This is a genomic window from Mesorhizobium sp. M0587, assembly GCF_040320945.1.
Classification (GTDB): domain Bacteria; phylum Pseudomonadota; class Alphaproteobacteria; order Rhizobiales; family Rhizobiaceae; genus Mesorhizobium.
In genome coordinates this window covers 57,672-108,552 of record NZ_JAMYQP010000018.1, presented here as the reverse complement: position 1 = coordinate 108,552, position 50,881 = coordinate 57,672, and the positions used below count along the sequence as shown (strand labels likewise).

General features: G+C 58.9%; 47 protein-coding genes and 4 pseudogenes. 16 read left to right on the top strand and 35 right to left on the bottom strand.

Going from position 1 to position 50,881, the window contains the following annotated elements:
* Window positions 1-807 precede the first annotated feature (807 nt).
* The 9 genes and pseudogenes from NKI49_RS18110 to NKI49_RS18070 form a co-directional block, all read right to left on the bottom strand.
* Window positions 808-1,070: pseudogene (locus NKI49_RS18110) on the bottom strand (hypothetical protein); the annotation flags it as partial.
* A 2-nt stretch (window positions 1,071-1,072) separates the two neighbouring features.
* The gene (locus NKI49_RS18105) at window positions 1,073-2,023 is read right to left on the bottom strand and encodes a LysR family transcriptional regulator (RefSeq protein ID WP_023760349.1); all 951 of its coding nucleotides are present in this window, start codon (window positions 2,021-2,023) and stop codon (window positions 1,073-1,075) included.
* 66 nt (window positions 2,024-2,089) lie between these two features.
* Window positions 2,090-2,878 (bottom strand): ABC transporter permease, encoded by a 789-nt coding sequence (locus NKI49_RS18100; RefSeq protein WP_023736275.1) that lies wholly within the window; start codon window positions 2,876-2,878, stop codon window positions 2,090-2,092.
* A gap of 3 nt (window positions 2,879-2,881) precedes the next feature.
* Window positions 2,882-3,793, bottom strand: coding sequence for a nodulation factor ABC transporter ATP-binding protein NodI (nodI, locus tag NKI49_RS18095; RefSeq protein ID WP_023766916.1), 912 nt, complete (start codon window positions 3,791-3,793; stop codon window positions 2,882-2,884).
* A 43-nt stretch (window positions 3,794-3,836) separates the two neighbouring features.
* Window positions 3,837-4,082: pseudogene (locus NKI49_RS18090) on the bottom strand (carbamoyltransferase N-terminal domain-containing protein); the annotation flags it as partial.
* 35 nt (window positions 4,083-4,117) lie between these two features.
* Window positions 4,118-4,726 carry a nodulation methyltransferase NodS gene (nodS, locus tag NKI49_RS18085; protein WP_023736278.1) on the bottom strand — a complete coding sequence of 203 codons (609 nt, stop codon included), beginning with the start codon at window positions 4,724-4,726 and terminating at the stop codon, window positions 4,118-4,120.
* A 35-nt stretch (window positions 4,727-4,761) separates the two neighbouring features.
* Window positions 4,762-6,120, bottom strand: a complete 1,359-nt coding sequence (gene nodC / locus NKI49_RS18080) for a chitooligosaccharide synthase NodC (RefSeq protein WP_352603628.1) — start codon at window positions 6,118-6,120, stop codon at window positions 4,762-4,764.
* 14 nt (window positions 6,121-6,134) lie between these two features.
* Window positions 6,135-6,794 (bottom strand): chitooligosaccharide deacetylase NodB, encoded by a 660-nt coding sequence (gene nodB / locus NKI49_RS18075; RefSeq protein ID WP_023766912.1) that lies wholly within the window; start codon window positions 6,792-6,794, stop codon window positions 6,135-6,137.
* Window positions 6,791-7,384, bottom strand: coding sequence for a NodA family N-acyltransferase (locus tag NKI49_RS18070; protein ID WP_023736281.1), 594 nt, complete (start codon window positions 7,382-7,384; stop codon window positions 6,791-6,793). Before NKI49_RS18070 ends, nodB begins: the two co-directional genes overlap by 4 nt.
* A 238-nt stretch (window positions 7,385-7,622) precedes the next feature.
* Between NKI49_RS18070 and NKI49_RS18065 the strand changes: the two genes are divergently transcribed.
* Window positions 7,623-8,648 carry a LysR family transcriptional regulator gene (locus NKI49_RS18065; RefSeq protein WP_352603625.1) on the top strand — a complete coding sequence of 342 codons (1,026 nt, stop codon included), beginning with the start codon at window positions 7,623-7,625 and terminating at the stop codon, window positions 8,646-8,648.
* A gap of 503 nt (window positions 8,649-9,151) precedes the next feature.
* Here the strand turns inward: NKI49_RS18065 and NKI49_RS18060 are convergent.
* The 4 genes from NKI49_RS18060 to NKI49_RS18045 all read right to left on the bottom strand — a co-directional run bounded on the left by NKI49_RS18060 (window position 9,152) and on the right by NKI49_RS18045 (window position 13,074).
* The gene (locus NKI49_RS18060; protein WP_352603622.1) at window positions 9,152-10,183 is read right to left on the bottom strand and encodes a LacI family DNA-binding transcriptional regulator; all 1,032 of its coding nucleotides are present in this window, start codon (window positions 10,181-10,183) and stop codon (window positions 9,152-9,154) included.
* Between the two features lie 304 nt (window positions 10,184-10,487).
* Window positions 10,488-11,816, bottom strand: coding sequence for a dicarboxylate/amino acid:cation symporter (locus tag NKI49_RS18055; RefSeq protein ID WP_352603620.1), 1,329 nt, complete (start codon window positions 11,814-11,816; stop codon window positions 10,488-10,490).
* Window positions 11,817-12,292: 476 nt separating this feature from the next.
* The gene (locus NKI49_RS18050; protein ID WP_196815355.1) at window positions 12,293-12,478 is read right to left on the bottom strand and encodes a hypothetical protein; all 186 of its coding nucleotides are present in this window, start codon (window positions 12,476-12,478) and stop codon (window positions 12,293-12,295) included.
* A 14-nt stretch (window positions 12,479-12,492) separates the two neighbouring features.
* Complete coding sequence (locus tag NKI49_RS18045) at window positions 12,493-13,074, bottom strand: mobilome CxxCx(11)CxxC protein (protein ID WP_352486883.1); 582 nt, start codon at window positions 13,072-13,074, stop codon at window positions 12,493-12,495.
* A 137-nt stretch (window positions 13,075-13,211) separates the two neighbouring features.
* On the opposite strand from NKI49_RS18045, the gene NKI49_RS18040 reads away from it, so the two are divergent.
* The 4 genes from NKI49_RS18040 (at window position 13,212) to NKI49_RS18025 (ending at window position 18,852) form a co-directional block, all read left to right on the top strand.
* Window positions 13,212-13,460: a DUF2188 domain-containing protein gene (locus tag NKI49_RS18040; RefSeq protein WP_023813721.1), complete on the top strand. Its 249-nt coding sequence runs from the start codon at window positions 13,212-13,214 to the stop codon at window positions 13,458-13,460.
* Between the two features lie 1,138 nt (window positions 13,461-14,598).
* The gene (gene nifA, locus NKI49_RS18035) at window positions 14,599-16,362 is read left to right on the top strand and encodes a nif-specific transcriptional activator NifA (RefSeq protein WP_352603616.1); all 1,764 of its coding nucleotides are present in this window, start codon (window positions 14,599-14,601) and stop codon (window positions 16,360-16,362) included.
* A 220-nt stretch (window positions 16,363-16,582) separates the two neighbouring features.
* Window positions 16,583-17,722 carry a histidinol-phosphate transaminase gene (gene hisC / locus NKI49_RS18030; RefSeq protein ID WP_352603613.1) on the top strand — a complete coding sequence of 380 codons (1,140 nt, stop codon included), beginning with the start codon at window positions 16,583-16,585 and terminating at the stop codon, window positions 17,720-17,722.
* An 89-nt stretch (window positions 17,723-17,811) separates the two neighbouring features.
* Window positions 17,812-18,852, top strand: a complete 1,041-nt coding sequence (locus tag NKI49_RS18025) for an LLM class flavin-dependent oxidoreductase (RefSeq protein WP_352603611.1) — start codon at window positions 17,812-17,814, stop codon at window positions 18,850-18,852.
* A 620-nt stretch (window positions 18,853-19,472) separates the two neighbouring features.
* Here the strand turns inward: NKI49_RS18025 and NKI49_RS18020 are convergent.
* The 16 genes from NKI49_RS18020 to NKI49_RS17945 form a co-directional block, all read right to left on the bottom strand.
* On the bottom strand, window positions 19,473-21,365 hold the full coding sequence (locus NKI49_RS18020; RefSeq protein ID WP_352603609.1) for an ABC transporter ATP-binding protein: 1,893 nt from the start codon (window positions 21,363-21,365) through the stop codon (window positions 19,473-19,475).
* A gap of 22 nt (window positions 21,366-21,387) precedes the next feature.
* The gene (locus NKI49_RS18015) at window positions 21,388-23,232 is read right to left on the bottom strand and encodes an ABC transporter ATP-binding protein (protein ID WP_352603607.1); all 1,845 of its coding nucleotides are present in this window, start codon (window positions 23,230-23,232) and stop codon (window positions 21,388-21,390) included.
* Between the two features lie 72 nt (window positions 23,233-23,304).
* On the bottom strand, window positions 23,305-24,210 hold the full coding sequence (locus NKI49_RS18010; protein ID WP_352603605.1) for an SIR2 family NAD-dependent protein deacylase: 906 nt from the start codon (window positions 24,208-24,210) through the stop codon (window positions 23,305-23,307).
* Window positions 24,211-24,243: 33 nt separating this feature from the next.
* Window positions 24,244-24,456, bottom strand: a complete 213-nt coding sequence (nifT, locus tag NKI49_RS18005; protein WP_023678250.1) for a putative nitrogen fixation protein NifT — start codon at window positions 24,454-24,456, stop codon at window positions 24,244-24,246.
* Window positions 24,453-24,773 (bottom strand): nitrogen fixation protein NifZ, encoded by a 321-nt coding sequence (locus NKI49_RS18000; RefSeq protein ID WP_023760366.1) that lies wholly within the window; start codon window positions 24,771-24,773, stop codon window positions 24,453-24,455. Before NKI49_RS18000 ends, nifT begins: the two co-directional genes overlap by 4 nt.
* A gap of 96 nt (window positions 24,774-24,869) precedes the next feature.
* On the bottom strand, window positions 24,870-25,064 hold the full coding sequence (locus NKI49_RS17995) for a 4Fe-4S dicluster domain-containing protein (RefSeq protein WP_023672218.1): 195 nt from the start codon (window positions 25,062-25,064) through the stop codon (window positions 24,870-24,872).
* Between the two features lie 32 nt (window positions 25,065-25,096).
* Window positions 25,097-26,575 carry a nitrogenase cofactor biosynthesis protein NifB gene (gene nifB, locus NKI49_RS17990; protein WP_352695697.1) on the bottom strand — a complete coding sequence of 493 codons (1,479 nt, stop codon included), beginning with the start codon at window positions 26,573-26,575 and terminating at the stop codon, window positions 25,097-25,099.
* A gap of 239 nt (window positions 26,576-26,814) precedes the next feature.
* On the bottom strand, window positions 26,815-28,578 hold the full coding sequence (gene nifA, locus NKI49_RS17985) for a nif-specific transcriptional activator NifA (RefSeq protein WP_502899537.1): 1,764 nt from the start codon (window positions 28,576-28,578) through the stop codon (window positions 26,815-26,817).
* 179 nt (window positions 28,579-28,757) lie between these two features.
* On the bottom strand, window positions 28,758-29,057 hold the full coding sequence (locus NKI49_RS17980) for a ferredoxin family protein (protein WP_352603600.1): 300 nt from the start codon (window positions 29,055-29,057) through the stop codon (window positions 28,758-28,760).
* 11 nt (window positions 29,058-29,068) lie between these two features.
* Window positions 29,069-30,376 carry an FAD-binding protein gene (locus NKI49_RS17975; RefSeq protein WP_023784677.1) on the bottom strand — a complete coding sequence of 436 codons (1,308 nt, stop codon included), beginning with the start codon at window positions 30,374-30,376 and terminating at the stop codon, window positions 29,069-29,071.
* A 9-nt stretch (window positions 30,377-30,385) separates the two neighbouring features.
* Window positions 30,386-31,495 (bottom strand): electron transfer flavoprotein subunit alpha/FixB family protein, encoded by a 1,110-nt coding sequence (locus NKI49_RS17970; RefSeq protein ID WP_023766900.1) that lies wholly within the window; start codon window positions 31,493-31,495, stop codon window positions 30,386-30,388.
* 17 nt (window positions 31,496-31,512) lie between these two features.
* Complete coding sequence (locus NKI49_RS17965) at window positions 31,513-32,364, bottom strand: electron transfer flavoprotein subunit beta/FixA family protein (protein ID WP_023795975.1); 852 nt, start codon at window positions 32,362-32,364, stop codon at window positions 31,513-31,515.
* A gap of 187 nt (window positions 32,365-32,551) precedes the next feature.
* Complete coding sequence (gene nifW, locus NKI49_RS17960; RefSeq protein ID WP_352441428.1) at window positions 32,552-32,932, bottom strand: nitrogenase stabilizing/protective protein NifW; 381 nt, start codon at window positions 32,930-32,932, stop codon at window positions 32,552-32,554.
* Window positions 32,929-34,137, bottom strand: coding sequence for a homocitrate synthase (gene nifV, locus NKI49_RS17955; RefSeq protein WP_352581873.1), 1,209 nt, complete (start codon window positions 34,135-34,137; stop codon window positions 32,929-32,931). Before nifV ends, nifW begins: the two co-directional genes overlap by 4 nt.
* Window positions 34,138-34,162: 25 nt before the next feature.
* A complete protein-coding gene (gene nifS, locus NKI49_RS17950) occupies window positions 34,163-35,329 on the bottom strand; it encodes a cysteine desulfurase NifS (protein WP_352603599.1) in 1,167 nt (388 codons plus the stop codon).
* Between the two features lie 431 nt (window positions 35,330-35,760).
* The gene (locus NKI49_RS17945) at window positions 35,761-36,081 is read right to left on the bottom strand and encodes an iron-sulfur cluster assembly accessory protein (RefSeq protein ID WP_352603598.1); all 321 of its coding nucleotides are present in this window, start codon (window positions 36,079-36,081) and stop codon (window positions 35,761-35,763) included.
* Between the two features lie 683 nt (window positions 36,082-36,764).
* On the opposite strand from NKI49_RS17945, the gene NKI49_RS17940 reads away from it, so the two are divergent.
* The gene (locus NKI49_RS17940) at window positions 36,765-37,832 is read left to right on the top strand and encodes a hemin-degrading factor (protein WP_352603596.1); all 1,068 of its coding nucleotides are present in this window, start codon (window positions 36,765-36,767) and stop codon (window positions 37,830-37,832) included.
* A gap of 121 nt (window positions 37,833-37,953) precedes the next feature.
* On the opposite strand, the pseudogene NKI49_RS17935 reads toward NKI49_RS17940, so the two are convergent.
* A pseudogene (locus tag NKI49_RS17935) lies at window positions 37,954-38,248 on the bottom strand (hypothetical protein).
* A gap of 413 nt (window positions 38,249-38,661) precedes the next feature.
* Here NKI49_RS17935 and NKI49_RS17930 point away from each other — a divergent pair.
* The 4 genes and pseudogenes from NKI49_RS17930 to NKI49_RS17915 all read left to right on the top strand — a co-directional run.
* Window positions 38,662-39,879 carry a cytochrome P450 gene (locus tag NKI49_RS17930; RefSeq protein ID WP_352603594.1) on the top strand — a complete coding sequence of 406 codons (1,218 nt, stop codon included), beginning with the start codon at window positions 38,662-38,664 and terminating at the stop codon, window positions 39,877-39,879.
* Window positions 39,880-39,918: 39 nt separating this feature from the next.
* The gene (locus NKI49_RS17925; RefSeq protein WP_352603592.1) at window positions 39,919-40,119 is read left to right on the top strand and encodes a ferredoxin; all 201 of its coding nucleotides are present in this window, start codon (window positions 39,919-39,921) and stop codon (window positions 40,117-40,119) included.
* A gap of 331 nt (window positions 40,120-40,450) precedes the next feature.
* Window positions 40,451-41,071, top strand: a complete 621-nt coding sequence (locus NKI49_RS17920) for a nitrogen fixation protein NifQ (RefSeq protein ID WP_352603651.1) — start codon at window positions 40,451-40,453, stop codon at window positions 41,069-41,071.
* A 264-nt stretch (window positions 41,072-41,335) separates the two neighbouring features.
* A pseudogene (locus tag NKI49_RS17915) lies at window positions 41,336-41,443 on the top strand (ABC transporter permease); the annotation flags it as partial.
* A gap of 334 nt (window positions 41,444-41,777) precedes the next feature.
* Here NKI49_RS17915 and NKI49_RS17910 read toward each other — a convergent pair.
* On the bottom strand, window positions 41,778-44,321 hold the full coding sequence (locus tag NKI49_RS17910; protein WP_352603589.1) for an AAA family ATPase: 2,544 nt from the start codon (window positions 44,319-44,321) through the stop codon (window positions 41,778-41,780).
* Between the two features lie 117 nt (window positions 44,322-44,438).
* Window positions 44,439-44,906, bottom strand: coding sequence for a hypothetical protein (locus tag NKI49_RS33405; protein WP_502899536.1), 468 nt, complete (start codon window positions 44,904-44,906; stop codon window positions 44,439-44,441).
* Window positions 44,907-45,138: 232 nt separating this feature from the next.
* Between NKI49_RS33405 and NKI49_RS17905 the strand changes: the two genes are divergently transcribed.
* The 6 genes from NKI49_RS17905 to NKI49_RS17880 all read left to right on the top strand — a co-directional run bounded on the left by NKI49_RS17905 (window position 45,139) and on the right by NKI49_RS17880 (window position 49,133).
* Window positions 45,139-45,405, top strand: a complete 267-nt coding sequence (locus tag NKI49_RS17905; RefSeq protein ID WP_352603649.1) for an RNA-binding protein — start codon at window positions 45,139-45,141, stop codon at window positions 45,403-45,405.
* A gap of 65 nt (window positions 45,406-45,470) precedes the next feature.
* Entirely contained in the window at window positions 45,471-46,118 is a 648-nt protein-coding gene (locus NKI49_RS17900) for a hypothetical protein (RefSeq protein WP_352603587.1), read from the top strand.
* On the top strand, window positions 46,102-47,286 hold the full coding sequence (locus tag NKI49_RS17895) for an ImmA/IrrE family metallo-endopeptidase (RefSeq protein WP_352603585.1): 1,185 nt from the start codon (window positions 46,102-46,104) through the stop codon (window positions 47,284-47,286). The genes NKI49_RS17900 and NKI49_RS17895 overlap by 17 nt, the downstream gene beginning before the upstream one ends.
* A gap of 45 nt (window positions 47,287-47,331) precedes the next feature.
* Window positions 47,332-48,231 carry an IS1 family transposase gene (locus tag NKI49_RS17890; RefSeq protein ID WP_352603583.1) on the top strand — a complete coding sequence of 300 codons (900 nt, stop codon included), beginning with the start codon at window positions 47,332-47,334 and terminating at the stop codon, window positions 48,229-48,231.
* An 80-nt stretch (window positions 48,232-48,311) separates the two neighbouring features.
* Window positions 48,312-48,494, top strand: a complete 183-nt coding sequence (locus NKI49_RS17885; RefSeq protein WP_352603581.1) for a hypothetical protein — start codon at window positions 48,312-48,314, stop codon at window positions 48,492-48,494.
* A gap of 27 nt (window positions 48,495-48,521) precedes the next feature.
* Complete coding sequence (locus NKI49_RS17880; RefSeq protein WP_352603579.1) at window positions 48,522-49,133, top strand: Fic family protein; 612 nt, start codon at window positions 48,522-48,524, stop codon at window positions 49,131-49,133.
* Here the strand turns inward: NKI49_RS17880 and NKI49_RS17875 are convergent.
* The 3 genes from NKI49_RS17875 to NKI49_RS17865 all read right to left on the bottom strand — a co-directional run bounded on the left by NKI49_RS17875 (window position 49,125) and on the right by NKI49_RS17865 (window position 50,842).
* Window positions 49,125-49,403, bottom strand: coding sequence for a hypothetical protein (locus NKI49_RS17875; protein WP_352603577.1), 279 nt, complete (start codon window positions 49,401-49,403; stop codon window positions 49,125-49,127). The two genes, NKI49_RS17880 and NKI49_RS17875, sit on opposite strands and share 9 nt — an antisense overlap.
* Before the next feature lie 672 nt (window positions 49,404-50,075).
* The gene (locus NKI49_RS17870) at window positions 50,076-50,471 is read right to left on the bottom strand and encodes a helix-turn-helix domain-containing protein (RefSeq protein WP_352603575.1); all 396 of its coding nucleotides are present in this window, start codon (window positions 50,469-50,471) and stop codon (window positions 50,076-50,078) included.
* Window positions 50,471-50,842: a type II toxin-antitoxin system RelE/ParE family toxin gene (locus tag NKI49_RS17865; protein WP_352603573.1), complete on the bottom strand. Its 372-nt coding sequence runs from the start codon at window positions 50,840-50,842 to the stop codon at window positions 50,471-50,473. Before NKI49_RS17865 ends, NKI49_RS17870 begins: the two co-directional genes overlap by 1 nt.
* Window positions 50,843-50,881 lie beyond the last annotated feature (39 nt).

Here is a 50,881-nt window from a genome sequence, read left to right as displayed (position 1 = left end):
CGAAATGGATGCATTCACGTTCACTTCGCCCTTCCGCTGAGCAGTAGCGGGCTCGCAGGCGGCGGGGACGCGCCCAGACGATCGACCCGAACATTCACACTCACACGGACGAGGAAAACTTGGTAACCAGCCGCCCTGGTTGGGCCCAAACCTCTCTCTGTTTGCTCGACGCCGGCATACCCGCACCGTAAGCGCTGGACGAGGACAAGTTCCGCTGGCCGCGGGTGGAGAACGGCGTGATCCGGCTTGCCGCGCCCAACTGATGGCGCTCGTCGAAGGCATGGACTGGCGCGCTTAAGCCGAACGGAGACGGCGTCCGACGTCGGCCGGATAGGCTGTGGCGAAGTGACTCAGGCGCAAAAGGCGGGCCTCTGGCCGTGCAAAACAAGCTTTTGTCGGCGTCATGACGAGAAGCGCTTTGGCCCGTCTCCACGAAATCGTTCCGCTCAAGGCGATATTCGTCCCCATGGCGGCGGAGAAGGCCGAACTGCAACAACTCCGGAGCGAAACACTCAAGGCCGAGATCGTCCGGATGGCGACACTCAACGAGCGTGCCCAGGAGAGGATCGCCGACCTTCAGGGATCGTCAAGCAGCTGGAGCGCGCCGCTTCGGTCGCAGCTCCGAGAAGCTCGAACGTGCCCAGCAGGCCTTCGCCTTCGAAATCCAGACCGGGCTCGGCGCGATTGAGTCCGAGCTCGAGGCCGCAAGACCGCAACACCGACAGGCGAGCCGCGACGTGGTGCGCGACCGCGCAAGGCGGTCCCGGCGCATCTGGAGCGGGTCGAGATCGTCATCCGGCCCGAGCCATGGGGGAAGAAGCGCTCCCGCAGCCAATCGTCCAGTCCGTCAAACGCCGTCGGCCGCACAGGCATGCGAAACGGAACAGTCCCGCTCTCGCGTAGATACCGAGGCACCGTGTTGCGCGCGCACCCGAATTCCTTCGCCCGTCGGTTCCCCAGCCAACCTCATGCCGCCGCAGCATCGCTGCCACCTCTTCAGGCTGAAGGATCTGCTCTCCTTGCATCGTTCTCGACAATGCAGGAATCGCCCAATCCCAATCGCCATCCATTCTCAATTCGGCCGACAAGTGAGACGCCCGGTGCTCTTAGGCAGGGTAATCATACGAGATGCCTCCTGCAACATCATTTCCCGCATCCATAGGCTTGCCGGATCATTATTGTGAAGCGCAGGCCATTGGACGGCCTCCGTGAATGCGGCAGGAAGTGGCGGCGGAAGTTCGACAATCCGCAGGGGTGTTAATTTTGCGAAATGCTGCGCCAGCCGCAACGGCATGGTCCCGATGCGGCTGGTGCCTGATAGAAGGGGCGGGATCATGCTAAAGCCGTGTACGACGACCTCGATACGTCTCTCGAAACCGTTCTCGAGCAAATACCATTCCTCGATGGAGGGCTGCCGGGTGTCCCCGAATTTAAGCACAACCTGCCCCATCGACAAGTATCGGTCGAATGTAAGTGGCTCTGACAGCTGCTTGTTCGTGCCGCAGCCTACGCATACGAGCATATCTTCGAACAGGGCTGCGCGAGGATGTTTCGACATGAACACTTCCGGCATAATCAGAAAATCAACGTCGCCGCGCCGGAGAAGCTCCTCGGGGTCGTCGGAAATAGGCAGACATTCGAAGCGGACGGCGGGAGCTTCCCGCGCAGCACGCTTTACGATTTTCTTAAAAAATACGAGTGTGAGGTAATCGGAAAGGATGATGCGGAAGCGACGATCCGATCCGACCGGGTTAAAGGGGTCCCAGGAAATAATCGACAGCTGGATGTGCAGCAATGCCTCCCGGACTGCTGTGGCGAGCCCCTCCGCGCGCGGTGTCAAAATGAGTTCGCGGCCGTTCATCGTAAATAGCTCATCGCTGAAATAGGCGCGTAACCGACCGACGGCGGCGCTCATGGCCGGCTGACTCAGGTTAATACTGCGGGCTGCGGCGGTGACTTTACGCTCCCTGATCAAAGCGTCCAGCACAACGAGGAGATTTAGATCGAGTCCCTTAAAACGCATGCATTGACCTATCCGACGCGTGGATGGGTATCGCCCAAACAATCAATTTCACGAATGGTGAGAGCGTCAACGCATCAGCCGACGACGAAACAGAGCAACCGATAGGAAGAACGGCAAAACCGTGTATATGCAAAGCGCGCCGATATGCAGGCCCATGCTGCCGGCGGGACGGCCAAGCATCGCCGGACGAATGAGGTCAATTGCATGTGCGAGCGGCAACAAGGAGGCGACGTCCTGAAAAGCGCCGGGCAATTGGTTGACCGGAAACATCGCGCCGCAAAGGAACAGCATGGGTGTTATAACAAGCGTATTATAAAATATGAAATATTCATAACTGGGCGCAAGCGCCGTGACGACCATCGCTAGACTCGCGAAGGCGAGGCCACTGAGAGCGATGACTGGCAGCAAGCAGAGGATGGATGGCCACGATGCGTAGCCTAGCGTGGTCGCAACAATAGTGATTGCTGTGCCCGCCATCAGGGCCTTGGTGGCTGCCCACGCCAATTCGCCGAGTAAGATATCGCCGAGCGTCAGCTGAGTGCATAGCATTCCTTCCCAGGTGCGCTGGTCGCCCATGCGGCCGAAACTCCCGTAAACCGTTTCAGCGGTCGCCGATGCCATCGCGCTTGTGGCAACCATGCCAGCCGCGAGAAACGCAATGTACGAAGTGCCCTCAACAGGACCTATCATTGTTCCGATTCCAAAGCCGAGACCGAACAGATAGATCATCGGATCGGCGAGGTTGCCGAGCACCGATGCAAGCCCGATTTTCTTCCATCCAAGATAGTTGCGGCGCCAAACCGCGACCCAATTCCACGCATTCGCGGGCATGCCCGCCGCATAACGTTCGCCCATTGTTCAGTCCTCCATCTCGCGCCCGGTTAGCCGCAAAAACACATCCTCGAGATTGGGAGGACGCTGCAGAAGGCGTAGACCCGCGCGCCCGCGTAGCTGCGCCAGCACCTGCTCCGGATCGGGTGCATAGCAAAAAAGCGTCTCACCGCTCACCTCAATGCGCTGTGCGTACGGCCGGATCAGCGCACCCAGTTCATGCGGATTGCCGCCGTAGACCTCGACCACGTCACAGCCGATCTGCTCGTCAATGAGTGCGGACGGGCGGCCTTCGGCGATCTTGCGCCCCTCCTCCATAACGCACAGCCGATCGCACAGCCGCTCGGCCTCTTCCATGAAATGGGTAGTCAAAAGAATAGTCTTGCCCCGCGCCAGCAGCGATCGCAGCCGTTCCCAGATCAGGTGGCGGGCCTGCGGATCGAGGCCGGTGGTCGGCTCGTCCATCACCAGCAAGTGCGGGTCATTGATCAGCGCACGCGCGAGCGTCAGGCGCCGCTTCATGCCGCCGGACAGTTCGGCGACGCGCGCATCCGCTTTGTTCTCGAGGCGGGCGAACTCAAGCAGCGATGGTATGACCGCATCGATCTGGCGTCTGCTCATCCGGAAGTAGCGCCCGAACACCAACAGGTTCTCGCGTACAGTGAACGTGGTATCAAGATTGTCGAACTGCGGGACCACGCCGATGCGCATACGTGCCAAACGCGCGCGCGCCGGCACTGGAACGCCGAGCACAGTAATCTTCCCCGCATCGGGCGATGTCATGCCGAGGACCATACGCGCAATCGTGCTTTTGCCCGCGCCGTTCGGTCCCAAGAGCCCGAAGCATTCCCCCGCCGCAACGCGGAACGACAGTCTGTCGACAACGAGCTTGTCATAAGTTTTGCTTACGTCAGTAAGATCGATCGCTACCATGGACATGGGTTCATTTTACCGAGAGGGACGCCAAGACTGGCGGTTGCTTGGTTGCCTGCCGGACCTGAAACTGTGACTCGTCTTCGCCATCCCAGCCGTCGATAACGAACTGATCGACATCACAAGGATTTAGCCCCTGTTCCGGTAAAGCGGCGACAATTGCGTATAAATTATCGATGGCTTGGTAACGCGGATCGTTGTGCCGCTTTTCCTGGTCAACGCAGAAGACGAGCCGTCCATCCTCGACCAGGGCGATCGCCCCATCATGGGTCAGCTTGATACCAAAGATGCGCATAGTGTCTCCAGGTTAACGGCGATAGATTCGATTCATCAGGAAGCGGAAAGCGGGTTTCGGAAACGGACGAGCAAGCAGTCTTCGTTGACCGACTCGCCCCGACACTCAAGACGCTCTACCTCGATCAACGTTTCGTTCAGCATGGCGATGACCGGCTCAGCACCAGCGGCGTGACCCCAGCGACGGCAATTAGCATCCCTTGCCGATCCGAAGATCAGATGCCCGCCAGGCGCAAGCACCCGCACCAGGTTTTTGACGGCCTCGCGCATCTCGGCTATGTCTTCGAGATAGTAGAGGACCTCCGCCACAACGATCAGGTCAAACAACTCGTCGGTCGAAAACTGTTGAACATCGGAGACTATCCAGTTGATGCGCGACGGCTCGTTTATCCGTTGACGTGCTCGAGCAATCGCTTGCGCCACGACATCGATGACGGTGAGCCCTTGGCAGTAGGGGGCTAGTTTTTCCGTGAATGCGCCGGCAGCGCACCCGACTTCGAGGGCATTTGAAATGGAGCCTTGGGCAAGCGCCAGCTGGAGCATTTGCGTGTGGCGCTTCCGCTCGAACGGATTGCCGTCGAGAAGCCACGGATCGTCTGCGGCCAATTCCCGATCAAGCAACTGATGATTCACGTTCTGGGTCAAACTCGTGCACCTCTCGTCCACTAGGTAATTAGCGATCACTCGTCGCCGCAAATGTTGCCCGACAGCACTAATTCCGAAGAATCCCGCGCAAGATTGAGCCTGCGAAGCGGAGCCGCATGCGGCGAGAATTCTGCCCTGCTGGAACCAGTGATCGGAGTTTGGGTGGGGGCCTGTTTTCCCCCAGTGTTCGATGTAGCGACAGCAGAGCCTCGCGACAGCCAATCGCTATTGCTCAATGTACACAGCGCGTAGGCTTTCAACGGAAGCAAGAGAAAGATGTTGATGAACGTGTGCAGCGAAAAGCCCAGAAATCGAAACTGTCGGGCACGAAATGCTACCACGCTGCATCGGAGCATGGTCATGGACACAATCATCAGTCCTGTCCACCAAGGCACAGAGCCTGTCAGTGCGAAATGTGCGAGGCCCGTTAATACCGATACGGCGAGGAGTAGCGCGCCGAGATTCTGTCCGACCACGTCCAACGTGAGATAGCTATTCAGGCTGGGCAGCAAGCGCAGCCCAAGCAGCGTGTCCCGGAATGTGCTTCGTGCCCAACGGAGTTGTTGGCGCAGATACGGTCCTAGTCTGTTCGGGACGACTGTGGCCGCGATGGCGCTCGGAACGTACTCGGTTCGAAAGCCTGCTTTCAGCATCAGGATAGTAAGATGGCGATCCTCACCGAAGTCGCTTGGCTTGCCCCGAAAAAACTGCGACTCGTACTGGTCCAGTAACAAAAGGAGCGCAGACCGGCGGTACATGGCACATGGGCCGCAACAGCACATAACGGCACCGAAGCGAGCCTGCGCCGCGCGCTCCTCGTTGCAAGCCAGCCAGTACTCCATGTCTATCAGCCTGGTCAGCCAGCTCTCGGTCCGGTTACTGGCCGTCAACTGACCCATGACTGCGCCGACCGCTGAATCTCGCATCTTCGGTACAAGCTTGGCAATGACGTCGGACGCGAGTAACGTGTCTGAATCAACGTTAAGCACCAGATCCCCTGATGAGCGGCGTATCGCGGCGATCTGCGCCTTGCGCTTTCCAACATTCTCGGGAAGCAAAATGATGTCGAACCTAGGGTCGCGCGCGTAGGCTTCGTGGACAGTTCCTAAGGCTTCGCGATTTCCAGAACCGTCATCAACCACATAGACCCGAAGTCTTCCGGCGTATTCTTGGTCGGCAATGGAAGCCAGGCACTCTGAAAGCGTGCGCGGATCCTCGTTGAAGCAGGGGACGATGACATCCACGCTGGGCAGTTGATCGGAGCCGACGAGAGCCTCCAACGCCGATGAGTCGTTTGTCGGCAGAGCATAAAGCCCCTGCATGCTCTTATAAGCAGTCGAGAGCAGCGCATAAAGCGATATGGCCACAGTGCTGGTTGTACCAAGAAGAGTCATGGGATCTCGTTTGTTCAGTGATGTTGAGGAAGTGAGCGGATTACAAATCCGCGCTCACGCAATGCTGGAATCAGCCGGGACAGCGCCGTGACCGTCTGGTCGCGCAGACCGGCGTGAGCGCCCCGGCCCAACTCGCCGGGAGGGCATCCGTCGTGCAAGAGTACGATTGCGCCCGGCCGGACAGAGGCGAGCACTTTATCGATAATCGCGTCGACCCCAGGGCGAGACCAATCTCGAGGGTCGACGGACCAATGGAGGGCCGCCAGCCCGGCGATCTGTGACGCTGTGAAGACTTCTTCGCTCCAGGCGCCGTAGGGCGCGCGAACATAGCGCACCGAGGCCTGCGGGCACGCTCTCATGATGGCGTCGTTCGCTTCAAAGACCTCACGTTGCACTTCGCCGAAACCGCATTGGTACAGATCCGGATGAGACATCGTGTGGTTGCCTACCTCGTGCCCTTCTGCGATCATCCGTTGGATTAGATCTGGGTGCTCTAAGGCGTAGGCGCCGATGACGAAGAAAGTCGCCGGCACCCGCTGCTCTGCCAGCACATCGAGAATCTCCGGTGTGAAAAGTCGATTGGGACCGTCGTCAAACGTCAGATAAACGCTGCGACGGCCGGTGCCGTCAGAGCACTCACGGCGCACTTCGTACAAGCAATCGGGACGGCTCATAGCTCTGGTCCGTTCCGATCTATCATCGTGCCCGTGGGCCATTCGCTGATCGGCCGTCCAACCGGCAGAACAATGGTGAGTGCGTCATCGATGCGTGTGGGCGGCAGGTCGAGGCGGGCCTCTGGTCGGGTCGAGCGCACGCGAATTCCCGACAAAACGGCCAAAGGCCTGTATCGCCGCCCGAACCTCTCAACATGATTCCGCAGCGCGTCCCGGACCGTTCCGAAAGCGAATGGAACGCCAAGCTCCTGCAGTATTGGAAGCATGACATGGATTGAATGGGCGATTCCGAGACCCTCAAGGTCCGGGCGTACCCCGTACAGGCCCAGCTCAGCCACCAACAGGTCGACCGCGTCAACCTTGATGAAACGGCGCAGTATGCCCATGTGAGCCGCTACACCACTTGAATCATAGGCGATCACGCGGAGTTCAGGCCTGGCTCCGGCCCAGCTTCGACTACCTTCGAACGGTTCTGCGTTGGACGCCCCAGTCGGCCCGTACGTATCACGAAAGAACTCGGCGAGCTCAACGTGATCGGAGAGCTGCAACTCGTTTTCCCAGCACAACTTCCACTGCACCTGATGGCGCATTCAGGACCTCTCTTCATATTAGTTTTTTGCGGCCGCATTACCCGACCAAAGCGGCGCTGTTGGCTGCATTCAGCCGTTGTCGTTGGCGAAGGTGAGCCAGACGCTCTCTCGAAGTCCCGGCCCGTGTCGTCGATTTGAGCTTGACGTCGCTCATTAACGTTCCTCTAATGCATGGCTCGTAAATTCGTAAAATTGATTGTTTGAATGATACGCATCCACACGTTGGATAGAACATGACATGCGTTTCAAGGGACTCGATCTAAATCTCCTCGTTGTGCTGGACGCTCTGATGAGGGAGCGTAAAGTCACTGCCGCGGCTCGCAGTATCAACCTGAGCCAGCCGGCCATGAGCGCCGCCGTTGCTCGGTTACGCGCCTATTTCAACGATGAGCTATTTACGATGAACGGCCGCGAGCTCATTTTGACACCGCGCGCCGACGGGCTCGCCACAGCAGTCCGGGAGGCATTGCTGCACATCCAGCTATCGATTATTTCCTCCGACGCTTTCAACCCGGCCCAATCGGATCGTCTCTTCCGAATGATGCTTTCCGATTACATCACGCTCGTATTTTTTAAGAAGATCGTAGAGCGTGCTGCGCGGGAAGCTCCCGCCGTTCGCTTTGAATGTCTGCCTATTTGCGACGACCCCGAGGAGCTTCTCCGGCGCGGCGACCTTGATTTTCTGATTATGCCGGAAGTGTTCATGTCGAAACATCCTCGCGCAGTCCTGTTCGAAGATATGCTCGTATGCGTAGGCTGCGGCACGAACAAGCAGCTGTCAGAGCCACTTACATTCGAGCGATACTTGTCCATGGGGCATGTCGTGCTCAAATTCAGGCACACCCGGCAGCCCACCATGGAGGAATGGTATTTGCTCGAGCACGGTTTCGAGAGACGTGTCGAGGTCGTCGTACAGGGCTTTAGCCTGATCGCGCCCGTCCTGTCAGGCAGCAACCGCATCGGGACCATGCCCTTACGGCTGGCGCAGCATTTCGCAAAAACAACACCCCTGCGGATTGTCCAACTTCCGCCGCCACTTCCTCCTCCCGCATTCACGGAGGCCGTCCAGTGGCCTGAGCTTCACAATACTGATCCGGCAAGCATGTGGATGCGGGAAATGATGGTGCAGGAGGCATCTTGCCTGGCGCCTTTGCCTGAAATCATTGAGCCCCTCGGGCACGCCGATCCGACCTTGCGGTTGTTGGTACCGACTGCCACCTCGATTTCGCGTGCGAAGTCCCGGAAGATGTTAAGCCCCACTTAAACACCGGGCCTTTGCCCAGCAGAGCGGCGCAGTTGCTCGTCAAGTACGAGGGCCAGGAACGAGCAGAACACACGCCCGGGGTAGCTACTGAATTGACTGCCGCCTCCGATTCTGATTGCGGAGTCCCAGAAGATGCTCAGCCCCACTTAAATGCCAACGTCGCAGGCCTTGCCGCGGCTTTTCACGCGCGGCCAGGCGAGGAGATGGCCGTCGACGTGGTCGATCCAATCTGTGCCAGCCTCGCTCGGCTACTGGCGTCGACGACAGTCCCCTGCACCGAGTAAGTCGGGCACTTGGCAATGAAGCCGGTCGAGCTTGACGCTGCGGACCCAGGCAATTGACCCCGCGCTTCGTGAACGCGTGGCCGATCCGTTCATCTAATCGGCGCTTCATTCTGCCCGGCTGATGTCCGTGGGTGCGGCCACCCCGCGGGATGGGATCATCATTCAACTTTCTCTCGTTTATGAAAGGAAACTCCCCGCTCACGATAGAGTCCATGAGTTTCATATATTTTCCGGCAGATGGATGTCGAACGGGAGAAATGTCTGTCCGGGTGTTTCAGCGGTGCCGGTCTCGATAGCCCGCGTCATCAGCATTATCAGCTCCTGGCAAAGTCGGCGCATTGGCGTGGCGACCGCCATCGTGACGATATTATCTGCGAGCGCCGCCCGAGACTCCGGCGTGATTTCATTCACGATCGCGACGAGATCGCGACTTTTGCCCTCTTCTCGGAGCGCGGAGATGGCGCCCTCCATGCCGCCGCCGGCGACATAGAAGCCGACGAGCTCGGGCTCTCGCTGCATGAGATCAAGCGTTGCCTCGTAGGTGATCTGCCGTTTCTCGAGGTTCATGACTGGATCCAGCACCTCGAACGTGGGCGCGTTCTCACGGCAATAGGAGCGAAAGCCGACGTCACGGAGCTCGTGCCCCTGGAAACGATGGCTGCCGACAAAAACCGCCACTTTGCCGGGCCGTTTTGCAACCTTGGACACCATCCAAGCGGCCGTGCGCCCCACCTTGCGGTTGTTAAGGCCGATATACCCCTGTCGCACGCCGGCGGCGAAGTCGGAAAGCAGCGAGAAAACCGGAATGCCTTTGGCCTTGAGGTCCTCAACCGCTGCTGTAATTTTCGGGTGGTCCGGTGCCACCATCGCGATCGCATGGCAGCGTGCGCCCAAATCCTTGAGCGGCGCGATCAGGTCGCTCGGCATATGTGACGGGGCGAATTCGACGAGCGGAATGCCGTGGAAGGACTGGGCCAAATTGACCGATGCTTCGACCTCGCGCGCAAAATCTTGGTAGAAATGCTGGGCCGGTTTTCTCAAGATGAAGCCCAGACGGTAGTGCGGTAGGTCTCGCCGCAAGCGCTGCTTGATTAGCCCGGCAGCATGATAGCCGATCGCGTGGGCGGCGTCGTGGACCCGCCGCGCGGTCTCCTCGCGCACCGGATGGCGGGCGTTCAGAACCCGGTCGATCGTTGCTACGCTGACTCGGGCTTCGCGGGCGAGATCGGCAATTGTGGGGCGCTTGGTCATAGGTCCTATTCTGATCGGTTTTTGACGCGGGCCGGCTCTCTGTCGCCTAACGCGTTTCGGTTTCGGGTGGCAAAGTGAAGACGTCCCATACGAATGGCCAACAGCGTGTTGGACGAACATCATTCCAGACGTAAACCGGCCGGGTATACTGAAAGGCTCATTCGCTTAAAGGGCGGTGACGGTTTGCACTCACACATTTAGCGCTTCTGCTACATGGTCCGTGAGGAGCCGTTTAGAGGCTGCGGGTCGGTCGTTCAGTTCATGTGACCGGCTAGGCGACTTAACAGGTCGTGGGCCGCCCACCTTATTGGGAGGAGGGTAGCCGGTTTGATGCCTCGGCAAGCTGATGACCGCAGAAGGCGGCTTTCATCTGTGCTCGGTCCAATTCTCCTTCCCAGCGGGCGACGACGAGGGATGCCACTGCGTTGCCGACGCAATTCGTCAGCGCCCGGCATTCGGACATGAAGCGGTCGATGCCGAGTATCAGTGCCATCCCAGCAACGGGAACACTCGGAACTACGGCGAGCGTAGCCGCCAGGGTGATGAAGCCCGCGCCTGTGACACCTGCAGCGCCCTTGGAGGAAAGCATTGCTACGAGCAGCAGCAGCACCTGATCGCCGATGGACAGATCCGTGTTCGTCGCCTGCGCGATGAAGAGGGCCGCCAGCGTCATGTAGATATTCGTGCCGTCCAGATTGAATGAATATCCGGCCGGGATGACGAGACCCACAACCGAGCGCCTGGCGCCCGCCTTCTCCATTTTCTGCATCAGCGAAGGGAGCGCCGCCTCCGAGGAGGACGTTGCGAGGACAAGCAGCAGCTCTTCCTTGATGTAGCGAATGAGAGAACAGATCGAGAAGCCGTTGTAGCGGCAGACCGCGCCGAGAACCCCGAACACGAAGAGGAAGGCGGTGAAATAGAACGTCGCGACCAGCATCGCGAGGTTGACCACCGAACCGATGCCATATCTGCCGATGGTGAAGGCCATTGCGCCAAAAGCGCCGATCGGCGCGCCCTTCATCAGAATCCCAACGAGCTTGAAGACAGGCGCCATGAGCGCCTGAAGGAAGCAAACGACAGGCTTGCCCGGCTCTCCGGCCATCGCAAGCGCCATGCCGAACAGAACCGAGAAGAACAGCACCTGCAGGATGTCGCCTTCCGCGAAGGCACCGACGATCGTTGGCGGGATGATGTTCATCAGAAAGCCGGTGACCGACTGCTCGCTGGCTTTTGCGGCATAGGTATTCACGGCCTGGACATCGAGCGAGGCCGGATCAATGTTGAGGCCGGCGCCAGGCTGGACGACATTGGCGACGATGAGGCCGACGATCAGCGCGAGCGTCGAGAAGGTGAGGAAATAGACCATTGCTTTACCGGCGACCCGGCCGACCTTATGAAGATCGTTCATGCCGGCAATGCCGGTGGCAATTGTCAGGAAGATGACAGGCGCGATGATCATCTTGACCAGCTTGATGAAGGCATCACCCAGCGGCTTCAGGCTCTCGCCGGTCTCCGGATAAAAATAGCCAATTGCGACGCCGAGCGCGATGGCGGCAAGCACCTGGGCGTAGAGCTTGGTGTAGAAGGGTTTGCGGGGCGCGGGACTCGCGCCGCGAACTTGTGCAGCTGACACTGTTTCTCTCTCCCTGACCGGATCGAGGTGGCGTGGCTTCTCCCGGGCTTCTCCCTATCGCGGCGCTCCGGTCGAACGCTGCACCAACGCCGCCGCAATACCCATGCCAGATGAATCCGCATGACCTGAACTGACGTGGGCTCGCCAATGATGGAGGAATGCGGTGTCAGACCAGCGGGATGGCCGCGGTTCGGCACGCCCTTGATGGTCTCTGGCAGAGTGCTGCCGGTCGATCCCTCTGGCTAGCGGTTTTGCTGCACAGAGCGTGGTGGGTTCCCCGTTTTAGCCTGCTCTGGACCGGGCCGCATCGCTGGCGCCAGCGCGTACCAAATAGGTCGCCTGTTCATAAGCCCGTCCAGATGACAGGCTAACTTACCCCGTTCGGAAGCGCTCGTTTCTGGACAGCCTACGACTATGCAGCCGCTGCAATGCACAGAATAATTCGGATGGGCCTTTGGACGACCCATTTTGGCAAATCAACGCCCGCAGCAGGGGCAGCCGCTTCCAAGCGGTCCCATCGTAATCTGTTCAGACTTTTCGATACGCTCATTGAGTGTGCCGATTTCGGCCCCAGGCCGGGTGATCCGTGTTACAAACTCTTTCCGATCACCCAGAGACAACTTCGTATATCCCCGGATAACCTTGCGCAGTTCATCGTTCATCATCTTCTCCTTATTTAGTTTCCGCCGCAAACGGCGCATTTCTTTTTTGGCCACCAACGCAAACGTCGAGAAATGGGGATTTCGTTACACACCGCACATAACCTTCGATACTCGATCAGCCCGTTTCGCATGCCTAGGTTCTTTTCTTCGGACGTTATGTCCTTCTCGATGTCATGGGAATCTATGATTTTTTGTTGATCGGTCCGCATCCTGAATTCGAGAGCGATATCGTCGACTCGACTTTCGCCGATTGCACGCCAGGCCTCCTCCATTTCATATGAATCGCGCATGGCACGTGAGCTATAGGCCAGATCGTCGTCCCATCGGCTGAAGACTGCCCAAAGAGCGAAAAGCAGTTGGATTACCGCGGCCACCGCGAGACCAATCTTAAGCACCGTCAGGTAAGTCGCTGGCAGTCCGAATGCGTCTGAGCCCGCAATAGCGCCAAGAATGATGGGAATTGCGAACGCCCAGAAATCGCGCAGCCTCGTAAGAAGCTTAAGTCGCCTCAGACGGCGCGAAAAAACGGTATATGTGCCATGGCAGTTCAGCGCAGAATTCCACGCTTTTGTGCGCATCTCAGCTTCAGTGATCATGTCAGCTCGATGACAAAACATTAACTCAGCGGGAACTGCCGGTCGGCCGCCTCGAATAACATGTGGAAGTGAAGCACGGTAGGTTGTGAATGGAAAAATTATCCGTACTTTACTGATATTCATAAGGATCAATCTTCATGACAAAGAAGCCTGACAGAACCGTTTATCAGCGCCCTGCCGACAAAAAGTGGGTAGACAGACGAAATGACGCCGATCGCGGCTTCGTGCATGATACGCAGAAGGACGCAATTCAATCCGCCAAGGAAAAGATCACCAACCAGGGCGGTGGCGAACTGACGGTGAAGGGCCGCGACGGAAAAATTCGTAGCAAGGACTCGGTCGGCGGCGGTAACGATCCCAATCCTCCGAAAGACAAAGAACATTGATGCCTTCCACGCTGCGACGCCGCAGGCCTAATACGGTTGCTTTTCCAGGTCGCCTGCCTGCACGGCAGGTGAGCATCATATTTGCCTGAATTGGCACTACGCCAATTCGCTTGGCGGGTATAGGTTTCCAGCATCGACGCATCCCGCCCTTTGCGTGTTCCTCAGGCACTTCCGTTCCGGCCATTCCGCCGCGGTTGTGACCACGGCTCTAGGGAACCCCTGACGGGCTTCCGGACATCGTGTGACAATCCCTTGTGTAAGAGGCGAGTTCCTCTCGCCGGAACGCCCGCGCCACATGGCGCAAATCCGTTGGTCTAGAGGAGGCCGAGAGCTTCGCTTTCCCTGACTAGCCGTGGCACCCATGATGGGATGAATGCGCTGGCACAAGGCGGGAATGACGAGGGTCCAGCACGACCCGTTGATGTTCACTGACAGAGTGCTGCCGGTCGATCCCTCTGGCTCGCGGTTTCATCGGTGGCATCAGAGCGGAGAATTGCTGTGCTCTTTGCAACGCTCCCGCGCGACGTCGAGACGTAGAGGTTGACGCCGTTGGTGCTGACCACGACGATGCGATTCAGAAATTGCGAGGCACCGCCTACGAAGCCGTACTCGACTCCAGCTTCGCGCCTTCACACGCGACACCGCCGCCGCATGATCAACTCGAGAAAAAATGGCGGTTGCCGCAACCGACCAGTGTCGTTGGCGGTTATTCTCGCTCCCGCCCCTCCTTCGCGGGCGCTGGTGAATGGCACGGCCCGGCATTTACACTCGGCGCAGTCAGCCGCTCGGGCACCGCATCGCCGGCGCAAGTATTTCCGTCGTTCAACGGCAAAAACAGAATTGATGAATTCTATCATATGCCGCGAGGTTTCCTTTCACGAATGAAAGAAAGCTCGATTGACTATCCCGCCTCGCTCCAGTCTTTTGAAAACAACGTGTGGTTGCCTTGGTGCAAGCCGAGACCATGGCCAAGCTTCGTGGAGGGGAGAGCCAAGCGATGCATCAGGGTTCGATCCGCTTTGCACTCGACCAAACGGCGGCCGCACGAGTTCACGTCGGAGTATTTTCGCGCTTGCTCGCGACGTCGCGGGCGCACATGCCGCCGGCCTACGTTTGATGGCGCGAGATCGAGGATCACATGCACCACAACATTCGCAAATCAGAACAAAATGCCAGCGAGTGCGGCATATCGCTGCCGGATGCGATAAGGGGTTGTCCAACGTCCGAGACGAATCCTGCGAATGGGGCATTGCACGAGCGCGCCCTCACCGGAATCTTCGAAATATCGAAAATACTCACCGATCCCGCCCGGCTCGAACTCACGTTGACCAAGGTCGTTGATCTCCTGCACTCGTTTGTGCAGATGCGGCACGGCATCATCGCTCTCTGCGATGCCGAGGGCGGACTGGACATCACCGTGGCCAGCGACTGCGACACGAACAGCAATGAGCCCTCCCGGTCGCGGGTGCCGCGCAACGCCATCGATCAGATTGTGACGACGGACACGCCGCTCATCGCCGAGGACATAGCGATGCATCCGGCCTTCACTGCCGCTGACATCGAGGTGCTTGGGGCCTCCGACACCGTGTCGTTCATCGGCGTTCCCATTCGTGTTGATGGGAACGCCGTAGGCGCGCTGACTATGGACAGGGCTTTGGAAAGCAGGTCAAGCTATAGGCTCGATTACGATGTCCGGCTGCTCACCATGATTGCCAACATGGTGGGACAGACGGTCAAGTTGCATCGCTTCTCCGCGGGCGACCGCGAGCGACCGCTGGAGTTGGAAGACCGGCTGCAAACGAAATTTTCTGGTGTTAAGCACCCTGCACCCCGACGCAAAAAGGTTCATGTCGAGGGGATGATTGGTGACAGTCCGGCGATAAGCGCGCTGCTGGAGAAGATCGCGGTCGTAGCCAAGGCAAAAACCACGGTTCTATTGCGAGGCGAGTCCGGTACCGGAAAGGAGCTGGCTGCCAAGGCAATTCACGAGTTGTCGCCGCGCGCCAAGCGGCCCTTCGTTAAACTCAATTGTGCAGCGCTCCCAGAGACAGTTCTGGAATCCGAATTGTTCGGTCATGAGAAGGGTGCCTTCACAAGCGCATTCAATTCCCGCAAGGGGCGCTTTGAGCTCGCTGACAAGGGGACGTTGTTTCTGGATGAGATTGGCGAGATCTCGGCCTCGTTCCAGGCAAAGCTACTGCGCGTGCTGCAGGAGCAGGAGTTTGAGCGCGTCGGCAGCAATCAGACCATCAAGGTCGATGTTCGCGTGATTGCCGCCACGAACAGGAACCTGGAAGAGGCGGTTGCAAGGAATGAGTTCCGCGCCGACCTATACTACCGCATCAACGTGGTTCCCTTGCTGGTACCAGCATTGCGCCAAAGGCGCAGCGATATTCCGCTCCTCGCAGCTGAGTTTCTCAAGAAGTTCAACGACGAGAACGGCTGTACGCTCACCTTCGATCCGCGTGCGATTGAAGTGCTGATGAAATGTGAGTTTCCCGGCAACATTCGCGAGCTTGAAAATTGCGTGCACCGGACAGCGATCCTGGCCGAGGGACTATCAATCGGGAGAAACGACTTTGCCTGCTCCCAAGGCCAATGCTTTGCCGAGGCGCTGTGGAAGTGCAGATCGGGCAAGGCCGCGCTGCAACCATCGCCGATCCTGCCGGAGTCAGCGAATCCGGCCACGCCGGATGCGGCAGCCTGTTCGGCCGCGACTACAGTCCCGCGTGCCGGTGCAACACACCCAATTGGCGCGAGGAACCCCGACATAGAGCGCGTCATTGCTGCCATGGAAAGATGTGGCTGGGTGCAGGCAAAGGCAGCGCGCCTCCTTGGACTGACCCCGCGCCAGATTGGCTACGTGCTAAGGAAATACGGCGTCGAGATCAAGCGTATCTGAAACCGAGGAGATGAGCTGAGCTGCTTAGCGCCTTGCGGCAGCGATGCAGATCCGCGTCCGCGTCCACTCGATTGACAGAGGATAGCCTGGCCGAATTCCCGTGTCTGCGTTGCGACCATCGTGTGAGAGGCAACGCTTCCATCGTCAATCCCGTCCGCCATGTTGCTCTCGTTGCGAGCTCATACGGATGCCCCCTTTGTGACTGAAACGGAGTTAAAATATGTCCGATGCAAAACTGCAAACTGTGCTTTCGGCTCTTCCGCCAGTGACGCGACAGTTAGATGCTCTGCCGTCCAACGGACCAGCGCCGGACGGAAATTTTGTCAAGCTGAATACGAATGAGAACCCGTTTCCGTTGCCGCCAATCATAATGCAAAGTGCAGTGGCGGCCCTCAAGTGCCAGTATCTATATCCGGATGACGATAACATCAGCTTGAGGGAAGCGGCGTCCAGCACCTATGGCGTTTCCAGGGATCAGGTCATCGCAGGCAACGGGTCGTCTGAACTGCTCGGACTCATCTACAGAGCTTTCCTCGCGCCTGGCGACAAGGTTGCGATGATGTCGCCAGGGTTTTCGTTCAACCGCAAACTTGCCATGATTCAGGGCGCCGAGTTTCTCGAAATCGGATGTCAAGCTCATTCCCTGCCAATGGAGCAATTGCTTTCCGGTCCGGCAAAAGACGCCAAGTTCATTATGTTGGCCAATCCAAACAATCCGACCGGAACATTCCTCCCGATAAGCGATATCGAACGCCTCGTAGCACAATCGGACCGCTTGGTTGTCCTTGATGAGGCCTACGTCGACTTTGCACCCGATCACGGCCTGCGCCTCATCAACCGGTATTCGAACGTTCTGATCTTGAGGTCATTCTCGAAAAGCTATGCCGCCGCCGGCATTCGCGTCGGTTTCGGCTTCGGTCACCCTGAAATTATTGGCAGGCTGCGAAACATCCAGAACGTCTTCAACATGAACGTCATCGGGCATGCCGTTGGTATCAGCGTGCTTGCGCATCGCGGCGCCTACGCAGAGAACCACAAGCACATCAAGGATGAACGAGAGCGAGTGACAGTCGCGCTGTCGCAACTCGGATTTTCCGTAACGCCCTCCCGCGCAAATTTCTTGCTGGCCCGTGTGCCCGCGGGACAGGACGGCTCATGGTGGCAAGCAGCATTTGAAAGGCAGAAGATACTTGTCGCGTTTTTTCCGGACAGAGGCTTGGAACACTGCATCCGCGTCAGCATCGGCACAAAAGAGCAGATGGATGCATTTCTTGCTGCCGCTGGCGACATTGCTGGAAGCTTAACGGTGCCAAGCTCCAAGGGCAGGGAAGCGTCAGGCTCTGCTTCTTCGTTACGCTGACGCTAATCGGCGATCACACACATCTCTTCCGACTTGCTCGGTCATCCCAGCAAGAGAACAGCCTGCTTTTAAAACCGGGGACTTATCGAGTGACAAACGTCTTTCCTTCAAACCTAGCGTTCGGCATCTTCGATCATCTGGACGAGGATGGCCGCGATATCGGCCGGCAGTACGAAGATCGCCTGATATTAGCAGAGGCGTGCGATCAGCTAGGGTTCTATGCCTATCATCTGGCAGAACACCACTGTACTCCCCATGGGAGAGGTCCATCGCCGAATCTGTTCTTATCGAGCGTCGCCCAGCGCACCCGGCGCTTGCGTCTCGGACCCTTGGTGATGCTGCTTGCGCTTTATCATCCGCTGCGTGCGTTCGAAGAGATCTGTATGCTGGACCAGTTGAGCGGTGGCAGGCTCGAACTGGGCATAGGGCGCGGTGCTCTCCCGATCGAATTGGGCTACTTCGGGATTGGTGCGGACGCGGTGCCGGGCCGTTATACCGAAGCCAGCGAAATTCTCATGGAAATACTTGTTAATCCGATGAAGGTCGGCACGCTATGCTATCAAGGCCGCCATTTTGATCTCAATGACGTTCCTTTGACGCTAAGACCTCATCAGCGTCCACATCCGCCGACATGGGTCGCTGCCAATCGACCCGAGTCCGCAGCTTGGGCGGCTGCGAATGGAACAAATATCGCGTGTGTAGGACCTTCCTCTTCTGTTCGCAAAACTACTGATGCGTTCCGCGCCTATCGAGAGGACAACGCTGGCGCGGGGGATCAGGCGCAATTTATCGGATTGCTCCGCATGGTCGTGGTTGGGCGTTGTGACACACATGCCTATTCGCTCGCGGCACCTGCTTACGAACGCTGGCTCAAGAGCTTCCAATTCCTTTACGAGCTTAACGCTATCCCCACTCCACCAAACCTGCCGCTGACCTTCGATGCGGCAGTCGAGAGTGAATTGTGCGTGGTAGGATCAGCAGAATCTGTGCGAAAAGCTCTGTTAGGTCAGTTGGAAGAGGCAGGTGCCAACTACCTGCTTTGTCAACTGGCATTTGGGAATCTGCCGCTAGATGCTTCCCTGTACACCGCGACGACCATTCAATCCGAAATCATGGCTCGACTTGGCTGACCAAGCTCGATTTGGCTGACCATGAAATTCGCAGTCTGAGGTTGAATCGTTGTACAGCGCTCCCTCACATCCACGTGCTCTAGCGTGCACGTGGTGGGGACGGGCAATCGGGAGGGAGGCCAAACTGACGACGAGCCGGCGGCACAGAATACCAGCTTTGTGCGTTGGCTGGCGTCTGGGCCATCTTGTGAACCTGCATGATCCTAAGGAGATGATGGCCGAGCGCGTCACGATGCAGGCACGCGTCTGCTCGTCGCGCTCGCGCTACCCGTTGCCCATAGCCCGCCGCAGAGGTTCTTCTCGCCCGGGGCGGCGTCGGTGCGGCGCCTCCAGCTTCATCAGCGGCCCGGCGGTAGCAAAGCCGCCACTCGCTACGGCGCTGTTGAGGGCGCGCTCGCGAGCGGCTTTGCTACGCCCAGCCACCACCGGGAGCGAGCTCGCCCGATGATGGGGGTGCACCGCGGTCGGGATACGATGCTGGAGGAAATCGTTCGCAGCCGGTCTTCACGAACTGCGAGGAGTGCTTGTCCTTGAATGCTGCCTGCTGGCCGTCTGCGGTGCCTGAGTGGTCCGCCGACACGCCCGAAAGTCAACGCCACTACCACAAGGCCGCCAAAAAGTCAAGTCTGGGAGCCAGCTTGCACGGTGGTCTCGTGTTCGGGGATGTCGTCGAAGGAGGCGTAGTTGAGATAGTAGAGTTTGGAATACAGGCCGCCCATGGCTATTAGCTCATCGTGGTTGCCAGTCGCAACAACTTGGCCATTCTGAAGCACGAGGATGCGGTCGGCCCCCCGGATCGTGGCGAGACGGTGGGCGATGACGAGGCCAGTCCGCCCTTCAAGCAGCTTGATCAGAGCCTTCTGAATCTGCAATTCCGTGTAGCTGTCGATGTTGGCGGTAGCTTCGTCGAGCACGAGGATCTTGGCGTCAGCGACGAGGGCGCGGGCGAAACTGATAAGCTGGCGCTGGCCGAGAGATAAGTTGTCGCCGCGTTCGCCAAGTTGGGTCTCATACCCGTCGGCGAGGCTCATGACGAAGTCATGCGCGCCGACCGCCATCGCCGCCTCGATCACCTTGTCGCGCGTGGCTTCCGTCTTCTGGTATCGAATGTTCTCGAAGACCGTCCCGGTGAACAGGAATGGCTCCTGCAGCACCATGGCGACCTGGCGGCCGAGCGATTCTTGGGTGAGGTCGCGCACATCATGCCCGCCGACCAGCACCTGACCCTGCTGAACATCATAGAAGCGGTGGACCAGGGCCATCGCACTCGATTTGCCAGAACCGCTCGGTCCGACCAGTGCGACCGTCTCGCCGGGGTTGACCCTGAAGGAGACATTTTTCAGAACCGAACGGTTCGGATCGTAGCCGAATGTGACGTCCCTAAACTCGACCGAGCCGTCCATTTCGGGCGAAAGTACCTCGGCATTGGGTTTGTCCTGAACATCGATCTTGACATCGAGCACATCGGTCAGGCGCTTGCCTGAGGCCATGGCGCGCTGCATGATCGAATATTGCAGGGTGAGTGAGCGGATCGGGTCAAAGAAGCGCTGGATGTAAAACAGGTAGGCTACCAACACGCCCACATCTATACGGCTATTCACGACCATCGAGCCGCCGACCACAATAACGGCGGCCAAGGCGAGGCCCGTGAGGCCATCGACGATAGGCACCATGACCAGTGCATATCTGGCAGCGATCAGTTGGGTCCTGAGGTTGGCATGGGCCCGGTCGTCGAAAAGAATGAAATTCACCTGCTGGCGATCCATCGACTGTATGGTCCGCACGCCGTGAATGGCTTCGGCCAGCGCGCCATTGACGACGGAATTGGTTTCGTGTGCAGCCATGAAGGCGTCGCGGGCACGCGGCAGCCAGACAATGCGGACGATCACCAGAATCGGCAGAACCGACAGCGTCAGGAGGCCGAGGCGAAAGTCGAGCCACAGCACTACGAAAACGATGCCGAAGAGAAGTGCAACATCGCCTAGGGAATATACCGAGGTTTCCAGGAACTCCTGTATGGAGTTAACGTCGCCTTGCAGGCGCGACATCAGGCGTCCGACCTCAGTCTTGTCCATGAAAGAGAGCGAAACCTTTTGCAGATGGCCAAACATGGCGCGGCGGATGTCGAACAGGACAGTTTCGGCAATTTTCCCATCCAAGGTTTCCTGCATGTAACCGGCGGCGAAATTGACCAAAATCGCCGAAAGGAACGCGCCGACGGCCGCAAGCTGGGCTGAGCGATCGCTCGCTGCCGGGTTCATGCCCTGGTCGATCGCGTAGCGGATGATCAAGGGGATGAGAAGCTGCGTCCCGGTGAAGATCAACATCGCGACAATCGTGACAACTACCTTTGCCCGATAGGGATGGACGAAGCCCCAGATCCGGCGGAGGATGCTCTTGTCGAAAGCCCGGCCGAACATCTCCTCCTCGATCCGGTGCGAGCCGACGACCGCGCGCGGAGGGCGTCTGCCGTCGTCACGTTCGGCTTCCATTTCGCCGGGGCCCTGGTCCATCAGCGGGCGCCCCCATACTGGGTCATATGCTATCACCTGGGCGCGTCTGGAGATCGTAAAGGGCCCTGTAGCGTCCCCGCTTCGCCAGAAGCTCTTCATGCGTGCCGCGTTCTACGATTTCGCCGTTATCGACAAAAAGGATCTGATCGGCATGCATAAGCGCACTCAGCCGGTGCGCGATGATGATCGTCACCCGATCCTTGGCGAAGCGCCGCGTCGCCGCGCGAATGCGCTGCTCGGTGCCGGCATCGATCGCGGCCATCGAGTCGTCGAAAACGACGACAGAGGGGCGCAGCATCATGGTGCGAGCAATCGTGAGACGCTGGCGCTGGCCGCCAGAGAGAGAGACGCCGCGTTCGCCCACGACCGTCTCATACCCTGCTGGGAGCCCGAGGATGTAGTCGTGGAGCTGGGCGAATTCGCCAGCGCGTTCAATTCGCTGTCTCTTCGCCCAGGGGTCGCCATAAGCGATGTTGTTCTCAATCGTGGTGGTGAACAGGAACGCATCCTGCTGTACAACGGCAACCGCCTTCCGAAGGCTCTCGAGGGTGACATTGCGTATGTCCTGGCCGTCCAACGTGATGGCGCCACCGGTCACGTCGTAAAAGCGGGGGATCAGATGAGCCATCGTCGATTTGCCGGAACCCTGCGGACCGACGATCGCGATCGTCTCGCCTCTCCGGGCCTCAAAGCTGAGGTTCTTCAGAATGGCGCGGTTTTCGACATTGGGGTACGCAAATGAGACATTGTGGAAGCGCAGAGTGCCGTCGCTTATCTCAAGCGGTCTGGCCTCGAGAGCATCCCTGATCGTGATCTCCTGATCGAGGAGACCGAAAAGCCGCGAACCGCAGCTGGAAGCGCGGGCAAAGGCATTGACCATGAGGCCGATCTGGCGGACTGGCATTTGCAGGATGGTCATGAAGGTCAGGAAGGTCGCCATCGTTCCGACGCTGATCTCGCCAGCGATGAGCTTGTTGCCACCGATCCAAAGCACCAATCCCATTGCGAAAAAGAAGGACAAGGTCATCGCCGACGTGCTGGGTACGTAGATGTCAACGAGATCGTTGGCGAGGCCGAGCGCGGTCTTGGAAGCGCGGTCGAACTTCAGCATCTCATAGGATTGAGCCGCAAAAGCGCGGACCACGCGGATGCCTGCGAGATTTTCCTTCATCACGCGGCTTAGTACCGAAAGGCGCTCATAGAGGTCGAGCCAGGTGGCGCGCAGCCTAAGCTGTGTGGTCGATGAGCGCCAGGCGACAAAAGGCACGAAGCTCAGCGCGACCAGGCCGAGCATGAGATCGATCGAGATCATCATGTAGGCGCCGATCCCGATCAGCATGGTGAGCAGGACCACGCGAACGAGCGCGGTGGAAAAATACATCCGCACGCCTTGGAGATCGAGCATTCCGATGGTGATCAGATCGCCTGAATGGACCCGATCGTGAAAGGAAAAGCTGAGACGCTGGATCTTGTCGTAGTAGGCGAGCCGCAGTTCGTACGCGACATGATGCCCGACGGCTTCGGCAAAATAGTTCTGCGCCATCGTGAAAAGGCCGCGTAGCGCGCTGACGGCGAGCAGCAGGAGAGCCGGGGTCCAGAGCGCTTGTCCTGCCGCGCTCCCGGCGACACCGCCCCCGATGGCTGTCTGGGCCTGGTCGACAGCCCGGCCGAGAAGCTGGGGAATGAGCAACTGGAGGATTGCCGCCATGATCGTCGAGCTCATAGCGAAGGCGACCTGCCAGGGATGCCGAAAATTCATACGCGTTATGCGCAACAGCGTACTCAAATCCCGGCCCCAGCGCGCCGCTTCAACATGGGTCAACGAATTCAGAGCGTTCGTTGCGCTGCCGACAGCATCACTGTTCACGGGTGTATTCCCGACTGCATTTTGCGCCTTCGAGGAAAGCCGAAGGACGCATCATCAAAGGCGACCGCCATTTTAATCCTGTCCACAACCTGCAGCCTTGCCCGTTCCCAGAAGCCGAGCCGCCGCTTGACTAAGTGGCATGTCGATCACCGTGATTCCGCTTGCCGCAAGGAAACGCGCTTCGTTTCTGGTCAGGGTTTCCGCGTCCATTACGGTGCAATAGGGACCGCGGGAGCGTTTCATGATCTGTCTGGCGTAGGTGCGCAGCATCTGATCGTTGAAGCGGCAGCCAACGAAGAAAAATCCACGGGTGATGCGCCGTTCCTTCACCACGTCTGGGATCGGTGTCTGGATATCAATTTCGGTCAGGACTTCGACATAGTCGGAATCTGCGACGAGAAAGTTTTGCGAGGGCCTACTACTCCCGTGAGGTGCATAGAGGACCGTCTTTGCCCCCGATCGGGCGTCGAGCTCCCTCCCGGACAAATCGTAGGTTTTTGTCCAAATGTTGCCGATTTCGTTCGCCCGCGTGACGCCTTGTATCTCAACGACGTCCGTTCGGCCGGTCTCCACGAGAGCCGTGCGCATCGCGCTGTCATACCAGCTGTCGATGATGAGCGAGAGCGGCAGCCTTGCGAGCCAGGCGTGGAGGAGGGTTGGCCTCACCGGCGCTGCGAATATCTCGGTCATCCAAGCTTGAAGCGTCCGGCGATGCCGGCGCTGTTCGATGAACTGCGCAACCGACCACATATTGGTGCGGATCCTGGAAGGGGCGGGCGCCCGTGCATTGAGTGCCGCGGCAACGACCTCCGGAGTATGCGGCACAGGCGGTTCCGCACAGTTGAACCCAAGAAGACCCGGACCGAGATAAGGGATCACCTCATCGGCGGCGAGCGCTTCCTTCGCCAAGTCAAGCAGCTTATCGGCAAAACTGTCCCGCACTATGACAAGGTGGCCCGATGTCAGGATCGTATTCATGCTCGTTTCCTCGCGACGCACTTAGCGGCAGCATCAGTCCTCTTCGGAAACCTTCCTTGCCTCGACAGTGATCGGCAGACGCGTATCCCGTGGAAGATCGGGTAAGAGGAGCCGCCACCCGTTCCTGAGCGTGACCGTTCCGCCCCACAACTCTTCCTTCTCGAGCTTGATGATCGGCTCTTCGAGGTCTTTTTTGGGGACATACGCCGACAAGCCAGCATCGGTCCTGCGGATCATGACTTTCATCTGGCCGTCCCTTCATTGGAATTGCTTTCAGCACTGCAGGACGCCTCGGCTTTGTCGAGGCTCATCAGTTCACGCGCTCGCATGCCGACGACGGTGCCACGGTCGATCCACTCCACCGCATAGATGAAGAACTGCTGGAGAAAGGTGCCGATGTCGCGCACATATCCCTCGTCGCCCTTCCGCACGAGATTTTCCCCGATTTCCCTGCCGGGATAGGTGCCGTCATTCTTTATGTGGCGAGTGGCACGTACCCGCTCTCCCGGCATGAATCGTGGAGGCCTGCGGATTTCGATCTCCTCTTCGCGTCCGAGCGACATGTCCGTTCCCTGATTTCTCTTGCGGCTGCAGATTGTGAACAAGGCGTTCCAGGCGTCCTGCATAGGCAGCCCCAACCATGTCGGCAGCCCATGTGGTCACGCAGGAACGCAGGTCTTCGGCACCGGGCATACCGAGGCACATTGCTGCGCATCGAAGACCCCCTCGCATTCGGTGCACTTCTGTGACTCGATCACGTAGCTCTCGCCTTTGAACTTGATCGCGCCGGAAGGACATTCGAATTCGCAGGCGCCGCATTGGGTGCATTGGGATGCGATGATCTTGAAAGCCATTTTAACTCCTGGTCCGAATGAAATGAGACAGCTCAGGCCGTCGCCGCGAGTGCGGGGGCCCCTGACGTGGCGGTGTAAATCGCGCTGATTGCCGTCTCGATATAGTCATGGGCAAAAGCATCGGTCGGTTGGATTCCAGCCTCCGCGAGCTGATCCTGCGGGCAAGTTCCAATCCTGGCGCACAGCACGATATCTATGCCTTGAAGGGCTGCGATGATGCCATCGAGGGCGGCTTCCTTGCCCAAGCCGCCGAGGCAATACTTCTCCACCTTGCGATGCCCGACAAAGCTGATCCCTCTCGGCGAGGCTTCGTAAACCTGGAATTCCTTCGCATGGCCGAAATGTTCGTTGACGCGGCCGCCGCCCTTGGTCGCCACCGCGAAGAGGACGGATTTGCCGGGCCTGGCTGCCTTGACCAATCCGATCGCTTCACTTCTGGCCGCCACGTGATCACGGCGCTCCTGCGCGACCAGCTCCCGATAGGCGTTACGCTTGCTGGCATCGTAGGTGACCTCGCCGGGAATCCGGTCGGCCGTGAATTCCTGGCCACGATCCTCGCCAAGCATGCCGACGGCATCTGCCCGGCACTGCCGGCAGTGGCGCATCAACTGGGCGCCGCCTTCGAGACGATCCTGAAGAGCCTTCAGCTCCATTGCGTTTGGGCCGCGCTGCCCACTCAGTCCGTAGTGCGTGCCGTGCGCCGGGTCCGAAATCAGCGGCATGAGGTTGTGCAGGAACGCGCCTCGCTCCTTGACGCATCTATTCACCTCGATCAGATGCTCATCGTTCACGCCCGGGATCACCACCGAGTTGATTTTGGTGAGGATGCCGCGCGCGGTAAGCATCTCCAGGCCCAACATCTGCCGCTCGTGCAGGATCCGGGTGGCTTCAATGCCGACGTAGCGGCGATGGTCGTAAAAGATCCAAGGATAGATCTTTGCACCGACCTCAGGGTCGACCATGTTGATGGTGATCGTCACGTGATCGACATTCATGTCAGCAAGCTCATCGACATGGTCCGGTAGCGCGAGCCCATTCGTGGAGATGCAAAACTTGATGTCTGGGATTTCCCTGGCGACCCTGGCGAAGGTCGCCTTCGTCTTCTTCCAGTCGTAGCAGGCGTCGCCCGGTCCGGCGATGCCGAGCACGGAAAGCTGCGGCACCTCGCTGGCGACCGCGATCGCCTTGCGTAGCGCCTGGTCGGGCGTCAGCTTTTCAGAGGCCACCCCAGGCCGGCTTTCGTTGGCGCAGTCATATTTGCGATTGCAGTAGTTGCACTGGATATTGCAGCCCGGCGCGACCGCGACGTGCATGCGCGCGAAATAGTGATGCGCCTCTTCTGAAAAGCAGGGGTGATCCTTGATCTTCTCCCAGACAGCCGGATCCGGCTCGTCGGGCTTTGTCGACGAGCCGCAGGACGAAGACGCGCAGCCACCGGGTTTCATGGTGCCAAGCAACTGGTCACCGAATGTCGTGCTGAGGCTCTCAAGCGAAATTGCCGGTGCAGACATGAACGGCTCCGTTGCTGCGTGATGTCGCAGTTCAAAGCGCAAGAGCTATGCCAGCTCAAAGAGCTGTTTCGGTTCACGAATAGGCTTGTTGTGTCAGATTCCTTCGGATTGCTCCGACACACCTTTGTCGGGCTTACGACAGTGGACAAGCAAATAGGGTCGCGAGGCTAGCAGCCTCGGGCGCGCAGAGTGTGAGCGAGACCACTCCGGGCTGCTTACGGTTGACGTCATCACGACGTCTAGAATTTCTTCACCACGATACCATGCCGGCGCAGGGCGTAGCCGACTTGCCGCGGCGTGAGGCCGAGGATACGAGCCGCCCTGGCCTGAACCCAACCGGCCTTGTCCATCGCGTCGATCACCCGGTCGCGTTCCGCCAGACGCGGGGGACAAGCGGGATCGTTCGGATCGCCGGGCGTAAGGGGAGATATCTTGCCTGCGGAGGCACCGATGCAACTGGCCGGCAGCCGCAATCCGACCGGCACTGCGTTGACCCGTGCGAGATCGTCGATGGCATTGCCGCCATTCGAGCGGTCGGCTCGCTTCCAGAGGAGCCAGGAAAGGCACTGGCCCTTCTTACAGGCGAAATCGGATGGAGTGATCGTCCTTGAGCGCGCAAGTGTGGCCGTCCTTTGGACGCAGTTCTCCAGCTCGCGGACGTTACCAGGGAAGTAACATTGCGAGATCAGGTCAAGCGCCGGCGCCGCGAAGGCGAGTGCGCGATCGTTCTCCTTGTTGAACCGGTTGAGGAAGGCGTTCGCAAGGCGTGGAATATCGCCGGGTCGCTCTCTGAGCGGCGGCAGGATAATTGGCACGACATTGATGCGGTAATAAAGGTCGGCCCTGAACTCCCCTTTTATGACGGCCGTCTCGAGGTCCTTGTTGGTGGCGCATATGAGGCGCACGTCGACCTGTAGCGTTTTGGTGCCGCCGACTCGCTCCAACTCGCCTTCCTGCAAGACACGCAACAGCTTGGCTTGAAAGGCCGGCGAAATCTCGCCGATTTCATCAAGTAGCAGCGTTCCCTCATTTGCCAATTCAAAACGACCGGCGTGCTGGGAGATAGCACCCGTGAAAGCGCCCTTTTCATGCCCAAACAGTTCTGACTCCAGAACGCTTTCAGACAGTGCGGCGCAGTTCAATTTGACGAAAGACTTCTTCCTCCGGCGTGAGAGCTTATGGATGGCCTGCGCAAAGAATTCCTTGCCGGTGCCGCTTTCACCCCGCAGAAGCACGGTGGAATTGGTCCCTGCTACGACCGAGACGGTTTCGAGCACCTGCTTGAGTGCGGGGCTTTCCCCGATGATCCCGTCGATTTTGGCATCCGCATGCCGGGCAGGGTCGTAGGTTCTCCCCTCGTTGGGCGATTTCCCCGGTCCCGATTGCTCATGGCCACACCGCTGACGATCTGTACTCAGGGCGCGATGGAGGCGGATGGTCCGGCCGACAAGGTTGGCGACCATCGTCAGGAAATATATGTCCTCGTCGTCGCGAAAGTCGGTGGCGCCGTCTCCGGCGCGGTCGATCGACAATGTCCCAAGGATCTTATGATCAGCCTTTAGCGGGATACCGATAAAGGCAATTGGGATGGTTCCGATGCTCGAAGACGTTTGAAGGTCAGCCTGAAATAGTTGGGACTTGCGCACGTCCGGTATGAAGAGCGGCGTCCCCGTAGCGACGATTTGATCTGTTACGGCCTGTGGTATGACGCGGCGAGTGCCTGATTGACGTACGTGGGTATTGCCGGCAGTCGCGGCAATCTCCAGCTCTCCTTCAGCGTCCAGGACGACGATTGCTCCGTGACGCATCTGCAGAAATGAAGGCAGGACGTTCACGACATTGGCGAGCGTAATCTCCAGCTCGCTGGGGGCGGTCAGCACCTTCGATATCTCGTAGAGTCCTCTGAGCGCGATATCTGATTGGGGCATGCTTTTGATGGGCGGTTCAGGGCGGGTCTCCCGAGGTCCAACCTCGTCGACCCGATCTTGCGGTCCGTGGGTCATGGAAACACCTCAGGGGTTGTCGTCCAGAGTGCTCCTCCTTTTTTATCTGAATTCTGAAAGCACAGTATTCACGAGCTTCTCTTCGTCAAAGCGACGATCGAAGCAACGAAGATAGACTTGGCGTTGGGCGAGACCTAAACTGTATCAAGATCAACCCTCTTAATACGTGCGTGCGTCGGTCATCCGAATTTGAAGAGGACTCCGAAACCGCCGCGTGGATAGTTCCACTCGATCTCGCCACTGGTCTCACACAAAATCCGGCAGGTGCCGCACTCCATGCAGCCGTCAGGAGTGATCTCCACTTGACCTTTGTCGTTCAACTCATAACATTTCGCCGGGCAGACGTGGGTAAGCGCGAGCAAGTTCGCGCTTGGCCTCTCGTGCGGTCGCACTTTGATATGCGGGCGGCCGGAATCCACCAAGTAGCGGTTCTGGTAAAGCTTGTCCTCGACACGTGACTTTGTCACTGCGATCGTCATTTCGTCTCCCTTCAGCGCCACGCCAATGCAAGGCGGACCGCGTCGCTGACCAGCCCCCAACGCGAGCGCGCCTTGATGAAGGCCGCCGTGGTCGCCTTTTCCTTCTCGATCTTCGGCGTGCCGTCGACACGCATGAAGTTCTGCGCGGCTTGCGACATCAACCGCGGATAAGTTGTGAAGTAATTGCAGGAATTGGTGTGGAGCAAGGCCGGCATATCTTTGTATTTCTTTAGGTCCTTGACCACGAAGGACTTGTCCAGCATGGCTTTGTAAAGAGCGAGATTTCGTTTGGTCATAGGAGCGTTGCGGCTGTTGACCTCGATGATTGCCTCAGCCGCGATGCGGCCGGAGGTCATGGCGAGGTTCGAACCCTCGCGGTGAATGGCGTTGTTCAGTTGCGCGGCATCGCCGACCACGACCCAACCATCGCCAAACAGCTGCGGAATAGCCTTGTAGCCGCCTTCGGGAATGAGGTGTGCGGAATATTCTTTCACTTCCGAGCCCGCGATCAGCGGCCGGATCGAAGGATGGCTCTTTAAGGCATCAAGGAGAACGTAGGGGCTCTCGACCATCGCGGCAAAATCGGAGACGAGGCAGCCAATGCCCAGTGAGATCGACTCCTTGTTGGTGTAGAGGAAGCCGAGCCCGGCCATGCTGCGGGAGGTCGTGCCCACCGCCTCGATCACGCAGCCTTCATCGCCCTTGACGCCGAACCGCTGCTCAATGACCTCTTCGGGCAGGAAATGCATTTCCTTGACGGCGAGCGCCACGGTTTGTGGCTTCGGCATCTGGCGCAGGCCGGCTCGCGTGCCAAGCAGTCCGCAGACACCTTCTGCGAGAACGACCACGTCCGCGTAGATGGCTCCGCCGGCCCGATCTGTGCGGACGCCGACAACCCTGTCCTTGGCGTCACGGATGAGCTCCGTCACGGTCGTCTCGCACAGAACCGTCGCGCCGGCCTCGCGCACCTTACGCGAAAACCATTTGTCGAACTGGGCACGGATGATTGTGTATCGGTTGGGCTTGGCCTCATTGAAGTCGTCCGACCGATAGTGAATCCCGGTATGGGATGTGTCGTCCATCACCCAAAGCCGCTGTTCAACCAAATGCCGCTCGAGAGGCGCATCGTCCCTGAAATCCGGGATGATCTTCTCCAGCATGTTCGCGTACATGATGGCACCTTGGACATTCTTGGAGCCCGGATATTCACCGCGCTCCAACTGCAGCACCTTTAGGCCATGGCTGGCCATGGTGTAAGCAGCTGCGTTTCCGGACATGCCTGCCCCAACAACAATGGCGTCGAAGTTTTCCTCGATCATGTCCGTCCCTTAGCTCGCAAGCTTATCGCGACTGTGGGGCGACAGCCGCCGGGTGAAGGCTTCCGTCAGTGCGGGCAGGAAGCGGATCGCGTCGGTGACGATTCCGAGGTGAGCGAAATCGAAAATCGGCGCGTTCGGGTCGGTGTTGATGGCCACGATGAGATCCGCCCCCTCGACGCCAACCCGATGCTGGACGGCGCCGGAAATCCCGGCCGCTATGTAAAGCTTCGGCCGGATGGTCTTGCCAGTCTGGCCGATCTGCCGATCAGCTGGCATCCAGCTCTTCTGGACCAACGGGCGCGAACAGCCATGCTCGGCGCCGATTGCTCGCGCGAGGTTCTTCACAAGCTGCAGGTTCTCCGCCGCGCCAAGACCAAGGCCTCCCGCAACCACGACGTCGGCATAGGCAAGGTTTGCCTTTGCCGACTGATTGTCCGGCAGGAAGCCGAGGACTTTGGTAGCGATCTCGTCCTCGGCAAGCGAGAGCTTGTGCCGGATGACACGCCCGACCGGTTTATCCGTCCGCTGCGGCATGGGCATGACCCTTGGCCGCACTGTCGCCATCTGAGGGCGGAAATTGAGCGTATAGATCGTGCACAACAAGGAACCGCCGAAAGTCGGACGCGTGGCGGCGAGCGAACTGTCGGTATCCACATCGAGTTCGGTGCAGTCGGCCGTGAGCCCTGTCTGCAACGTCGTCGCCACGGAGCCGGCAAGATCCCTGCCGAGTGTGGTGGCACCGAGAAGAAGGATTTCGGGTTTGTGGGTATCGACCAGATCCGTCATCGCCTTGGTGAAAGGCTCGTTCCGATAGTCGGCGAGCAGGGGCGCCTCGGCGATGTAGACAAGGTCAGCACCATAGGCGAATGCTTCGGCAACGGCGTTCCCGACGGCCTCTCCCGGCGGTCCGAGCACGACGCCTGCAAGCTGGACCTGAAGCTTGTCTGCTAATTTGCGGCCTTCGCCGAGCAGCTCGAATGATACGGGGTGGACCTGGCCGCGTTCGAGCTCGATGAAGACCCAGACGTGCCGGTAGTCCTTGAAATGGGCGGGCAGCTCCTTCTTTATGCCGGCGCGGCCGGCGGCAGGGCGAGGGGTTTCTCGGTTCGCGGTCGACATCGTTTTGCTCCTTGCCGTCACGCGCCGCCGTTGAAGGCGAGCTCATGTTCCAGCGCCGGCTGGCGGGTGAAGATTGCGGTGATGAGTTCGTCAGCGACATCGCGCAAGGCCTTCTCGGCGGTGTCGATTAGTGCCGCCTTTTCAGCTCGAGCAGGAGGGGCGAAAACACGCTTGACGACCGTCGGTGAGCCGCGCAGGCCGCATTTGGTGAGATCCTCGATGCCGGCGTCGGCCGCACTCCATTTCAACACCTGGCTGCGCGCGGCGCACAAGGCGTCGTGGATCGAGCCCCGGCGGATCTCGTTTGTGCCTTCTAGCATGGTGATGAGACAAGGCAGCCTGCTCTTCAGCATCTGTGTGCCGCCTTCGGAGCGGCGCTCGACCTTGATCTCGCCTGCAGCAAGGTCAATAGAGGGGATCTTCGCGACATAGGTCAGTTGCAGGAGTCCGAGGCGCTTGGCGATGCCGGGCCCGACCTGGGCGGTGTCGCCATCGATCGTCTGCTTGCCGGTGAAGACGAGGTCTGGCGTGCCGAACGTCTCGCCGACCTTCGCGATTGCCTGGGAAAGGGCGAACGAGGTCGCCAGCGTGTCGGAGCCGGCAAAATAGCGGTCGGTCAAGAGCACCGCTCGGTCGGCGCCGTAGCCGAGCGCCTTGCGCAGCGCGTCCTCTGCCATGGGCGGACCCATGGTGAGCACAGTGACTTCGCCGCCATAGGCATCGCGCAGTCTGAGCGCTTCTTCGAGGGCGAACAGGTCGTAAGGGTTGATGATGGTCGGAACACCCTGGCGCATGATTGTGTTCGTCACCGGATGGACCCTTATCTGTGCCGAGTCCGGCACCTGCTTGATGCAGATTACGATGTGCATTGGCGGTTTCTCTAGGCTCCTGTCCGGGTGCGGGCATTGCGGTTATCTCCTTGATCCGCATAATTCGTGCCAAGTCTCTTGCGCTGCCCCCTTCCTACAACTTCGGCTGGTTGCTTCTGACGGCGCTGTGGTGATGACCGGATTTGTCGGCTGCTCGACATTGTCGCGTCGCAACCCTTGTCGCCGCTCATTCCCGTCCGAACCGCTTCAGTACCGAGTCGAACGGGACAAAGGTGTGACCCGGCGCGGCAGGTCTGTTCGGATCGTGGTCTTTGAGCACCTTGAAGACCCGATGCGTGAGCGGCGAGGAAATCGCAAAGTCCTCGTAAGCGCGTTCGAGCGTCGCGCGCACCCTCGCGGCAATCACCTGGTCGGGCAGACCGGAGAAATCTTCTTCGGCAAGGTATTGGCCCACGCGCTTCATTATATGGAGCCGCGAGACATTCAGCACCTTGGGGTCATAGGAGACGCCAAGGACTGAGAAGAACTCCTCCGCGGCCGACAGGCGCTTCAGTCGTGCGAGGATGTCTGTGACATCGATGGGGCGGCTGTCAGCGGAACAATTCATTGCATTCTCCCTGGTCGCAAAACTGTGGCCTTTGCGCGCGCGCGCACGGCTGACCTGGACCCGCACAGCTCGAAGAGGGACGCCTCGCTGCACATTTTATCGTAGAGCTCGACCAGTTGAGTTGCAGTGAGCGTCGATTTGGTCTCGGCCGCCTCGCGCCGGACGCGGGCCACCATCGCGGCTGCCAGATCCGGGTCGAGATCGCGACCGCTTTCGCTCAGCACATGGGCAATCGCAGTGGCGCCGGAATGCTTGCCGATGACGATCCGCCGGCAGCGGCCCACGAGAGCCGGATCAAGCCCCTGATAAGTACGCGAGTCCTTCAGCAGCCCTGCGACGTGAATGCCGGATTCGTGGGTGAAAACATCGGCGCCGACGACCGGCTTAGTGGCCGCGGTCTGCCGGCGGGCGGCCCAGGCCACCTCGGCGGCGAGGCCGGGCAATGCGGTCAGCTCGATGCCGGTATCTGCGCCGCCGAAGACCGCCATCGCGGCGGCCACCTCTTCCAGCGCGGCATTGCCCGCACGCTCGCCGAGCCCCAGGACGGTGACGGAGGCATGGCGCGCGCCTGCGCGGATCGCGGCTAGCGTGTTGGCGCCAGCAAGTCCGAGATCGTTGTGCGCATGAAATTCAAGGTCGATTGGAGACTGCACCACCAGCTGGGCGACAAGTTCGAAGGTTGAAAACGGGTCGAGAACACCGACTGTGTCGGCCAGCCTCACGCGGCTTGCGCCGGCGCGTGCGGCCGTCTCGATGACGCGGGCGAGATGATCCCGATTGGCCCGCGAGGCATCCTCGCACCCCACCGCGACGAAGAAGCCGGCGGCGGCGGCGCGCCTGACCATATCATCGATGACCTGGAGCGCTCCCGCCTTGTCGAGGCCGAGCTTGGCGGCAAGTTGGATGTCCGACGCAGGCAGCGACAAATTGACCGCTTGGACCCCGCTCTCGATCGCTGCATCGAGATCCAACGACGTCATCCGGCACCAGGCCATGAGCCGAACCGGAAGACGCCGCGCGACCACGGCGCGAATTGTTTCGATCTCGTCGACGCCCATGACCGGCGTGCCGATCTCGATCTCTGTCACGCCGGCCGCCGCAAGAGACTCAGCGATCTCCAGCTTTTCCGTCGTGGTAAAGGCGACGCCCGGCGCCTGCTCGCCATCGCGCAACGTCGTATCGTTGAGGGAGACATGACGGGTCATGACCGGTAGCCTGTTCTTCTGCCGCTCACGCATAGACCGGATTACCTTTCCCAGAACCGGAAAAGCTGCGCAGCTTCCCCACGATTGCCGGCATGACCTCGAGCACCCGGTCGATATCCTCTTCGCTGTTGTCCCGCGCCAAGGAGAAGCGGACTGCCGCGTGCGGCGTTTTCATCGCGCTTAGGACATGGCTTGGTTCCAGAGAGCCGGAGGTGCAGGCCGAGCCAGAGGAACACGCGATGCCAATGCGGCTGAGGAGAAGTGGAATTCCATCACTGTCGACATGTTCGAAGGAGATGTTTGCGGTGTTGGGCAACCGTTGCAGGGGATCACCAGTGACACAGGTGCTTGGGATGCGCTGGAGGATCCCGCCCTCCAGACGATCGCGGAGCGACTTTACCCGTGTGGTCTCGTCGTCCATGAATTTCAAGGCGAGTTCGGCCGCCGTGCCGAGCCCGGCTATGCCGGGCGTATTCTCGGTGCCAGCACGCCGGTTGTGTTCTTGGTGACCCCCCTTGATCAGCGAATGGAAATTGACGCCACGTTTTACGAAAAGCGCGCCGATCCCTTTCGGCCCGTGCAGCTTGTGGCCGGAGAGCGACAGCATGTCGATTGCGGTCGACTTCAGGTCCATCGGAAGCTTGCCGACCGCCTGCACAGCATCCGTATGGAAAAGGGCGCCCACTTCCTTGGCCAACTCGGCAAGCCTGGCCACGGGGAAAATCACACCAGTCTCGTTGTTCGCCCACATTATGGAAACGATTGCCACCCTTGGGGTCAGGGCGGCCATATAGGCGTCGAGGTCGAGCCGGCCACGGCGATCCACCGGGATCCTATGCACCTTGACGCGGCGGGTCTTCTCAAGATGCGCGCAGAGCGTCAGCACGGCGGGATGCTCGACTGCGGACGTCACGATCTCGGTTCGGTTGGGCGCCGCCTCGAGCGCTGAAAGAAGCGCTGCATTGTCGCTTTCTGTCCCACCCGAGGTGAAGGTGATCTCATCGTCGAACTCCGCGCCGATCAGCGCTTGCAATTGCCTCCGAGCCTTTGTCACCGCCGCACTGACTGAGGCGCCAAGAGCGTGCGCCGACGAAGGGTTGCCGAATTGATCCCTAAAGAACGGCAACATCGCTTGCAGGACCGCAGGATCGACCCGTGTGGTTGCGTTGTTGTCGAGGTAGACAGGCTTCATAGGTGCGATCCTCAGTTGAACAGAATGACGCGGCGCGGACCGACTCGTTGAGCCTCTGGCGCATGCCGTTGATGATAATGGGCCTGAACTGGCAGCCCGCGCAGACGCCCGGAGTGTTTGACGCAGACCGGATCTCCGTCGAGATGGACATGTTCGCAGTGGCCGCCGTCAGCCGTAAGGACGCCCGAACGCGATAACGTTATCGATGAGCCGAATTTGGCACAGCAGCGCGATCTGTCCGCAAGCAGCTCGGGTGACACCAGGACCCGAGCTGTTTCGGGAGGCGGCGTTCTTTGCACCTTACCGGAAGCGAATGGCGGTCCCGAGATCCGTTTTCCTTGGTCTTTAGGACGGGGACATCTGTCGTGCCGGCCATCTAAGTCTCCTCTGCCGCAAAATGAGTCCGACGGCCGCATAGGCGCTTCGGGCGTTTAACTGAAGGACTTGCCGCAGCCGCACTTCTCGCGCGCATTGGGGTTATCGAAGACAAAGCCGGAAGATTCGAGCCCGGTGACGAAGTCAACGGTCATGCCGGAGACATGTGGTTGGGAACCCGCGTCCACGAACAGCTTGATCCCATTTGTGCCAGTGATCGCGTCGCCCTCGCGCGACACGCTCTCCAGGCCCATTAAGTATTTGAAGCCGGCGCAGCCGCCGGCCTCGACCATGACGCGAAAACCTTCCGCCGGCTCGCTGGCGCGGGAAAGAGCAGTCTTGAAGGCGGCAACAGCGTTGTCGGTGAGCGTAATCATGGCTCCATTCTCCTCAGTCCGGGACCTGCTTGCGCATCACGTCGCATGCACCGTGCCAAAGCGAAAAAAACGTTTCAACACAGCGCGGCATCTCTGACACTGCCGTGCTTCTTGTGAGTGCATTGCTGCGAAGCTGTCGGCCAACCGACACGTACTGTCGGGTTTGTCGGGTCTGCCACGAGGGATGTTGGGCCTGAGTTCTTGGTTGAACTCACATCACCAAATACAGAACTTCTTCTGAGCTTGCTTCGGCGCAATTGGCACGGTTTTTGAGGCTCCGTTTGGCGAGGCGGCAAGAGCATGCCGATCCACAATCATGCCGTGGGTGCCCTCGCGATGGATGGGGCGAAGCAAGGGAGCAACATGTCAGGACCGGGTCAGATACGACTTGCTTGGCAAAGCAGCGCCGCCCGTGGCATCCGAATGCCCGCTTGGCCGATTGCGACAACACCCACACTCGCTCACCACCGCCCAGTAGCCGCCAACCGGCTCAACGGGATGCCATCGGCATGTGCCTGCTCGCCGGTTTTCGCGCGGGTGCGACGCCGTGTGCACGCTGTCCAGCGACACTTTGTTCATGGGCCAGCAGCAGATCAGGGGCGAGCATTACGGCCGCCCTATCGGCTGAAGATTCCCCGGCAGGGCAGCTGATCTTCACACGTAGGTAGAACCAGGGGTAAGACATGGACCAGCGCGAGAAACCGTCGCCGGATGAAATACGGTGGGCGTGCGAAGACAATCCGAAAATCCGGGAGCATGATCTCGCCGCTCGATTGGGCATTTCGGAAGCCGAATTGGTCGCGGCGCATTGTGGTCACGGCGCGGTGCGCATCGAGCCGCGCGTCGATGATCTGCTGACGGGCCTCGAAGCGGTCGGCGAGGTGATGGCGCTCACCCGCAACGAAAGTGCCGTGCACCAAAAGATCGGCGTCTACGACAAAGTGGTCACCGGCAACCAGCATGCCATGGTGCTCGGCGACGACATCGACCTGCGCATCTTCCCGAAAGCGTGGGCGTATGGCTTCGCCGTCGAGAAGCGCGAGGGAGCCGAGATCCGCCGCAGCCTGCAATTCTTTGATGCCGCCGGCGAGGCGATGCACAAAGTACATCTCAGGCCCGCCTCGAACCTGCACGCCTATCAGGATCTGACGGCAGAGCTCGTATCCTACGACCAGGAGCCGATCATATCGGTCGAAGCGGGCGGTGCGCGCGACAACGCAGTGAGTCCAGACCAAGCCGCCACGGCCGATGACCTACGCGAGCACTGGAGCCGGCTGAGCGACGTGCATCAGTTCTACCATATGTTGAAGACACTGAAGCTCAGCCGCTGCCAGGCAATGCGTATGGCCGACGAAGATTACGCTTGGCTGCTCGACAATGATGCCGTTGGCGCTCTGTTCCAACAGGCGGCCGAAGACGAGATGCCTATCATGTGCTTTGTCGGCAATCGTGGTTGCATCCAGATCCATTCCGGCCCGATCAAGTCGGTCAAGCAGATCGGGCCGCGGATCAATGTGCTCGACGAAACCTTCCATCTGCATCTGAGGACCCATCACATCCGCGAGGTCTGGGCCGTGCGCAAGCCGACGAGGGACGGTCACGTCACATCCATTGAAGCCTATGGCGCCGACGGCAAGATGATCATCCAGTTCTTCGGCACGCGCAAGGAAGGCGAACGCGAGCGCAGCGACTGGCGGTTTCTGGCCGAGAGTCTGCCACGCATTCCCGGTCCGAGCGACAGGGATGTATAGAGTGTGCCGCCCTCGGATTGAACCGGCCGCTATAGGACTCGGCACCACGTTCCGACAGCGGCTCGCGAGGAAATTTAGGTCCATGTGCGATAGTGCTTGCCGTCGTAGCGCATACGCACGGTTAGGTGTGCGCGCCGGAATGGACCGCATCGATACAGTCAAGCTGGTCGTCGGCCGGACCGGTGCGCACGAGTGCATCGCCGTCTGACCGAAAATCCTTGAAGCGCGGCTCGACCTTGTTGATATTTCCGATCATCGCGCGCAAGCGCCGTCGGGTCTTGTCGGACCGCACCCGATCCTTGCGCTGGATCGCGTCGTTGCTCAACCCGGGCCGTGCGAGCGATCTCCTCGCTCGTCGACCGGAAGGCTGTGCAGCAGCAGCCAAGCCGAACAGCTTGATGTCGCGGACTCGACAAAACCGACCACGGATATCGGTTGTCGCACGTTGTCCTAAGAATGATGGACAGGTGATCATCAGCGGCGGGCCCAGTGCAGGCTGGCATTGCTTAGTGCAGCGCCATGGGTACGCCTATCCGGCACGCGACTTGCTTCGACGATTTGATCAGCAGGGCATCAGCAGACGTCACGGAGCTCAGTGGTGATTGACCAACCTCTCAACCCCAACGGGCGGCTTTGCTTCATGACCGCAGAGCGGCGGAGATACCCCTTCTGATCGACTTCGCAACCGATCTCATCCGCGCTGGTGCAGGTGGGCTGTATCAGGCGACAGAATCTAGAAGTACAAGAGACGTGCCCATGCTGGAAATCGACTTTATGAACAGCGGTGCAATCTCAATCGAGCCATGAACGCCAATGTAGAGAAAACAAAATGGCGACCAACCCCGTTCCAGATCATGTCCCACCCGAAATGGTGAGGGACTTCAGCCTGTTTACATCGCCAGGGATGCCACCAACACCCAACGGGGATCCACACGCAGCTGTCGCTTGCGTACATGACGGGCCTCCGATCTTTTACTCCCGCTACAACACGCAAGATGGCCGGGGTACCTGGGTCATCACCCGTGCCGCGGACCAGCGGAAGGTGCTGCAGGACGCAGAGACTTTTTCCAGCCATCGCAGCATCTTCTCCTCCATACTGGGTGAAAACTGGCCGACGATCCCGCTTGAGCTCGATCCACCGGCCCATGGCGTCTTTCGCTCACTGCTCAATCCGCTGCTTTCGCCAAAGCGGGTGTTGGCTTTGGAACCGGCTGTCCGCGAACGGGCGGTCGAGCTGATCGAAAGGATCGCCGCGTCGGGCACAAGCTGCGACGTGATGAAGGATTTTGCCTTTCCTTTCGCGGTGAGCACCTTTCTTCGCTTTCTGGGGTTGCCTGATGACCGGCTCGATACATTCGTCGGCTGGGGGAAAGATCTGCTCCACGGCGACGATAAGGAACGACCTGTGGCTGCCCGGACGATCGTGGCATTCATCGACGAACTTGCAGCCATGCGCCGCGATCAGGCGGTTGACGATTTCATGACCTTTATCGTGCAGGCACAGGTCGAGGGCCGCCGGCTGACGGACACCCAAGTCCGCGGCATCGGCGTGCTTGTCTTCGTCGCTGGGCTCGACACGGTCGCAGCAGCTATAGGCTTTGACTTGGCGTACCTCGCACGCAACCTCAAAGATCAGCAATTGCTGCGGAGCGAACCGGACCGCATCCCGCTCGCAACCGAAGAATTGCTGCGGGCCTATCCGCCCATTCAGTTGATCCGCGTGGCCACGAAAGATATCGACTTCGAAGGCGCGCCGATCCGGAAGGGGGACTATGTTTCCTGCGCCACTATGATTGCCAATCGTGATCCGGCGGAATTCGCATGCCCCAACACGATTGATTTGGATCGGGAGGACAACCGCCACGCAGCGTTTGGCTATGGTCCCCACCGTTGCCTTGGCTCACACCTTGCCCGGCGGGAGATTGTCATTGGCCTGGAGGAGTGGCTGGCGCGCATCCCGGCTTTCAGGATCAAGCAGGGTACGGCGCCGATAACTTCTGGCGGCCATGTGTTCGGGATCGAAAATTTGATCCTGGACTGGTCTTAGGCCCGCCCCGAGCCGGGCACAAACAATGGAGGCACTGCCATGCGCATCATCGTCCAAAAGGCCAAATGCCAGGGCCACGCGCGATGCGCGGCGCAAGCGCCTGACATCTTCAAACTCGATGATGACGGTTACATCCTGCTTGGTGACATTGAAGTTGCGGAAGGGGAGGAACTGCCTGCATCACGAGCCGTGCGATCCTGTCCTGAACGTGCGCTGGAACTCACCCGCTGCGCGCCTTGAGGACTCATTCAACCGAGAGTCTGGCGGGCTTGAACCATGTGGCCGCACTCAGCACGCGACCTCTGTCCCGCACGGTTCACGTCCAACTCTGCAGGGGCATTTCCGGCGCCTGTGTTCCCCGTGAGGCGCAAACGGCAGGGCCCGCGGTTCGCGAAACGCCTCCTTCCAATCACAGAATTTGCGACAGAGCCGAGTGGACCAGACGAGAATTGCCGAACTACTCGACCGCGAGGCGATCCGCGACTGCGTACACCCGAAGAACTGCCCGACCCATGTTGCGGCAGGCCGGGTCTCTGCATGAATTGATAGGGACAAACCAGGAGAACGCACCATATTTGCTCAACATTGTGCCCGGCTCAGCACCGGCCAATGGCCGCAGATCGAGCTGGAGAGGAGGTTCGACCAGCATGTGCTTGCTTGTGTGCTTTCACGTGCGCTCGAGGAGATCGAGGCCGGCGAGGCGACGGCGACGGAGGCAACCGGACTCTCGCTCGCCGAGCTGCGCGATGTCCTGGCCCGCTGTTTCCCTGCTATTCCTATCAACGCGTTTGCCTTGAAAGAGGTAAGCGAGCCCGAGCCGGATCCGGAGGAAGAACTTCTGCATGGACTGCTGCTGGCGCATGCCCGACCTGGCGACCCGACGAGCGCCCGCTTCGCCAGGATCATCGCCCGGCGTGCCATGCGCAATGACCACCTCTGGCAGGACCTTGGCCTTTTTAATCGAACCGACCTCGGCCGCCTGCTCGCCTCGCATTTTCCGACGCTGGCAGCCGGCAACACCCAAAACATGAAATGGAAGAAATACTTTTACCGCAAGCTCTGCGAGGCCGAAGGTTTTTCGCTGTGCAGCGCGCCCAGTTGCCGGGAATGCAATGATGTCGAAAGCTGCTTCGGCCCGGAGGAAGGCGAAAGCCGCCTCACACGGATCAAGGACGGCATCGCCTCGGATTGAGAGCCGCTTCGTAGATTGTACAGCGCTAGCGCTCGCGCCGCGCCATGTGTCTCTTGTCGAATGTCGACGGACACCTTCGGGGATTGAATGCTGTGCCTGCTGTCCGATTACTCGCCATGCTCGCTTCGGCGGGCGCCGTCATGATGGCGGTGCAGGATGCGACCCGCACCATCGCCGCCGAGCAACTGGTGTTCTCCGGGCCGTTGCTGCTCGCCTGCCTCGCGGTTGCGGCGCCTGGGCGGCCGCGGTTCACCGCCGTCATTGTTCGCGCTAGTGCACAGTTTCGCCTCGCTCACCCATTGGGGCGGCCAGATTGTCTCCGGCGTGGCCATCAATTTCGTTGCTGCCGGCTCCGCCATCATTCTCGGCCAGGTTCCGGCAGGGCGCGCGATGGGGTTCCTGGAAGCTTTTCGAACTTTCTGGATCACGCCTCAACCCGAATTGCGTGTGCTTGTTGGACAAATTAGGTCACTAGATTCGGATTTAGGATAGATTCAGGAGGCTTCGAATTTCTAACGCTCGCGACCTCGCAGGTCGTTCACGTCAGCACGAAGGCGTTTAACTCTACGTGTCTTATTGGCAGCTATGCGCCCCAATCTCGGACGCTGGACTCGCCAACCCCGGATCCGGAATCCTGACGTTTTTTCAGTTCAGTCCGACGCACGAGCCATGCTGAACAGCAGCGCCTCTCGATCTGACGGGCGAGTCAGGCAGCCGTCGAAGCGGGCGGAGCCTGCCCGGCAGCAGCCTTTGTTGTAGCAGTCGCCGGCGGCTGGACCAATTCAGAAGGGCTAGTTTCGGCTAAGAGTTCAACTGCCTCAGTTGAGGCGGCCTCGCCCTTGAACAGGCTCGATATGGATGCGGCCACTTTGGTCTTGCTCGTCGTGTCAGGCTCGACAACCTCCTGCATGGGCAATCTGAGATTCGCTAGACTCTCCACAAACACCTCGAAGTGAGGTATCGCCGCTGAAGGATCCTCGTCCAGGGCGAACTCGCGGCGGATGACCTGGATGCGGATGCGGACGTCGTCGGACTGCGGCGTGTCGTCGAGCTGGCTCTGGATCTCCTCGAGGATCTCGGCACCCTGCTCGCAAGTCCCGCTGCTCTTGTGATCGCGGATGAAGATCCTGTGATAGCGCATGATCATTGCCCCGAGGCGTTCGCGGTTCGCTTCCCGCTGTGCCTGCCGCCTCGCCTTGTTTACAGCCTTGAAGAGGCTGGACATGCGCTCGAGAAAGATGTCGATAGGCCCCTGGAGCTCACCCTTATCTCGCTCGATTGTCTCAACGACGGCGCGTGCGAAGCCGAGCTTCTCGATATGTCCGCTCTCTGCCTTGGCGACCGCCTGAATGGCGGCGAACATCGACTTGCCGGTTTCAATCTGGGCCTGAATGCTTTGCAGGGAGATGGTAGGAGCTTCCGTATCGCGAAACCGCGTGATCTCGCCAATGCACGCGTTCATCGCGGCGGTGGCGAGTTCAACGGGGATCAGGTCCTCAATCTCCTTCACCTCGACGCCGTCTGCGAGTTCAAGTGCTCCCAGCTGCAAGACATGTTGGCTGTCGATCAGGCGCTTCGCCTTCTTGTCCGTCCGCATATGGTTGGCCGCATCGTTGCCTGCGGGGTCAGAGTCGAGGAGGGCGACAACAGGCGGCTTGTCGGTATCCCGACCTCTGATCAGGTAGAGCATGTAAGGGATCTCGCTCGCCGATCCGCAAGGCACAATTACTAGATTGTTGAGGTCGAGGGTCTCGGCCGTTACGCCAGGCCGCCTCTGCCGCATGATTCGGGCGGCTCCGGCGAGAAGCACCTGCTCCGTGATCCCCTCGACGAGCAAGTTGACTGACCCCACGAAGGCCGTCTCGCCGACGAACGCACCGAAGGCAGAGCGAAGGGGCTCATAGTGGTTTCGCGAAACGTTTCGAACAACCCGGGTGCCATCATAGCCGCGCCCCTTCTCGAGCACTCGGATACGCTCGGCGTAGTTTTTGTCCAGCAGGAACGGCGAGTGCGTGACGTAGATCACCTGCACCGGTGGGCGGCCGTCCTGAGGGTCGGCAAGATCCTGGAGGACTTTCATGAGGTCCTGTTGAGCCTCGGCGGAGAGGTAGGTATCTGGTTCGTCCATTAGTAAGAGGCTTTCGCGCTCAGTCTGTGGACGGTGCGACTGGGCTTGGATGAGATATGAGAGGAAGTATTTGAGGCCGCTGCTGCGCTCGTCAAAGGTATACTCGGTCCCCGTACGGTCCCTGATCGTGAATACCAACTCGTGTTCGCGCGGTGTGACCTTCAGCGAGAAGTCACGGTCCTGGACCCACCACTTTTTGAAGTTGAGGTAGCGCTCCAGTTGTTCGTTAATGGCTTCCACTAGCGCGTTGGCGTAGCCCTCCTTGCCGTCCGCGATCGCCTCCCGCAGATCCTTCAGCCTGGCCGGCTCGACGTTGCCGAGCTTCAAGAGCAAATCGCGCGCGAGAGCGAGCGACTTCTCCGCGCCATCTACGCGGCGAGCCTCGCGGAGGGCGTTCGCGATTGGTGACAGCGCCAGCCGTATATTGGGAGCGTTGGCGGCGAATATCTTATCATCTCCCAGCATCTCCGCGAAGCTGCCGGCGACTTCGAGCAGCGTTGTGCGCTGTCTGCGGTCGGAGATGCTGCTGGGCTGGGCGTCCCCATTCGCCAGCCAGTGCAGGGGGACCGCTGCGGGTAAGGCGACGTCCGGCATGATACGGAAGGGCTTCGGCAGGATGTCTGCGAGCGGTTGTGCCACTGAGGACGCCTCGACCACGTGCTTCTTCCACCCTTCGTCGGGGTCTGGGACCCAAATGTCGAGCGCCTCGGGCGTCTCCCTGAACATCATGAAGCGGTCGAACTTTACATCTTTTGCGCCGGCGACGTTGGCGATCGCTTCCGCCTCATCCGACTCGACCATACTCCAACCGAGGCCAAGGTGCGGCCAGCAGGTCGCCTCCCGCTCCACGCTGAAGAAAGGCGAGTAGCGGCAGAGATCGCGCTGCTCGAAGCCAATCCCTGACACGGCCTTCTCGACCGCACTCAGAAGGTGACTCTTCCCAGATTCGTTCGCGCCGACGATGGTCGTAATCCGACTGTCGAACTCGACCTCAACGTAGGGATACCAGGCGTCACGAAACATTTCCCAATCGCCCTTGGGCTGGGCATGGGGCGTCGCCTTGCGGATATGGTCGAAGTTAAACGACTTGTAGAAGCGCGCATAGACGGTTGAAAGTCTCATCGTCAATCCATGTAAAGATGGTGTCAGCCGCAGTAATCTGCGAACGCCGGAAGCGCGCGAACGAATGGAGTACTTTGCATGCCTGAACCAAGCGCACAAGATAGGCCGCGCCATCGGCTAGGGAACTTGAATCGGTTTCAACATCAATAATTGCAGATTCGTGGCCGAATATACGGCAGAGTCCGAGACGAGGCAGTTCTTCCAAGACGATCGCTGCCGAAGGAGCCTCCAGCGAACGGCGGCTACCCTCACGGTTGCTGCTGAAAGCTGCGGGTCACCATCCGGCCCTAGGCCGAATGTCAGGAACGCGCCGCATCGCTGCCGTTGTGGTCGGGTAACGGTGAGCGGCGAAAGGCCGTTCACAATACTGAGACTTGAACTGGCGACGACAGGCCACGGCAAACCAGACGAGATGTCCGGGTGACGGGGCCCGGCGTCAAAACCGCCTTCCGCGTCCCCCTCGGCGTCAATTCGCTCAAGGTAGTCAGAGAAGGATAGCGCGTCACGAGACCTCGCAGCAACTCGATCCGCTGGGCGGTAGTGTCTCTGTTTGAAATTTGATGGAATGCAATATGCATTTCCCATATCGGTCCGGCCTCCTATATGCTTAGCGGAAAGCATGGGAGATAGCCTTGGCGAAACGAGAGACATATACCACCAACATCGCTTGTAAGGATTGCGGCACCCGAGGAAAGGGCACGTTTTCGGAAAATGAAAACCCTGTCCATTCCCGAGGAGAGTTGAACCGCATGACAGAGTCGGCAGGTGAAGGGTTCGCCCTCAATACGGCGGCTCGCGAAGGAATGTCGTGTACGAAATGCGGCAGCTTAAACGTGGTACAGGTGTAGGCATGCCCACCGGACCTAAAGGCCAGAAGCGCCCGGCCGACGTGATCGGCAACGCCGTCCGCGTCATGCGCATTGCGACGGGCGATGAAGACGACGACGTGGTTGACGACGGCAAAGACCCAGCCGCGAAAGCGCTTGGGGCAAAGGGTGGGAAGAATCGCGCCGAGAACATGACGCCAGAGCGGCGCGCCGAGATTGCGCGGAAGGCGGCGGAAAGCCGCTGGAAACGCGGTTGACAAATCAATGATTTTTTCGTATTTGGTTGCAAGACGATGGATGCAACAAAATATGGAGTGCCCTTTTGGCCGATCCTGCGGATTTTTTCAAAGACCAACTCCCCTTTCATTCTTGGCCGACAATACCAACCGTTTTGCGAACCGCCTACGCGGCTGCGGCTGATCTGGCGAAGAGCGACCCGATCCTTCAGGTCGAGAGCGCCCAGGATAACAAGGGGCGACTGATTTCGTGGGCAGTAGATTTCGGTCTGAAACGAGCAGTAGATAAAGGTTCGTTGTCATGTGACTATCGGTGGCGAACCTACGCGAAGCCGACTGGTCGCTATCTTGAATTGCGGTTTTCGCATTCGACGGCATCGGTAAGCCAAATAGAAGATCCCAAGCGCCAGCCTCGCAATGTAGTTTTTCGGGAAAACGCTCGACTCCGGGCGCCAAGCCTTTTTGAAGACATCGAAGAGAAAGAGCCTGTGTCTGGCGCCCCTCACTTCCTGCTCGTGCACGGGCATCAGGAACTCAATTTCGCCCATTTCGGAGCACCTTCCTCAACATCAAAATCTAAATGGACGTGGCTGTCTCAGAACTTGATGAAGCTCCCGCATGAAATGCCCTCCGAGGGACCGGGCGCGGAAGATACAGACGTGGACCTAGATGAACTCAATCTACTGAAAGAGGACATCGAGCGGTGGATGAAGGACAATGACGGTTCCAGATAACAATATTCTTCAGTTCCCAAGCGCCGCCCATGCCGACCGCATCGGGCGGCTCTTGATTCCTGAGCGTCTCACGGAAGCTAGACTTGCTGCTCGTATCACTCAGACCGAGCTAGCAGAGCACATAGGGGTTAGCCGGCAAGCAGTGTCCTCTTATGAGCAGGGAGACAAAAACCCTGAACCAAGCGTGATGGCTCGCATGGCTGCCACCCTAAAGCAGCCGATCCCGTTCTTCACTAAGGAAGTGCGCGCGGACTTTGGTAAGCACAGCGCAAACTTCTTTCGAAAGGTAGGGGCGGATACGAAGCGGCGAAACCAAGCCTGTGAGGTCTACGCTCAGTGGCTTTCCGCCACGGCTCACGCGTTTGATTCAATCGCGAATTATCCGACTGTTGATCTTCCGTCGTTTGAGCCCCGTGGCGGCAGCTACGATGATGACGAGATCGAGGAATACGCAGAAGTCACCAGGCAACATTTTGGCTTGGGGCTTGGCCCGATTTCGAATGTTGTGCGCCTCATGGAGGCGAAGGGGGTGATCGTCTCCCGCTATAGGATCGAGGGCGAGAGCATTGAGGCATTCTCCTATTGGTCTGGCTCTCGTCCGTTCGTCTTCCTTTCGTCCATGAAGGAATCGGCGGTGCGGGCGAGATTCGATGCCGCTCATGAACTGGCCCATCTATGCTTGCATAGATGGGTAGGGTCCGAAGAGATTGAAGACAAAGATCGCCTCAAAGAAATCGAACACGAAGCAGACCGTTTTGCTGGAGCCTTTCTCCTCCCGGCAAAGTCATTTCCGAATGAAGTTTACTCGCCAAGAGCAGAGAGCTTCATTGACCTGAAGGCGCGGTGGAAAGTTTCCATTCAAGCAATGGTCTATCGAGCAAAAGACTTGGGGCTGTTTGATGATCGACAGGTGACAAATATTTACAAGCAGATTTCCTATAAAAAATGGCGGACTGTCGAGCCGCTAGACCGAGGTCCACGAGCGATACCATTCGAGGAGCCCCTACTTCTGAAGAGAGTGGCTGAGTTGGTTTTTCAGAGTGGTCGGTACAGCATCGATAGCTTTAAATCGGATGTCGCACTTTCGGTGCGCGACCTGGAGCGACTGACTGGTTATCCATTCGGTGAGCATGGGGCAGAAATCGATCTCTCTCCATCATTGAAGTGAACTTATATGCTTGACACTAAGCATAATAGTTCACATATTAGGGGCATGAACAAGCTGCCCCTCAAGACCCGCGTCCAAATCCTCACCATGCTTTGCGAGGGATCGTCCATGCGGTCGATCTCTCGCGTTGCCGATGTGTCGATCAACACGGTTTCGAAGCTGTTGGTCGATGCTGGCAAGTTCTGCGCCGATCTGCACGACCGCGAAGTCCGCAACGTGAAGGCCAAGCGCGTCCAGTGTGATGAAATCTGGAGCTTCACGGCAGCGAAGCAAAAGAACGTCGCGGCGATGAAAAACACCGTTGATGGTGCTGGCGACACGTGGACGTGGACCGCTCTGGACAGCGACAGCAAGCTTATCATTTCATGGCTGGTCGGCGGCCGCGATGGCGAGTATGCACTGGCTTTCATGGACGACGTAAAGGACCGCCTTGCCAACCGCGTCCAGCTTACGACAGACGGTCACAAGGCCTATCTGAACGCGGTTGAGGAAGCCTTTGGCGCTGACATCGATTACGCCATGCTGGTCAAGATGTATGGCGAGCCGGAAGGCAAGGCAGCGCCACAGGAACGCCGCTACAGCCCCGCCGTGTGCACAGGCGCAAAGAAGACCCGCATCGAAGGCTCGCCCGATCTGGCGCATGTCAGCACGTCGCACGTTGAACGGCAGAACCTCACCATGCGCATGCAAATGCGCCGCTTCACGCGCCTGACCAACGCATTCTCAAAGAAGTTCGAAAACCACGTCCACATGGTCGCGCTTTACGCGGTTTGGTACAATTTCATCCGCATTCACAAAACGCTGAAAACTTCACCAGCTATGGCTGCGGGCGTTTCCGCGACGTTGTGGTCGATGGACGAAATTTGCGCAAAGATGGACGAGATCGCACCGAAACCGGGAAAGCGTGGAATTTACAAAAAGAGGATCATCGCGACGAAATTTTAATACCGCATTGGCAACTAGCCGTGTACACACTACGTACTAGCGAACCAGCGTGAATCGCTTTGGAATAGGAGGTACGTAACATGGATCACAATCTTTCGAGGTTGGTGGAACTCGCCAAGGGAGTTCACATGAATGACGCTCAGCGTACCGAACAGCGTAACAGCTTTGTCTACGGGAACACCAAGATCGAGAATACGAACGTCACACGCGAGTTGGTGGAGGCGATTTCTCGTGAAGTTCCGTTGGCACGTGAAGCGCGCTAGAGCGTAAAAAGAGCGAGGGTCGTACCTGTGGCGGTTGACCACCAAACCGCTCTCGAAATCGAAAATGGATTTCGTCAGTACGACCTCACTCTTGATATCATAAAATACTATCTGGAACCCGAAAGGCCGTTTGCCTTGCGGGTTCCAATGATTCTTGACTTACAGCGAGAGGCTGTGGTGGGGATTGAAGCCGAAGCCGGGCAAATTAGAAATAATGTTGTCGGTATAAACAAGAGCAAGCATCAACCTCCCGCGCCGCACCTAGTTCAAGCCCACCTAACAGAATTTTGCGAATACATAAACAATAACTGGCACGAGAAAACGGCCTTTTATCTTTCCGCATACGCTATGTGGCGCCTCAATTGGATACATCCATTTACAGATGGCAATGGTCGTACTTCCAGGGCTCTATCTTACGCTCTCCTAAGCATCAAGCTCGGCTATATTCTACCAGGTGCCCCGACGATCCCGCAGCAGATCGAGGAAGACAATACCCACTATATAGAAGCCCTCGAAAAGTCTGATGCCGCCGCCGTTGGCGGAACGGAAGACGTTAGCGAGATGGAGCGCATGATCCGCGCCATGTTGGCAAACCAGCTTATGTCCGTGATCGAAGCTGCCGGACCAATTTCAAACTGAGACACTACCCGCTGGGCCTCCTCGAGATAGCGCGCGCTGCCCAACAAATTGCGTACATTCCATTTGTTGAAATCGAATTTTTGTCCCGAGCATATCCAGCCCCACGAAGAAGGCCGTTGGTCGGTCCGACATCGGCAGCAACTCAACCCAAGCGAAAAGTGCGGGCAGCTCGTGGTCTCGTATCCATTTACGATCGCCATATTCGGCCATCACCGCTTCAAGCCCACTCAAGATCGTGTCGGCAGGAACAACGAGGCCACCAACGACCATGCGTTGCGCTAGCTCGCGCCTTTACACCATGGGTAATGTTTCCAATCAGAATTTCATTGAACTCTGCGGCTCGATCGCCATGAGGCATGAGGACGGCACATCCAACAAACCGCGCGACGCGTACCAGGTCATTTGGGGGAATCTTCCTCCTTGACTGTGTGGGCAGCCGCTATGAGAACTTCGGCAATATCGCACGTCTGGGCTCGCTCTCTGGAGCGGTTTGCAGCAGCGCGCGCAAAGTCGGGCCAATTGCCGAACTTGCCCTCCGGCATCGGCTCGTGCCGCCGCTGCCAGATCACTTGCAGCCCGACGGCAGCTTCGGCACCAAACTCCCGGATAGGAGGCAACGTTTTAAAACGGCCTCGGCGTCTTCGGTGCCAATGGTCGTAAGTGCGACGCGGTACTCGTGGACATGCGAGATCCGCATTTCGTCCAGGGCGTGTCGGTTGGACTTGTTGGCCGCAAACGCAACCTTGGCAGCATGAACCCTGCCAGATCGGCTCCGAGCATATCGTCCAGAATCGGCACTTGACTGGCGCAGGAACCCGCCGCATTGCCCAAGTAAGCCGTGCCATGTGATGGCGCGAAGCTGATTGAGCGATGAGCTGCCGCCCCTTGCATCGACGAGACCATCTCGCACCATCGGTAGTCTTTAGCCGAAACAGAGTGAGGTCAGCCGGCGCGTGCGGCCTTTGTGCGATTACGTCCACCTGCCGCTCTTTTAACGCTACGCACGGAGACGGCTTTGGGGGCCACGACGTCGCCGAGCCGCTCTATACGGAGGGGCGCGCGCGAGGGAAGGCGAACGACGAGTTCGAGTTGCCCCTCGATCGCCTCGACGTAGCTTTTAAGAGTAGACAAGTACATGTCGGCTTGTTTCTCGATCTTCGAGACCGAAGGCTGCTTGATCTTGAGGACCGAAGCGATTTCGGCCTGGGCCTTTCCAGCGGCACGCCGCAAATCGCCGAGACTCTCGACTTCTCCCCTTAACTCTTCGAAACGCGCGTCGACCCGGTCCCGACGATCCTCGGGGAGCGCAGCGATTAGGTCATCAAGCTTGCGTCCCATCACTTCTTCTCCTTCTTCGCCGCCGCCAAACGGTCGAGATGCCCTTGATAGCGCTTGTCCGCCTTGGCGATCAGACTTTTATAGAAGCGCTTCTCACTCACGCCCGACTTATCGCCGGCGACGAGCAGGATCGCCTTCCGCTTCTGATCGAATGCGAACGCAACCCGCCAGACACCATCATCAGCGTCGAAGCGAAGTTCTTTCATGTTCGCGAACGACGAGTCATTCAAGGTATCCGTATGCGGTCGCCCCAGCTGGGGCCCGAACACACCGAGCAGCTTAGCCGAAGCCAATAGCTCATCTTGGACTGTCTGGGGCAACGCCTCGAACTCCCCATCGAACTCATCGCCAAAAACGACTTCCCAAGTCATATATAGCCCCTAGGCTATGTAGTCAACATCATCAAGCTG

Excerpts from the sequence above, each read along its gene's own strand:
- NKI49_RS18105 (WP_023760349.1), bottom strand. The coding sequence starts at position 2,023 with ATGCGTTTTAAGGGACTCGATCTAAATCTCCTCGTTGTGCTGGACGCT.
- NKI49_RS18100 (WP_023736275.1), bottom strand. The coding sequence starts at position 2,878 with ATGGGCGAACGTTATGCGGCGGGCATGCCCGCGAATGCGTGGAATTGG.
- nodI (WP_023766916.1), bottom strand. The coding sequence starts at position 3,793 with ATGTCCATGGTAGCGATCGATCTTACTGACGTAAGCAAAACTTATGAC.
- nodC (WP_352603628.1), bottom strand. The coding sequence starts at position 6,120 with ATGACTCTTCTTGGTACAACCAGCACTGTGGCCATATCGCTTTATGCG.
- nodB (WP_023766912.1), bottom strand. The coding sequence starts at position 6,794 with ATGAGCCGTCCCGATTGCTTGTACGAAGTGCGCCGTGAGTGCTCTGAC.
- NKI49_RS18070 (WP_023736281.1), bottom strand. The coding sequence starts at position 7,384 with ATGCGCCATCAGGTGCAGTGGAAGTTGTGCTGGGAAAACGAGTTGCAG.
- NKI49_RS18065 (WP_352603625.1), top strand. The coding sequence starts at position 7,623 with ATGCGTTTCAAGGGACTCGATCTAAATCTCCTCGTTGTGCTGGACGCT.
- NKI49_RS18060 (WP_352603622.1), bottom strand. The coding sequence starts at position 10,183 with ATGACCAAGCGCCCCACAATTGCCGATCTCGCCCGCGAAGCCCGAGTC.
- NKI49_RS18050 (WP_196815355.1), bottom strand. The coding sequence starts at position 12,478 with ATGAACGATGAACTGCGCAAGGTTATCCGGGGATATACGAAGTTGTCT.
- NKI49_RS18045 (WP_352486883.1), bottom strand. The coding sequence starts at position 13,074 with ATGATCACTGAAGCTGAGATGCGCACAAAAGCGTGGAATTCTGCGCTG.
- NKI49_RS18040 (WP_023813721.1), top strand. The coding sequence starts at position 13,212 with ATGACAAAGAAGCCTGACAGAACCGTTTATCAGCGCCCTGCCGACAAA.
- nifA (WP_352603616.1), top strand. The coding sequence starts at position 14,599 with ATGCACCACAACATTCGCAAATCAGAACAAAATGCCAGCGAGTGCGGC.
- hisC (WP_352603613.1), top strand. The coding sequence starts at position 16,583 with ATGTCCGATGCAAAACTGCAAACTGTGCTTTCGGCTCTTCCGCCAGTG.
- NKI49_RS18020 (WP_352603609.1), bottom strand. The coding sequence starts at position 21,365 with ATGGACCAGGGCCCCGGCGAAATGGAAGCCGAACGTGACGACGGCAGA.
- NKI49_RS18010 (WP_352603605.1), bottom strand. The coding sequence starts at position 24,210 with ATGAATACGATCCTGACATCGGGCCACCTTGTCATAGTGCGGGACAGT.
- nifT (WP_023678250.1), bottom strand. The coding sequence starts at position 24,456 with ATGAAAGTCATGATCCGCAGGACCGATGCTGGCTTGTCGGCGTATGTC.
- NKI49_RS18000 (WP_023760366.1), bottom strand. The coding sequence starts at position 24,773 with ATGTCGCTCGGACGCGAAGAGGAGATCGAAATCCGCAGGCCTCCACGA.
- NKI49_RS17995 (WP_023672218.1), bottom strand. The coding sequence starts at position 25,064 with ATGGCTTTCAAGATCATCGCATCCCAATGCACCCAATGCGGCGCCTGC.
- nifB (WP_352695697.1), bottom strand. The coding sequence starts at position 26,575 with ATGTCTGCACCGGCAATTTCGCTTGAGAGCCTCAGCACGACATTCGGT.
- nifA (WP_502899537.1), bottom strand. The coding sequence starts at position 28,578 with ATGACCCACGGACCGCAAGATCGGGTCGACGAGGTTGGACCTCGGGAG.
- NKI49_RS17980 (WP_352603600.1), bottom strand. The coding sequence starts at position 29,057 with ATGACGATCGCAGTGACAAAGTCACGTGTCGAGGACAAGCTTTACCAG.
- NKI49_RS17975 (WP_023784677.1), bottom strand. The coding sequence starts at position 30,376 with ATGATCGAGGAAAACTTCGACGCCATTGTTGTTGGGGCAGGCATGTCC.
- NKI49_RS17970 (WP_023766900.1), bottom strand. The coding sequence starts at position 31,495 with ATGTCGACCGCGAACCGAGAAACCCCTCGCCCTGCCGCCGGCCGCGCC.
- NKI49_RS17965 (WP_023795975.1), bottom strand. The coding sequence starts at position 32,364 with ATGCACATCGTAATCTGCATCAAGCAGGTGCCGGACTCGGCACAGATA.
- nifW (WP_352441428.1), bottom strand. The coding sequence starts at position 32,932 with ATGAATTGTTCCGCTGACAGCCGCCCCATCGATGTCACAGACATCCTC.
- nifV (WP_352581873.1), bottom strand. The coding sequence starts at position 34,137 with ATGACCCGTCATGTCTCCCTCAACGATACGACGTTGCGCGATGGCGAG.
- nifS (WP_352603599.1), bottom strand. The coding sequence starts at position 35,329 with ATGAAGCCTGTCTACCTCGACAACAACGCAACCACACGGGTCGATCCT.
- NKI49_RS17945 (WP_352603598.1), bottom strand. The coding sequence starts at position 36,081 with ATGATTACGCTCACCGACAACGCTGTTGCCGCCTTCAAGACTGCTCTT.
- NKI49_RS17940 (WP_352603596.1), top strand. The coding sequence starts at position 36,765 with ATGGACCAGCGCGAGAAACCGTCGCCGGATGAAATACGGTGGGCGTGC.
- NKI49_RS17930 (WP_352603594.1), top strand. The coding sequence starts at position 38,662 with ATGGCGACCAACCCCGTTCCAGATCATGTCCCACCCGAAATGGTGAGG.
- NKI49_RS17925 (WP_352603592.1), top strand. The coding sequence starts at position 39,919 with ATGCGCATCATCGTCCAAAAGGCCAAATGCCAGGGCCACGCGCGATGC.
- NKI49_RS17910 (WP_352603589.1), bottom strand. The coding sequence starts at position 44,321 with ATGAGACTTTCAACCGTCTATGCGCGCTTCTACAAGTCGTTTAACTTC.
- NKI49_RS33405 (WP_502899536.1), bottom strand. The coding sequence starts at position 44,906 with ATGGGAAATGCATATTGCATTCCATCAAATTTCAAACAGAGACACTAC.
- NKI49_RS17905 (WP_352603649.1), top strand. The coding sequence starts at position 45,139 with ATGCGGCAGCTTAAACGTGGTACAGGTGTAGGCATGCCCACCGGACCT.
- NKI49_RS17895 (WP_352603585.1), top strand. The coding sequence starts at position 46,102 with ATGACGGTTCCAGATAACAATATTCTTCAGTTCCCAAGCGCCGCCCAT.
- NKI49_RS17890 (WP_352603583.1), top strand. The coding sequence starts at position 47,332 with ATGAACAAGCTGCCCCTCAAGACCCGCGTCCAAATCCTCACCATGCTT.
- NKI49_RS17885 (WP_352603581.1), top strand. The coding sequence starts at position 48,312 with ATGGATCACAATCTTTCGAGGTTGGTGGAACTCGCCAAGGGAGTTCAC.
- NKI49_RS17875 (WP_352603577.1), bottom strand. The coding sequence starts at position 49,403 with ATGGTCGTTGGTGGCCTCGTTGTTCCTGCCGACACGATCTTGAGTGGG.
- NKI49_RS17870 (WP_352603575.1), bottom strand. The coding sequence starts at position 50,471 with ATGGGACGCAAGCTTGATGACCTAATCGCTGCGCTCCCCGAGGATCGT.
- NKI49_RS17865 (WP_352603573.1), bottom strand. The coding sequence starts at position 50,842 with ATGACTTGGGAAGTCGTTTTTGGCGATGAGTTCGATGGGGAGTTCGAG.